Genomic DNA, 55062 nt, shown 5'->3' on the forward strand with positions numbered 1-55062 from the left:
AATCAAAAACACCGACTTCAGGGCTTGCTTTTAGGCTCGCTGCATAAAATCACCCTGTTTCTTGCCATGTCGATCATCTGTATTCCCGGCCTTTGGATTGTGCTGAACAGCTTCCGTCCGACTGTCGAGATCATGGCCAAACCCCCCGTTTGGATTCCCAATGAACTCAACCTCGACCACTACCGCGCGATGTTTGGCGCGGCGGGCGAGGGCGGGGTTCCTGTGGTGCAATATTTCACCAACTCGCTGATTATTTCGGTGACCTCCACGCTGATTGCGATCCTTGTTGGGATGGCGGGTGGCTATGCTTTTGCGCGGTTCAAGTTCAAAGGGAAAACGTGGATTTTTATCGGCCTTATGCTAACACGCGCCGTTCCTGGTGTGGCGCTCTCCTTGCCGCTTTTCATCGTCATGGCGAAAACCGGATTGATCGATACGCATATTGGTTTGATCATTGTCTATGTCGCGATGAACGTGCCGTTTACCATCTGGTTGATCGACGGGTTTTTCCGCCAAATTCCACATGAATTGGCCGAAGCCGCCGAGATCGACGGCTGTACCCGTTGGCAGGCTTTTTGGCGGGTTGAATTTCCCGTCGCTCGCGCAGGGATTGCGTCGGCGGGGATCTTTGCCTTCCTGACAAGTTGGAACGAATACGCGCTGGCCAGCCAGTTGACGCGCTCCACGTTTTCAAAAACGATGCCTGTGGGTCTTCGGGATTTCACCTCGGAATTCACCATCAATTGGGGTGGCATGTGTGCCCTCGCGGTCCTTATGATCATCCCCGCTCTCATCCTAACTTTCATTGTGCAAAAGCACCTCATTGCCGGTCTTACCTTCGGCGGTGTGAAAGGATAATCCAATGGCCAAAGTCCAACTTAAAAATATCGTCAAAAACTACGGCGCCCTTGAGGTTGTCCATGGGATTAACCTCGACATTGAGCACAATGAATTTGTGGTGCTGGTCGGCCCTTCTGGGTGCGGGAAATCCACAACTTTGCGCATGATCGCAGGGCTTGAGGATATTTCCGGCGGCGAAATCTCTATCGGTGAGAACGTGGTGAATAACCTCCCGCCACGGGATCGCAATATCTCGATGGTGTTCCAAAACTACGCGCTTTATCCGCATATGACGGTGCGCGAAAACCTAGGCTTCTCGCTTAAAATTGCCAAGAAAAGCGAAGAAGAAATCGCCAAGGCCGTGGCCGAAGCCGCCAATATTCTGTCCCTGACGGAATACCTTGAGCGTAAACCCGGCGCGCTTTCTGGAGGTCAACGCCAACGGGTTGCGATGGGGCGCGCGATTGTGCGTCACCCCGATGTATTCCTGTTCGATGAACCGCTCTCAAACCTCGACGCCAAGCTGCGCGCGCAGATGCGGGTTGAGATCAAGAAACTACACCAAAAGATCAAAACCACGATCGTTTATGTGACCCACGATCAGGTCGAAGCTATGACCCTCGCGGACCGCATTGTGATCATGCGCGACGGGCATATCGAGCAACAAGGCACCCCCCTTGAAGTGTTCGAAACGCCAGTAAACACCTTTGTGGCGACCTTCATCGGCAGCCCGCCGATGAACCTGATGGATGCCACAGTTACGGCGGACGGGAAGCTTGATCTTACCGACGACGTTTTGGTTCCCGTTCCCGCCGCTTTCAAAGATAAAGTGAGCGCAGGGCAAAAAGTTGTGTTTGGTTTTCGCGCGGATAATGTGATGCCAGAAGGGCATTCCCTTCCGATGCAAGGCGAGGCGGCCAGCTTTGATATGACCATCGATCTCTCTGAACCGTTGGGCACGGAAACCCTGTTGTTTGTCACATTGGCGGGCGTGGAAATTCAGGCAAAAATGCACAATCCGCGCCCCGTGAAGTCGGGCGAACGGTTGACCTTTCAGCTTGATCTTACACGCTGTCACTTGTTTGACGCCGCAACTCAAAAAGCACTGAGGTAACCATGGCACTGATTTCAAAAGTAGAAATTTTTATGGTCGATTTGAAGCCAAAAGTGAAGCGCACAGACGCGACACAAAGCTTCGACAGCCAAGAAACGCCTTTTGTGCGGATTACCGATTCCGAAGGGCAAACGGGCCTTGGATACAGCTATACAATCGGGCAGGGCGGTGGCGCGATCATGTCGCTGTTGCGCGAAACGATGGTGCCGAAATTGATTGGTCGCGAGGCCGAGGAAATCGGGCGTATCTGGCGGGATCTTTTGTTTTCAACACATGCCACATCGGTGGGGGCTATTACCTCACTTGCGCTAGCGGCGATTGATACGGCTCTTTGGGATTTGCGTTGTAAGCGCGCGGGTTTGCCCCTTTTTCAGATGTTGGGCGGAGCTAAAGACAGCGTCGCGATGTACACCACCGAAGGCGGCTGGCTTCATATCTCGACCGAGGATTTGGTCGCCGACGCGTTGGATGCACAATCCAAAGGGTTTTCCGGCTCAAAAGTCAAAATCGGCAAGCCGCATCTTTCCGAAGATCGGGCGCGTTTGGCTGCGGTCCGCGAGGCCGTGGGACCATCTTATGAAATCATGGTCGACGCCAATCAAAGCCTGAGCCGCGCCGAGGCCACCCGCCGCGCACATATGCTTGAACAGTTGGATATCGCGTGGTTCGAAGAGCCACTTCCCGCCGATGATGTGTTGGAACATGTGGCGCTTGCGGCGAGTACGTCGGTGCCCATTGCCGTTGGCGAAAGCATGTATTCGATCAGCCAATTCAAGGACTATTTGGTGTCGGGCGGCGCGAGTATTGTGCAGGTCGACGTGGCCCGTATTGGCGGGATTACCCCGTGGATGAAAGTCGCGCATATGGCCGAAGCGCACAATGTGCCTGTGTGTCCGCACTTCCTTATGGAGCTACATGTCAGCCTTGTTTGTGCCATTCCAAATGCGCCGTGGCTTGAATATATCCCGCAACTTGATGGGCTTACGAAAACCGCTATGCGGATGGAAAATGGACGCGCCTTTGCCAGTATGGAGCCGGGCCTTGGGATTGACTGGGATATGGATGCAATTGAAGCCCAAAAAATCGACGGTCTAAGCGCCAGTTTTGGTGCATAGGAGGATATGATGGAACGCATGGGAATGGTGATCGGCGTGAAGCCCGAAAACATCACCGAATATAAAAAACTGCACGCGGATGTTTGGCCTTCGGTGCTGGCGAAAATAGCCGAGTGCAATATCAAAAACTATACGATCTTTCTGCGCGAGCCGGAAAACCTGTTGTTTGGTTATTGGGAGTATCACGGCAGCGATTTTGCCGCTGATGCCGCAATTATGGCCGCCGACCCTGAAACTCAACGCTGGTGGGAGATTTGTATGCCTATGCAGGCGCCGCTTGAAACACGGGGGCCAGAGGATTGGTGGGCGATGATGGAAAACGTGTTCCACATTGACTGAACGGAAAATGACATGACGCTCAATTTGCAGCAACATTGGCCAAAAGCCACCAACCCGCTCCCCATCGTGATCTTTGGGGCGGGTTCGATTGTGACGGATGCGCATTTACCGGCCTATGATAAGGCGGGCTATCAGGTTGCGGGTGTTTTTGATCCTGACCTTGAGAAAGCGCGTTTAGTTGCCGCCCGATTTGGCTGCGCCGTTTTTGAAGCGGCCGAGGAGGCCGCCGCACAGCGTAACGTGGTTTTCGATCTTGCGACGCCACCGGACGCGCATGCGCAAATCTTACGTAGCCTGCCTGACGGAGCGGCGGTTTTGTTGCAAAAACCTATGGGCAGCGATTTAGCGCAAGCGACTGAAATCCTAGAGGTTTGTCGTGCCAAGAACCTAAAAGCCGCCGTGAATTTCCAACTCAGATTTGCGCCAATGATGTTGGCGTTACAAGACGCCGTGGATCAGGGGTTGCTAGGCGAAATCGTAGATTTTGACGCGTGGCTTGCCCTAGACACCCCGTGGGGGCTTTGGAAGTTTTTGGAACCCTTGCCACGGGTCGAAATCCTGTTGCATTCCATCCACTATCTTGACTTCATTCGCAGTATTCTGGGTGATCCTAACGGCGTTCATGCCAAAACTATGGGGCACCCGAGCAGCAAAATCGCCCAGTCCCGCACGGCGGCGATCCTTGATTATGGCGATACCGTCCGCTGTGCTCTGTCGGTCAATCATAACCACAGTTTTGGTCGCAAATATCAGGCCTGCGAATTTCGGATATGCGGCACTAAAGGGGCGGCCTATGTTCAGCTTGGCGTGAACCTTGATTATCCTCGCGGCGAGCCAGATATCCTGTCGATAAATACAGGCGACGGGTGGACAGAAATCCCCCTCACAGGCGCGTGGTTTATTGATGCTTTCGCCAGTCGCATGAGCCAGTTGCAACGGTTTGCAACACACGAAGACCCAAATTTGATCAGTTCCGTCGAAGATGCATGGAACACGATGGCGCTTGTTGAAGCTGCTTATGAAAGCAGTGCAACTCCCGCGACACAGATTGCAAGGAAGCCCTAAATGCCCGCAGAGAACTTTATAAAACTGCATGAAAAAGACAATGTGTTTGTCGCCCTACGCGGGGTGGCAAGAGGCACGATTGTTCAGATCGGTGCCAACAGTTTCCCGACCGTCCAAGATGTCTCGCTGGCGCATAAAATTGCCGCGCGTGACATCACCTCAGGGGAGGTGATTTACAAATATGGCATGCCCATTGGAACAGCGACACAGGATATCCCTGCGGGTAACAATGTGCATGTGCACAACGTCAAAAGCAATTATACCGCAACCGTTTATCGCGCTGAAGAAAGTGGCGTGAGCGAGGACAGCATATGACACAGACCTTTCAAGGATACGCGCGTCAAGATGGGCGCAAGGGCATTCGCAATGTCGTCGCCGTTGTTTATCTAGTGGAATGCGCGCATTTCGTGAGCCGCAAGATCACGGAGAAATTTGGCGAGAACGAGGTCCATCTGATCGGGTTTCCGGGTTGTTTTCCAAATGCTTATGCCCAAAGCATGATGGAAAAACTCTGTACGCATCAAAACGTTGGCGCTGTGCTTTTGGTCTCTTTGGGTTGCGAGAGTTTCAACCGTGCACAACTTGAAAGCGTCATTCGCGCATCTGGTCGCCCTGTCGAAACTTTGGTCATCCAAAAGTCTGGCGGAACGGCAACAACGATCTCGGCAGGGCGCGCATGGATTGAGAAAACACTCTCCGAAATTGCCGATGTTCCCCGCGTGGAGATGCAGGTAAAAGACCTCATTATCGGCACGATCTGTGGCGGTTCCGACGGGACCAGCGGGATTTCGGGCAACCCAGCTGCGGGCCGCGCCTTTGATAAATTGGTCGCCCAAGGGGCTGCGTGTATCTTTGAGGAAACCGGCGAACTTATTGGCTGTGAAGACATCATGGCCGCGCGCGCCGCGACACCTAAATTGGCCCAAGAATTGCGCAATGCAGTGGCCAAGGCCGAGGCCTATTACGACACCCTCGGGTTTGGGAGCTTTGCGTCCGGAAATGCCTCGGGTGGCCTGACGACGATTGAGGAAAAATCACTTGGCGCTTATGTAAAATCCGGAAGTTCACCGATTTCTGGCCTGATCAAGCCGGGCGATATTCCCCCAACGGGCGGGCTTTACCTGATGGATGTTGTGCCGGATGGAGAGGTGCGCTTTGGCTTCCCGAATATTGCGGATAACGCCGAAATCACCGAAATGATCGCCTCTGGTGCGCATATGACTCTGTTTGTTACGGGGCGCGGTTCTGTTGTTGGGTCTGCCCTTGCGCCGGTCATTAAAATTTGTGCAAATCCAGACACCTATCGCGCCTTGAGGGATGACATGGACGTCAATGCGGGCGCGATTATTGAGGGGGAAAAGACCCTCGAAGAAGTCGGACAAGAGATATTTGACACTATCATCGCAACAGCAGATGGTGCAAAAACCAAATCTGAAGAATTAGGACATCAGGAATTTATCCTGACCTACAAATCATTTGAACCCATCGGGCCTGCGTGTTTGCCGGCTTCGGCGCGTTAATCCAAGGAGATATTCGTGCAAAGATTAAATGGAAAAACTGTTCTAGCCACAGCGGCGGGACAGGGAATTGGTGCGGCAACCGTTCGACGCATGGTACAAGAGGGCGCACGCGTGATTGCAACGGATCGCGACATCACCCCATTGGAAGGCGTCGAAGGCCTCGAAGTGCACCAATTGGATGTGACTGACAGCGCTGCAATCACAGCTCTGGTTGCCAAAATCGGCCATATTGACGTGCTGTTTAACTGCGCGGGCGTTGTCCATGCGGGCACCATTCTTGATGCGACACCAGAAGACCTCGACTTTGCGTTTCTGCTTAATGTTCGGGCAATGTTTGACACAATTTGCGCCGTGTTACCTTCGATGATCGAGCGCGGAAATGGCTCCATTATTAACGTGGCATCGGTGGCAAGTTCCATCACGGGCGTGCCAAATCGCTTTGTCTACGGCACTACAAAAGCCGCCGTAATTGGCCTCACGAAATCGGTCGCGGCCGACTATGTGGCACAGGGTGTGCGTTGTAACGCAATTTGCCCCGGAACCGTGGACAGCCCGTCGCTTCAGCAACGTTTGCGCGACACAGGGGATTACGACAAAGCCCGTGGCGAGTTTGAAGCCCGCCAGCCAATGGGACGTCTTGGAACGTCCGAAGAAATCGCCGCTCTTGCTTGCTATCTTGCAGCAGACGAAAGCGGGTTCACAACGGGCCAAGCCCATGCAATTGACGGTGGATGGTCCACCTAACCTACGGAGTTAACATGAAATTTCTAAGATACGGGCCACGTGGGTCCGAAAAACCAGGTGTTTTGGATGCAGCTGGAAATATTCGCGATCTCAGCGGGCTTGTGGGCGATATTGCGGGCGAAGTTCTTACAAACTTGGCGCGGTTTGCGGATTTGGACGTGGAAAGCCTTCCCTTGGTCGAGGGCAACCCGCGTTTGGGTGCTTGTGTTTCTGGCACGGGTAAATTCATGTGCATCGGCCTTAACTATGCCGATCACGCTGCAGAAAGCGGCTTGGCTGTGCCCAGCGAACCCGTGCTGTTTATGAAAGCAACCAGCGCGATTTGCGGGCCGAATGATCCCATTTTGATCCCGCGCGGCAGTGAGAAAACCGACTGGGAAGTTGAGTTGGGTGTCGTGATTGGCAAGGCCGCGAAATACGTGAATGAGGCCAACGCATTGGACCATGTCGCGGGCTATTGCGTCATCAATGACGTGTCCGAACGTGCGTATCAAATCGAACGTGAAGGCCAATGGACCAAAGGGAAATCCTGCGACAACTTCGGTCAAACTGGACCTTATTTGGTGACGCCTGATGAAGTTGGCGATCCACAAAACCTGTCGATGTGGCTTGAAGTGAATGGCGATCGCGTACAGAATGGGTCAACTAAAACAATGGTTTACGGTGTTGCACACCTCGTGAGTTATTTGAGCCAGTTCATGACGCTTCACCCCGGTGATATCATTTCCACAGGGACACCTCCGGGTGTTGGGTTAGGCTTTAAACCACCACGTTTTCTAAAAGCTGGTGACAAAGTTGAACTGGGTATCGAAAAGCTCGGCCAACAGGCACAGGTTTGTGTCGCAGACACCTAAAGCGATTATATAATTGGAAAAGCCGCGCCATAACCGGCGCGGCTTTTTCGTTTTTAACGATTAGTCGGCGAAGATCGTGGCGTTATCCGCGCCAAGGGCCGGCGCGCCTTTTGTTGAGGTCAAAATCTCCCCGTCAATGCGAATAGGGCAGCGTGTAGTTTGCATTTGAGTGCCGCCATGCGACGTGACGGATTGAAGTGCGTCGAGCGATTTAAACCCTTCTTTTTCCATCATGCGCGGCCAATCAAGCACTTCGGCACACCAAATATCGGCGGGTTCGAGCACGTCGAGCACTTCACGGGCGGATTTTGGCAACAAGAAATCCCGCAGGACGGCTTTGATTTCATCACGTTTCGTGAACGCGATTAAAGGGTCGCCAAAAGCGGCGAGGGTAGGGCTGTTCAAAAGGTCGGCAAGCTTGGAAATCGGAGCCATCGCAATCGCAATATGGCCGTCACGCACTTTGTAAATTCCGTAGGGTGCTGTCGAATTTACGCCTGCATTCGCTACGGCGCAGCGCTCTGGCTGGGTCGGGGCGCCCGCGAGGTAGGAGGTTATCATCTCAAATTGCATGTCCAGAGAACTGCTCATCAAATCAACCTCAACAAGCGCGCCTTGGCCCGTTACCGAGCGACGCAAAAGGGCCGCCATAATGCCTTGGCTCAGATGGTTGCCGCAGGTTATATCAAGCACAGCAAACGCCACAGGAACGGGCCCTTGATCGCTGTCCCCAGAGAGCCACGGCATTCCGGTTAAGGATTGTACAAGGAGGTCTTGGCCCGGCTTTTTCACCCACGGCCCTTTGCTGCCATATCCCGTGACCGAGGCATATATGATGCGCGGGTTAAGAGCCTTAACTGTTTGAAAATCCAAACCTATTTTTTCCATCACCCCTGGGCGGAAATTGTGGATCATGACGTCGGCGGTTGCGATAAGCTTTTTCACGCGCTGCAAATCAACGGGGTCTTTTAAGTCCGCCGAAACGCCAGATTTGTTGCGATTGATGGTGTGAAAAAGTAAGCTGTCGCCATCCAGCATTTGATCCGCCACAACAAGACCGCGGCATAAATCGCCGCCATTTGGGCGTTCAACCTTGATGACTTCGGCCCCCAAATCGGCGAGTCGCAAAGCTGCGGCGGGGCCCGCCAAAAACTGAGCGAAGTCTAATACCCGAAGGCCCTCTAGCGGTTTCAAATGATGTCCTCCAAATTGGATGTTTTCTATATGAAACTTAGTTTTATATTATAAACCCGTCAAGGAGTGAACTGTATGTGCAGTTTTATGTTGAGTTGTCTACTTTTATATGTAAACTTTGATTGCATATATAAAACATTAAAATTGTGAGCTACCTAATGGAAATCGAACAATACTACGAAGATTACGCCCTTGGCGATACGCGCAAGACGAACGGGCGGACGATAACGGAGACTGATTTCGTGGTGCACGCGGGGCACACGGGTGATTTTTTTCCCCATCATATGGACACAGAGTTTTGCAAAACACTCCCTTTTGGGCAACGTATTGCCCACGGCACAATGACCTTTGCCATTGGCGTGGGGCTTACCGCGACCCAGATTAATCCGCGTGCATTTACATATGGTTACGAGCGGCTACGCTTTCCAAAACCGGTCTTTATTGGTGATACAATCCATACCGTCGTGACGATTGGCGCCATGAAACTTGATCCCAAGCGTGACGGATACGGGCAAGTTGTTGAAAAGACCGAAACGTTCAATCAGCACGGAGAAACCGTGATGTATTGCGAACATATTTTACTGGTTGAGTTGCGCAAATAGCCGCAATCCCCCCTTCCTATAATGAGGTACAACATGGCTGAAATTGGTGTTCACGCGCGCGGCCTTCCGGGATTGCCCGAGGATCACGCAGAAATTCCCGTTTGGAACGCGGAAAACTGGTTTTATGAAGACTTCACGCCAGGGGATAAAATTCGCTCGATACGGCGCACGATTTCCGAAGGGGAATCCATGCTTTTCAACAGCCTTGTGATGGACCATCATCCCTATGTGTCCGACCAAGAATTTGCCGTGCAAGAAGGTGTATTTGGCAAGCGTTTGGTGGCTGGTGCGATGGTGTTTTCCTATGGCCTCGGGCTGGCGGCGACCAATTGCTTGAACTCCTTTTCCTATGGATATGATCGCCTACGCTTTATCAAACCCGTCTTTATTGGCGATACAATCTACACAATCCGCGAGAACCTGAGCAAGGTTGTGCACTCCGATAAAATGGGAAAAGTGCGCGTCAGTTATTCCGTCTATAAGGGAGAAGGAGAGCTGGTTTTATACTGCGAGCACCTCATGACCGCGCTTTACAGCGACCCAGAGCCCTTCGCGGAGGAGGCGCAGGCCATCGCTTTGGCAAAGGCGAAAAAGTCAGCTTGAAAGTTTACGGGCGCGTCAAATTCTTTTGATGCTCCCTCGTTTGACATATCGACGAGAAATGATGCGATAAGGCCCTAGATTGACCCTTGCCGCCTTGAGTCTGGCCGCGGGGTTGATACATTCGCGCGGAATTACTCATAAAGGACTGACCATGCTGAAAGCCGAAACTCGTTACGCTATCGACCCAGAACACGCCAAAACGCTCGGCACCGAAGACTTGCGCAAGAATTTCCACGTTGGGGGGCTTTTCGCAGACGATGAAATCAAGCTCGTTTACAGCCATTATGACCGTCTTATTCTAGGGAGTGCGGTTCCAACCAAGGGCGCGTTGACACTTGAGGCGCTCGCCGAAACGGGAACGGACACGTTCCTTGAGCGGCGCGAAATGGGCGTGTTAAACATCGGCGATACAGGCACGATCAAAGTGGGCGGCGAGACCTATGAAATGGCCAAGGGCGAAGTCTTGTATGTGGGCATGGGCAGTGGCGCGGTAGAGTTTTCAGGGGCAGGACGGTTTTATATTCTCTCGGCTCCCGCCCACCATAATTACCCCACAACCTTGATCCGTGAAGCCGATGCAAAACGGGTGGAACTTGGGTCGCCGGAAACGGCAAACGAGCGCGTGATTATTCAACTTCTTCATCCCGATGTGTGCAAAAGCTGCCAACTCGTGATGGGCTATACGCAATTCAAACCGGGGTCGGTTTGGAACACCATGCCTTGCCACGTGCACGACCGTCGAATGGAAGCGTATCTTTATTTTGACGTAAAAGACGACAACCGTGTTTTCCACTTTATGGGAGAACCTGCGCACACGCGTCACATGGTTGTAGCCAATGAGGAAGCTATCATTTCCCCGCCGTGGTCCATCCACTCGGGTGCGGGCACAGGGGCCTATACGTTCTGTTGGGCGATGGCGGGTGACAATGTAGATTTCACCGATATGGACATGGTTCCAATGGCTGAACTGCGCTAGGCGACACGTTTCTGCATGAAATTGGCCCTGACCCAAGCTCCCTAGGGGCGCTGGTCAGGGCGCTTGATTTCTCGCCTTACAAACAACTGCGTAACCCTACCTTTGTGGCGGAAATTCCTAAATTCGCACCAAGTGGTTGTCCCACGCACAGGGGTGATCTCCGAGGAAAACGGGTTTGGCGTCGTCGAAGGTTCCCACTTTTCCCGTGCCCGAGGAGAACATAAACTTCGCCCCGCCTGCGCTAACGCCACAGACATCTGGTAGCGCATAGGTGGCGGAAAACGTGTCATTCGCAAGGTCAAAAATCTGGACCACGCCGCCGATGGGCGAGGTCGCCGACAGTTGCGACGAGTCCTGTGCAATGGCGACGCTCCCCACATAGCCGCGCAACTCGCGATGTTCCAACTCTGGAGCTTGCAACAGGCGAATATCCTCGCCGCGCGTATGCAGGCCAAGCAAGGCGGGGTGCTGCTCGGCTTCGCCCTGCCATTGCATGGCAAAGGCCACTAACCCTTCAGGGCCGATCGCCAAATGCCGGATTGAGTTTCGCGAAAGTTCCGAAGGAAGCTCGATCTGGTCCCTTTGTGTTCCGTCCGGCGCCACATAATTCAGGTTGGGCCGCATCGTCGTCAGGTTCAACTTGGTGCGCCCCATATCGGGGTGCGTTTCGACGCCCCCATTGGCGATCACAAGGGTTTCGCCATCGGGCATCAGCTTCATATCATGGGGGCCAACCCCGCCGGAGGCGAACTCACCAAGGCGCACATAACCGTGCTGGGCATCCCAAACGCCGATAACGCCGAGGCCTGCTTCATAGTCGTTTTCGGTGGTGTAAAGGGTTGATCCGTCTGCGGAAAATGTTCCATGCCCATAGAAATGACGCCCCTCTGGCGCGTTAAACGTTGCGATCGCTTGGCCCGTGATACAGTCGAGCACGAATGCAAACCGCCCCGGGCGGCGGGCAAATCCGACGGCCTCTGGGCGGGTTGGATGCGCGGCGGCGGCGTGGCCACGCCCCGGAAGAGGAAGCTTAAAAAGGATATCACCCGCGCCACTTAAACCAACCAGATGGTCGCCCGCGTTTGGAAAACGTGCGGCGGATAAATAGGTCGGAGATCCTGCGTCTGCCCAGCTTGGACGGGGGCACAGGCCCGTCGCGATTAGGCCCCCAAGAAACGCGCGTCGTGAGGCCATGTTAGTCTCCATCCAATGAATTGAAGCCCGCAGCGACGCCCAGTTTTGGGCCAAGCTCCGTCGCCGAGAATTCGCGAATATGGTCGATACTTTGCTGAACCAACTCAAGGAGGAAGCGATCTTGGACACTGGTGACGGAGGCAAAACTGGGATCGTTGACCTTTGTGAGACGGGCTTGGCTTGTTTCAAACGCCTCGGTGAATTTTTGCTGGAGGGAGGGATTGCCGTCGGCCAAAATCGCCGCCAATTCCTGCAATGCAGTCAGCGACACCTCAATATGGCGACGTGATCGCTCTGAGCGGCGGGCCTCGGCGCGGGCAGGTAGGGGGCGGTCAAATGTGCCTAAAGGGCGGCCCAAGCGCGTGTCGGAGGTAAATTGTAAGCCTGCATTGAAGGCTTTGAATAATTCCTGAACCGCCTCGTCTTCGTTGCGATAAATGCTTGTTTCGCTAGGGTTTTGCAGGGTGTCGCTATAGGTGCCCTGCCAATCCATCAGTATCGCCGTGGCGTTGTCGTGGATGTTTGTGGTGATGGCCTGCACCAATTCACATCGGTACGCGTCGCTTCCCATCTCGCGCAGGTCCGCGTCATAGAGCAAGAACTCAAGCGCGAAAAAGCCACGTCCCGCGATGGACACATGGGCGAATTCTTCGGGGTCTTGCACGGCGGGATCTTCGCTTTGGATCAGGTTCGCCAATGTTTTTGGGGTGAAGCCCTTGGTGTCTGGCCAAAACGCGAGCGCGAAGGCGCGGTCGCCCACTTCGGTGGGGCCAAAACGAAGGTGACTCACGCCAATCCACGCATCAAACGCTGTGTGAAAGGCGGCCTGAAGGTCTTCAGACTCTGCATTGCACTGGCTCTGCGCAGTTATTTGCAGTGCTTGCGTCGTCGTTTCTAACTGTTCAAACCTTGGCAGAATATGGTCGGACAGAGCCGTTGTGACCGTTTGCGAAGGGTCAGCCGCCGTCGCGGTCAAGGGCCATGCGAGGGCTAGAAGGAAGATAAATTTACGCATATTAAAGGCTCTCCAGAAAACGGATCAGGGCATCGCGGTCTTGTTTGGGCATTTCGACAACTTGGTCTTTCATTGTTTGCGCCTCACCGCCATGCCAGAGCACAGCTTCGAGAATGGAACGGGCACGACCGTCATGGAGGAAATAGGTGTGGTCCGAAACACGTTCGGTCAATCCAATCCCCCAAAGCGGTGCGGTGCGCCATTCGGTTCCGGTTGCGCGGGCTTCGGGGCGGTTGTCGGCAAGACCTTCGCCCATATCGTGCAAAAGAAGGTCGCTGTAGGGCCAAATCAGTTGGAAGCTTTGTGCAGGTTGATCCTCAAGACGATGGGTCACAAAGGCGGGGGTGTGGCAGGACGCGCAGCCCGTGTCGTAAAAGACCTCTTTACCGCGCAAGACTTCGGGGTCGTCCACATCGCGCCGCGCGGGCACGGCCAAATTGCGGCTGTAAAAGGCCACAAGATCGAGCGCGTCGTTTTCGATTTCATTACCGCCTTCGGTGCCATTTGGCGCTTCTAGGCAGGCTGTTTGAGCTGCGGTACACTCCCCCTGTGGCGTCGGAAAAAGCGGGCTGGAAATCCCAATATCACCGGCAAACGCTGCGGCAGATTGATGTTTTATCGTGGGCGCGCCCGCCTTTAGGCCAAAGCGCCCCAACATGGGTTGATCGTATTCCATCGACCAGACCACATTGGCGCGGCCAGAAATGCCGTCTCCATTCGCGTCGTCAGGATCCGTGTTTGCGAGGATATCTGCTGTGGGGATCGCTTCCAACAGGCCCAAGCCGATCATTTGGGGAGCAATGCGGGGGCTGAGCATGGCGTCAGGGTGAAGCGGCCCATAGCCAAGGTCGGCCGCCGTGTAGGTTGGAACGCGCAAAGAGGCGGTCTCGCCGTCCGAAAGGGCGACTTCCTGTTCTTCATAATCGATTTGCAAGCGGTATTCGGCCTGATGCCCCGCGAGGCTGAAATTCTGAAGCTGGGTGCCATAGGTTGGGTCAGGCAGGGTCGCCAAATAATCTTCGATTCCTGCGATGCCATCCGTAGATGCCCCCGGAATAGAGACGCGCAGAAAGAGGGAAATCGCAGTTTCGTCGGCGTTTTCGGGCGCATGTCCCCGTCCGTCTTTTATGTGGCAACCTTGACAGGAGCGCGCGTTGTAAAGCGGGCCAAGACCGTCGGAGGCCAAAGTAGAGGAGGGCGACGAGACCCAGAGTTTGCGAAACAATCCGTTGCCGACTTTGAAATTGAGTTCGCCGTCAAATCCGATGTTCGCGGAAGGTTGCGAAAACGCATCCGCATTGTTATGCACGCGCACGGTGGCGGCCCCTGCAGCCTGTTCCTCAAACGCGCTGGCGGTGGAGAAATCTTGAGTCGGCGCCGTAACTGCTGCGATACGGGCGGCTTCTTTTGCGGTGCGGGGGATCACGTTGAGGTGCGGATCGCCAAGCTCTTGGGCGGTCGCGGACGAAACGGAAAGGATCAAGGCGGAGACGGCAAGTCTGGCAAGCATAGCGGGACCATTCAATATTACTGCGCGACGCCCGTTCGTGACGGACGCTGCTTTTTGGTAGGGTTTACTGGAAGACAGCGGCGGGACTATCGAGGCTGTCGGAGCCTTCGAATTCGATATGGTTTAGCCCGAGGGTCGTGACGATGCGCTCAATCGTTTTGGTTTGATCAATCAAGCTATTCACGCCGCCCATGACCAAAGCTTCACCGGCAAGATTGCCGCGCTCCAACATCTGGTCATAAGCAAAGCCAGCCTCAGCGGCGGTCTTGATCCGACCTAAATTTCGCATGGTTACCGAGAGTTTTGCCTGCATTTCAGCGTCGAGGGCTGGGTCCGCTTCGACCACGAGGTCCGAAAGGGATGCGCCCGAAACGAGGGAGCCATCAACACGCACATACTCGCCCAAATAGACATTTTGAACGCCCAATCCGTCGTAATAGTGGCTGTTGTGGGTGTTGTCAGAGAAGCAATCATGCTCCTCTTCTGGGTCGTTGAGCATCAGCCCAAGGCGCATCCGTTCGCCGGCTTGTTCGCCATAGGAAAGCGACCCCATGCCTGTCAACATCGCGACAATTCCCGTGCCCTCATTGGTTGAAAGGGTTGCACGGGCCTCGCCCTCGGAGCCCCATTGCGCGGTCATCCAATCGAGATCGGATACCAAAAGCGCAACGGCCGCTTGCAAATATTCCGCGCGGCGATCGCAGTTTCCGTTGGTGCAATCTTCGCCCGTGGCGTAATTTGTCCAGGGACGATTGCCCGCACCCAAACCGTGGCCATTCAAGTCTTGGCCCCAGAGCAAAAACTCGATGGCGTGGTATCCCGTGGCGACATTTGACTCAACGCCGTCTGCTTCGTGCAGGGTTGCGGCCAGAAAGTCTGGCGTGATGGAAGAAGCATCAATTTCAGTGCCGGATAGGAGGAAGCTCGGGTTCGCGATGACGTTCAATACGGCAAGGGTGTTTTCGTCAGTGGGCTGGCCATAGGCGTCGCTTACATAGTCGATCAAACCTTCGTCAAGCGGCCAAGCATTCACTTTGCCTTCCCAATCGTCGACGATGGCGTTGCCAAAGCGAAAGACCTCAGATTGTTGATAGGGGACGCGGGCGCTGAGCCATGCTTTGCGGGCGGCGTTCAAAGTTTCCGCAGAAGGGGCTGCGACCAATGCGTCGATTGCAACTTGCAAGCTTTGGGCAGTGATTAAACTGTCTTCATATGTCGCCTGAGCGATATCAGCATAGGTGTTTAGGGTTGCGGTTTTGTCGCCGGCCCATGCGGGGGCCGCTAGCATGCAACTTAGGGAAAGTGTGGAAATAAGTGCGCGTTTCATTGGAAGTCTGTCCTCGCTGTCGAATCCATTTGTCTGGGAAAGTGCCAGTGCGCAGATATCTGAGTGATTTAGTTGGATTTGTCAAACCCGATTATTTTAGTCGCCTTTAAGTATGCATACAATTTCCCATCACGCGCGGCCTCAAGTTAAATAGGCATGAAGCGGAGCCAACGATTTGAAAACCCCAGATAGTTTTTTAAATATTTAACAGAATTCATTTCTAAATTTTTTGTGGCAAGCAAAATGAACACGATTATTGATGGCTTGAATGCCATCCTCTGGAATTACGTTTTGATTTATGGGTTGTTGGGTGCGGGGCTGTTTTTCACCCTTCGATTGGGCGGGATTCAGCTCCGGCATTTTGGCGAAATGGTGTGGTTGGTTGTGGCGCGGCCCGCGGCGGATTCGTATGGGATCACCCCGTTTCAAGCCCTATCGGTAAGTTTGGCGTCGCGCGTTGGAACATGCAACCCTGCGGGCGTCGCGGTTGCTCTTACGCTTGGGGGACCGGGCGCGGTTTTTTCTGTCTGTTTAATTATAAGCTCGGGAATGATTTTCGTGGCAGTTCAATCGAATTCAATCGCGGAATCCTTCAGCGGATTGATTGGAATCCCCAAGTGAGTCGTCGGCGCTCTGGTCGCCGCCGCGGCGGGTGTCGTGATTTTTGACGGGATACGAGTGGCCCAGTTTTTGGTGCCAATTATGGTGGGGGCTTATCTGATTGTGGCCATCATCGTCATGGCTTTGAACCTCCCTCAAGTGCCGGAATTGCTGTGGCTCATTATCTCAATGGCGGTTTGTTCTCAAATGAGGCGGGCATGGGGGCGGCTTCCAATATCGCCGCTGCCGCCCAGGACCGGAAATTACGAGGGCCAGAGGACTTGTTGCGCGGTATGTCTTGCAAAATCGGTTTCTGGCGATACCTTCTTGTTTTAGACAGGTTTTGCCGCGCATTAAAATTGCCACACAAGGACGTTAGTGAATGAAGATTACCGCATCTCGCCTTGGCCGTACGGTCGGTCACCTTTTGCTTGCGCTGCTCAATGCGACGTTGCTCCTCGCGGCCGTTTGCCTCTTTTTGGAATTGCGCGTCGTGAAGGCCGTTGATGGTCTGACACAAACTTTCTCTGAAAATCTCGTGCAAGTGGCCCCGCTTCGGGATGCTGTGATTTCCCTCTCACAGGACGCGGCGGAATTGCGGGGTGAGCTTGCGGCATTCACGCAGACGCCAAATTCATTCACCGAGGAACGTGCCAGTGCCCTCAGTGCCAAAGTGGATATTCTAAATACGCAACTTGTTGCATTAAAAGGGAATATCGGAAATGTCATGCAAAATCCTGAGGGGTTGATCGATCATGCAATTGAGAAGACAGCGCAAGAAGTGATTGATGGCTTGTCCGATTTGCGCGGATGCGAAAAACCGGTGAGTATGTAAATCACCGCCAAAATTGGCAGGGTGAACGCGTGAAAATTGGTGCTTAAAATCCGTGGGGTGAAGCTCTATACCAAAGCGTGTCCGTTTGGGCCATCCCGTGTCGCCCGTTGGCGCGCACCGATCAAATTCGAGTGAGTTTTGTACAGCATGGATCGAAATCTAGACCCAATCCTGCATATAGGTGCGCCCAAATGCGGCAGTTCCAGCTTGCAACGCGCGCTATCATTGCGGCCGACTTTTACGTCCCGCGCGGGGGTGACCTATCGGTATATTGTCCTACGTCGAGAACAAATCCTTGGCGGGCTTGCGATTAAACTCATTATGAAAACCACGCGCCGCGCGTATCTTCAATCGGCCCGCTTTGACGAAATAATCCTGACCCAAAACCAAGACGGAAGCTGGCATCCAAACGCAAGATCGATTGCGCGTATTCGTAAATTATTTGCACAAATGCGGGCGCGAAACGAGGTGCCTATTATCTCCAACGAGGGGAATTTTTCCTTGTTATCGCGCCATCTCGGTCCCGAAATTTTTCAACATCTGGGGTTGAAATGTCAGGTTTTCGTATACGTGCGCCCTCAAGTCGAATGGATAAATAGTGCCTGGTGGCAATGGGGCCTATGGGAAGAGTTTCCGTATCAGAAGGATTTTTCCGCATGGTTTCCTGCCGCCAGAGAAGGCTGCAATTGGTTGAAACGATTAAAAAACCTTCGGGAGATCGATCAGATATCTAACCTCAACGTTGCCCTTGCCAACGGGAATGTTGTGGCGCAGTTTTTTGAAGCTATTGGGTGTGATGCGCCCGTCGAAGCAGCCGAAATCGAGAACCGATCTCTGGATATTTCAGCCATCAAGTTTCTGTTGAATAATCGTGGTTTGCGCAAAGACATTCACGACTCAAAAGCGGCGTTGATTTTGGCAAAATTGAAGGTAGAAAACAGTGAAAAACCGTGGTGTTTGAGTGCAAATCAAGTTCAGAGCATCATACGCCACCACCTGCAGCACAACAAAGCCCTTCTTGAGTTTCTTGCCAAGGACCAAGCAGAAAGGATGCGTGCCGACCCGCATTGGTGGCAAGCTGATAGCTATAATACAGCGCGCGTTCACAAGGTTGGTGCTCCGGATTTTCTGCACGAAGACGATGCGCAATCAGCCTTTTATCGGGCGGAACTGCGAAAACGGGGCTTTAAAATGCGGGCCTCTGCTTAACTCCCCGCGCATTTGACGGGCGGGGAGGTTAGGTTTCGAAACGGTTTACGCCTTCGGGCGCGCGGCGGCGATTTTGGCGAGAGAAATGTCGTCGGCAACTTCTGAACTGGGGAGGTGCGCGTCATCCGCTCGTTTCAAAATATCGAGGATCGTGTGGTACAGGCCCGTGATCCGCGCCACATCTGCCTCGCGCGACGGGGTTGAGAAAATCACCGTCGAGCCCCCCATGACACCGCCCGCATTCACCACATAGTCGGGCACATATGTGATACCGCGCTCTTGCAGCGCGCGGCCGAATTTTGGTTCGGCAAGCTGGTTGTTGGCGAGGCCACATATGACCTTTGCTTTGATTTCTGGAAGGGTTGTCGCATTCACAACGGCCCCCATCGCACAGGGCGCAAAGATATCGACGTCTTGGGCGTGGATGCGGTCGGGGGAAACGGCAGTGGCGCCATATTTTGCAACGACATCCTGAACGACCTCGTCGCGGACATCGGCCACAACAAGTTCTGCTCCGGCGGCATGTAATTGGCGCGCGAGGTCGGCGCCTGTCCCGCCAAGGCCTTGAATTGCAACGCGTAAACCAACCAAATCATTTCGGTCCCACACGTGCTTTGCCGCGGCGCGAATGCCTGTGAAGCCACCAAGGGCTGTGAAGGATGACGGGTTGAAGCCCTCTTCGTATTGCTCGGCGCGGCAGAAAATATAGTCGCAGTTTTCGGCCAAAATATCGGCGTCTTTGGGGCCAACTCCGACGTCTATTGCGGTCCAATACAGGCCACCAAGGTCCTGAACATGTCTGGAGAAGGCGCGCAAAAGGTCGGCTTTATCGGCGCGTGCGGGGTCTGCAATGATCACGCATTTTCCGCCACCCAAGGGCAAATCTGCCACCGCGTTTTTGTAGCTCATGCCTTTGGACAGGCGCAAAACATCCGTGAGTGCTGCGTCCTCGCTTGCGTAGGCGTGCATCCGACAGCCCCCTGCAGCAGGTCCAAGAGCGGTCGAGTGAATGGCGATAATCGCACGCAAACCAACGGCGGGGTCGTGGCAAAACAAGACCTTTTCGTGGTTATCGAATTCTGGGTGTTCAAAAATAGACATGGTGGATTCCTTGGTTTCGCCGTGCGTGCAGTTTAGGGGATATTGGGGAGAGAATCCGTGCAAACATCTATGTTATTCCCTATAGTTCCGCAAGGATTGGCTAAAATATAGGGAATACGTAGCTAATATGACCAAAATTGAATTGGACGTGACGGATCACCGAATTCTGCGGGTTTTGCGCCAAGAAGGGCGAATTTCGAACCTTGATTTGGCGCAACGGGTGGGGCTTTCGCCCACGCCCTGCAGTCGCCGCGTGCGTCGCCTTGAGACCAGCGGCGTTATCACTGGCTATAGTGCCCAGATCAATCCGACGGCGATGGGGCATGGGGTGACCGTCATGGTGAACATTCGTTTGTCCCGCCAAGGCCCTGCAGATATTGAAGAATTTCTCGCGGCGGTGAAGCGGATGCCCGAGGTGACGGAATGTTTGCTGGTGACGGGCAATCTGGACTATATCCTGAAAGCCCGTGCGCGGGATGTTGAGGAACTCAAAGATTTTGTCTTGGCCAAACTTAAGAAAATCCCCTGCGTTTCGGACACAACCACGATGTTGATCCTTGAGACGATCAAGCAAGCAGATTAGCGCGGGATGTGGACGGTTTGCCCTGTGTCACAGGCGGTTTGAATGGCTTCCAAAACATGCATGGTTTTGAGGCCTTCTTCGCCTGAGACCAACGGGGACGCGCGCCCCTTGATGACCGCCGCGAAGTGTTCGATTTGATTAACCAATGGTGCGGACGTGGCGCAGGGGAAGGAGGCTGCACGGATGGGCGACCACCAGCTTTGCGGCGCGTCGTGGGTCCAGACCGTGAGGTCGGGTAGGGACATCGCCCCTTTTGAGCCACCGAAGTGATAACAGGATTGGTTCGTTGCGGGGTAAGCGGGGTTTTCGCCCGCCGTAAGTTCCCAACTCCAAGGGGCGGCGATGGCGTCGGACACGGTGAGGGTGCCAATGGCCCCATCGGCGAACCCAAGCACTGCGGCGGCGACGTCCTCATTATCGTGTCCGCGTCGAGAGGGGGCGGCTTGGGCCTGTACGGTTATGATGTCGCCACAGAGGTGGCGCATGAGATCAACGTCATGTGCGAGGTTGACCGAAATCGGCCCCGCCCCTTTTTGGGTTCGCCACGGGGCAACGTCGAAATAGTCGTCGGGTTTGTATAGCCAGCAGGTGGCTTGCAGGCTTCGGATGTCGCCGATGACGCCTTCAGATATGAGGGAGGCTGCTTTTTGGATAATCGGGTTGTAGCGTCGATGGTGGCCAACAAGGAGGGGGACGCCGTTTGCCTGCGCCGCTTGAACCAGCTTTTCCGCTTCCTTTGCGGTGACGGCGAGGGGTTTTTCTACAAGGACCGCGCAATTGTGCTCGATGCACATAAGCCCTTGCTCCACATGCAACGGCGTTGGCGTGGCAAGGATAACCCCATCCACCTCTGTGGCGGCAAACATCGCCTCAAGGGTGGTGAAATGCGGGACGCTATAGGTGGCAGCAAGCTTGGCCCCCTCGGAATTGGGTTCCACCAGCGCGACAAGCATAGCGTCTTGGGTGTGGGTGAGTGCGTTGAGGTGTTGTTTACCAACAAGCCCCGCTCCCACAACACAAATTCTGGCTTTTTGCTCCATGTTCCCCCCTCCGATGTTCCAACGAAAGCCTAACTTTTATCGCGACCTATACAACCCAAATTGCGCTCCTTTCAGTCTTGCGTAAGGGAGCAAAACTGGAAAAACACTTGCCATCCGCTCAGGAGGTGCGAAAGACTGCGTTCAAAAAGGAGAAGTCATGTCACATTTGGAAGATATTCGCGCGAAGTCGAGGTTTCGCGATTTATTTGAGGGCCAGTTTCAGCACGCAGCGATCGCGGCTTTTATGGCGATTGGCGCGTGTTCATTGCTTGTACGGGTGGAGGACGGACCTTGGTATCTGCTGCTGAATTCCATCGTATGGGCCAAGATTGCCATTATCCTCGCCATTGTCCATCAGGCGCTTGTGGCTGGTGTGTTTCGGCTGCAGCTTTACAAAAACTGGATGAGCAAGCGGTTTGGCGAGCGGGATATGCAGGTCTGGGCGGGGATATTCCTTCCGTTGTTGATCGCGCGCCCTTTGGCTGTGCTTTTAACGGGTTTGAGCGATAGAACACCGATCACGGGATATAACACGCTCGAAGTCATTCTTGGCGTCGCGTTGTTGGGGGCGGCGGTTTACGGCATGCATTCTGTTCTTGTGTATTTCACTTTGCCGCGCGCTCTTGGGGGCGACCATTTCCGCGATGAATATGCCGAGATGCCGATGGTGAAGAAAGGGATCTTTAAATACGTCGATAACGGCATGTATAGCGTTGTGTTCCTTGGCCTGACGGGGATTGCGCTGATCTGTGGGTCGTGGAATGCGCTGGTGGTGGCGCTGTTTCAACATGCCTATATTTGGGTGCATATGTATTGCACTGAGGCACCGGATATGCGGCGGATTTATGGGGATAGGTCGGATGACGTCATAGACGTTTAAGTGCTGACGTGAAAAAGGCCCCATCGCGGGGCCTTTTTTTTGGTACTAGATGGTGGGGGCAATACGCCCCCATTTTGCTACCTGCGACCACCGCCCATACGGCCACCGCCGCCACCCATACGTCCGCCGCCCGAGGGGCGGGATTGAATGCCGCCGCTGGGGCGTTGAATGTTGCGGTTTTGGATTTGGCGTTGGTTGCCCGTTTGACGGTTTTGATAGGCCGAACCCACGTTTGCAGGCAGTTGGGTTGGGCGATTGATGCCTGTGGCTGGCAGTTGCGCGGGGCGGGTTGTGCCTGCAGCGGGGAGTTGTGCGGGGCGGTTGATTTGCGGCAGTGCTTTGGGTTGTTGGACCCCTTGCCATTTGCCGCCACCGTCGTTGCGCTCCCATTTGCCGTTGTTTTGACGATAGACACCGCCGTCTTTGCCCGCAAACAGATCACCAGCCTTACCATTGCTAAGAACGGCGTCTTTGGCGCCTGCGGCCCATTTGAGGTCTTGGGTGCCATTCACCTTGTTGCCTGCCAAAGCGCCGAGGCGATTGTCTGCGAGTTGGTGCGCAGCAGGGCTGCCTTTTAGGACGCCGCTATTGCCTTTCCACGAGTTAAAGGCACGTCCAGCGCCCACAGAAGCGGCCGCGCTTCCAAGTTGTGCGGTAGACAGGCGTGGGTTGGTCGCCGAAACGAAGGGACGGCTCGCGCCAAGGGGTTGAGCCTTGGGCGTTATGTGTTGGTTTCGCACGAAATTACCGTCTTTGTTGATAATCTTGGGCGCATTGGGCAAGCCGCGATCAGGGCCGTAGTTGTCACCATAGCGCCCGAATTGGCCGCGCTTGGGATCATAATAGCCGCCGATGCCATAGGTCACAGGACGCGGATAGAACGCGGGGGGACGCACGGCAATTGGGGGCCGCACATGGGGGGGACGGAACCCAGGGGGGCGATAGCCAGGAGGGCGAATGAAGGGAGGGCGGAACCCTGGAGGGCGATAACCGGGGCCGGACCAATAGGGGGGGTAGTTCCAACCGGGGCCATAGAAGATGCTGCCCCATGCATAATAGCCAAAGAAGTACCCCGCCGTAACGCCAAAGTAGGTCGTTGTCGGCGTGGAATCGACAACCGTAACGTAGGTGACGTTGTGCACGGGTTCGGTTGCGGGGATGGTATAGATGACGTCTGGCACCGAGGTCGCGACTTCAAACGGTCCTTGCGGGCTGTCGCCTTTGAACCAGATGCCATCGATCACAGTGTAATATACATCGCCAACTTTCAGGACCGTCTCGTTGCTGTTGAGGGCATAGCTCATCTCGGTGCCCTTGATGGGGGTAAACTCAGGGTCGCCCGCATAGGAGACATCCGCTTTGACCGAGGCATGGTCTACGGCTGCGATCTCTGGGATGCTCGCAAGCAGGCGCGCTTCTTCGCTTTCGGGGGTACCGGGTACGGATGAGCGCACCGCGTAATAGGGGGCGTCATCGGGAATGTTGCGGAAATCTTCGGGAAGGTCGCCCGAGGCAAAGGTCCAATCGTCGCCGTTCAGATCCTTATTGCGGAACCAACGGCCAGAGGTGAGGAAGTACCATTGCGCCTCAACCGTGTGGTAAAACAAATCAAACTGTGTGTTGCTGACCCATTCCAGCTTGGTGCCGCTGACGGGCTCCTTGTTGGGCGGACCATCCATGGTGATCAATTCGGTGGGGACGTTGGAATAGAAGACTTCGGGGAGTGGATCACTGGGAGTGAGGCCCTCTGCCACAGCGCGCCGCGCGTCATCCCAGTTGCCATCGTCAGGGAGGGTGGTGAAGATTTCGGGGAGGGTGGCAACATCAGTCCATGGGCCGCTCAAGTCCTCGGCCTCTAGCCAACTGGTGTTATTGCGCAAAGTCCATTTACCCGAGTCATAGATCGAGAACAGGTCCCAGTTGGTGTTCACGGTAAAGGCCAAGTCTGGAACGCCGTCGACTGTTGCCGTAAGGGGCTCGCCATCTGTCATCACAAGGATCGAAGGTTTTTCGCTGACATAAATAAGGGGAGGGGTGGTGTCCAAATCTTTAAGGTCGGTGAAGGATTGGAAATTCTCAAGGCTCGCCGTTGTACGGGGGAGGGAGAGAGTGATTTCACCGGTGGGGAGTTGTTTACCCACACCCAGCGCAAGTGCGTCCATGTCATCGCGCGTAAGGTTAGAGAAGCTGAGGTCCGTGATGACAATATTAGTGGCAATAATCTCGTTGTTCTCGCGATCTGCAACTGTATCGGCGGAAATTGTGATGATCCCATAAAGTGGCTCGGCGTCTTTGCTGCGCTTCACTTGGGTGGCCACAAGGGCGGTCATCTTGGTGAAATTCTTCCAGTCATTCACTTGCGGCTGGTAAAGGGTAACACTCGCGCCCTTGTCGTTGGAAAAGGTGCGCGGCCATTTATTGGGCTCATCGGCTTCGGTAAGATACTTGCCACTAACAAATCCGGTTTTCCCATCCACCGTCACAGCACACCAAGCGGCGGCATCGTCACATTCCTCAACCTCAATTGATGTGCCTTGGGGGAGGGTGGTCATGACGGGGGCGCCAGTCGTTGGACCTTGGCGCATGTTTAAGTCAGCAGTGGTTTGGGCAGGCCACGCAAAGGCCGCGTTCGCCGCGAGCGAGAAGCAGGCGGTAAGAGTGGTAAATCGGTGCAGATAGGACATGAGGGCTCCAAATGGACAAAGCTATTTTTGAACCTTAAGAGAAGATGCGAGTCAGGTATAGGTTTTGATCACAACTTTCTGTGTGCAGGCTGTTACTCTGGTTTCTTGGGCGAGACAGGCTGGCCATGGGGGGTAGAGAGAAAGGCGTCCGTCCACAGCGCCCTCATTCCCTCAAGCGCGTCGGGCGCAAACATCCCTTTTGCAACGACCATCTCCTCCAAGGTGGCCACCCAAACGCGGTAATAGTCATCGCTGCCGTCAAGGGGATGCGCAGCTCCCGCAAGGGCAAGGCGCGCACCAAACATTTGTGCCCATTCAGGCCATGCAAAGACACCGGATTCATTGAGCGCCACCGTGAGGGCAAAGACCTGTCCATGCCACGGGGCCTCGAAGGTGGCTTCTGGCGTGGGCGGCGCGTTCGGCGCGCAGGCACTCACTCGCTGGGTTCCAGTAGATAGCTTTGCCACAGATCAAGGACCATATCATCCCCTGTGGCTTCGGCATCCGCGCCCCAAAGGTCTTGCGCGCTAAAACGCACGGCATAAAGCGGTTGCGGCGCTGGGCCGAGAAAATGCGCGTTGCTGTCAGGGAAGACATGATTGCCGTGCAGACGCTCAATCGTGCCGTTGCGCCCCGCAGCATAGGCGGGCAGACGGGTGTGGCCGCCTTTCAAGAGGGTGTTCTGGGCATGGGGAACCGTGCGCACAGGATCGCCGACCTTGAACTTGGCTTGGGGGCCTTCCGGCCGCATATATGAGCCTTGCGCATGCATCGCGCGGTCTACGTTTTCGGGCTTAAGAGCGCGTGGATCAGGCCTGTGCGCTGGGCCCGCGGGAGGGCTGTCCAAATCCTCCATTGTGAGGAGGTCACGGTCGACAAGGATATCCGTCAAACCGCCGAGCCATTTTTCGTAATAGGAAAATCCCGCGTAATCTTTGGGGGTTAAACATTCCCGTGCGTGGCGGCTGGCGTCGATGTTCCACGCGCCAAGAGCGCCACAAGCGAGGTTGAGGGCAAGGGCGCGGGCCTCCCAATCGGTGTGGAAAACCTCGCTATCGTCCTTTTCGGGGATAGGGCCGTCGCCAAAGCGCCCGCCCATATCATGCACGCGGCTCACGCGCTGGGTGCCTTGACCAAATCGGTGCCGATCATTGCGTTGCGCGAGATCAACGCCGCGAGATCGCTTTCCGAAAGGTCCTGCGTTCCTTCTGGGCGCATTGGCACCACCAAATAGCGTACTTCGGCGGTGGAGTCCCAAACACGGACGGATTGGCCATCGGTCAACTCCACCCCGAATTCGGCCAAAACGGCGCGGGGTTCGCGAATGGCGCGGCTGCGATAGGCGTCGGATTTATACCACGTCGGCGGGATGCCAAGGATCGGCCACGGGTAGCAACTACAGAGGGTACAAACGACGAGGTTGTGCTGGGTTGGCGTGTTTTGCACGGCCACCATGTGCTCGCCCTGTCGCCCCATGAAGCCCAACTCGGCAATGGCGGCGGTGGCGTCCTCCATAAGACGCGCGTGATAGGCCGCGTCGACCCAAGCACGCGCCACAACCTGCGCCCCATTGCGCGGCCCGATTTTATTCTCATAGGTATCAATCAGCGCATTCAACGTCGCCGGATCAACCAGCCCCTTGTCCACCAGCAAGCTTTCGAGCGCGCGCACTCGCAACTCAGGGTCCGAGGGCAGATGGCTGTGGGCGTGATCCGAATGGTCGTGGGGCATGGCGCGAAATCCTTAAAGGTAAGGGCCGTAGGCTGAGGCAACGGTAAGAGTTGCCCCAGTCTACAAAATTCTCCCGCAGAGAAAAGCCTTTCCCGCGACTGCCCTAGAGTTGTCCCTTAACTGGCAGGAACTTGGTGATATTTGCGATGGTTTTCTTTGAAAAACTCGCCCCGGGTTCGGAGGTTTCAACTTCGATGCCCTGAGGTGTGGCAATCGTCCAAAGGATGTTGCCCTTGGGGTCCAATGACAGCTTATAGGCATGGGTTTTGATATACTTGAGGGCGCCAGTTTGAAAGAGTTCCCCAAGCTCAGGCGAGTCAATAAACATGCCAAACTCGGTGTTGATTTCAATCGAACGGGGATCATAATTCAGCGAGCCAACAAAGACGGATTTGGCATCAAAAACGGCCGCTTTGGTGTGCATCGTGAGTACAACGTCGCTGTCTGGTGGGAGGAGCCCCAAGGCCTGTAGCGAATCCGCGCGGATTTCATATAACTCAACGCCTGCCTCCAAAAGCCCTTTGCGACTCGGAGCATACCCGCCGTGCACATAGGCATGATTGGTCGCGGCCAAGGAGTTGGTCAGGATTATCACCCGTCGTCCCGCGCGGCTGAGGGCTTTAAACATCGCAAGGTCCGATGGGCGTGGCACGAAGTAGGGCGACATTAAAATGACGTCCGACTGTGTCGAAAGGATTTGCTGTTTGAGCTCGTCGGAAAGCGTCCGAGGGCCTTCCTTGACCGTATTGCGTGTTTTTTGCGGGGTATCCGTTACAACCCGTGCGTCGCCGCGAAGGGGTTGGATTGTCCCGTCCAACACCTGAGCAAGAAACTCCGAACTCATGGCTTTGGCATAGAGATCTTTCTCGGCTTGATCCGCACGGCCACGAAGGTCCTGCTGTAGGCTTTCTTTGTCCACCTTGAGACCTAGTTCTTGGAAGTTTTCCATCGGGACGGAGTGCGGGTCATTCCAATAAACGTCGAAGGATTTTGCAATGTCCTTTGTGACGGGCCCCATGACGAATATATCAAAATCGGCAAATTCTGCGTCTGAGTTGATCTCAAAATACTCGTCCGCAATGTTACGCCCGCCCACGATGGAGGCCGCATTGTCCGCCGTTAGCGTTTTGTTGTGCATGCGCCGATTGACGCGATTGAAATCGAGTAGGAAATTCGCGCCTTTTGTGGCGTTGCGTGAAAGGGGGTTGAATAAGCGCATTTCAATGTTCTCATGATCATTCAAAAGCGCAATTTCATCGTCGGTCGCGGAGGTGAAAACGTCATCCAATAGGAATCGCACCCGCACCCCGCGTTCCGCGGCATCAATCAAAGCACGCGCAAAAATACCGCCTGCGAGGTCAGGTTTAATCAGGAAATATTGAATGTCTAGCGTGTGCTCCGCGGCTTCAATGAGACGCAAGCGTGCGCCAAGAGCGTCGTTTCCTGAAACCAAGGGAATCAATGTCGTTTTCCCGCCGCTCTCAAGGGTCTCTTGCGTGGCAACGCGTGTGACCCTGCTTGAGCCCAAAATGTCCGTAGCCGAAGTTGGCGTGTGGTTTTTTTCGAACGGAACATGTGTACAGCCAGCGACCAATAGCAATAGGCATCCAAGACACAAAGACATTACATTGGAACGGGGCGCGGACGGGACGGGGGCGGTAAAAATATCAGATTTCATAACGAACTGTTGCGACAGTTGCCGCAACGCGTCAACTATCCGCGCGAGGAAACTCGTCTTAATATCAATACATGTGGTAAGCGCGCCATCATTTGAGGTCTGATTTGACCTTTGCCAAAAGGGCATCGCTGGCTTTTGCGAGCAAGCCTGAATCCGAGCCACAAGCGACAAAGGTGAACCCATCGTTGAGTAATTGCGCGGCAAACTCTGCGTCGGCGACAAGCGTGCCGACGGGGATGCCTGCTGCCATCAAGGCGCGCGCAACGGGCCAGATGGCCTCCCAAACTTCGGGCGCAAGCGGCTTGCCAAGATAGCCTAAATCGGCGGCAATATCCCCCGGACCAAAGAAAACCCCCGACACGCCTTCGACGGCGCCGATTTCAAGAGCATTGGCCAAGGCTTCGCGGGTTTCTACCTGTATAATCACCGTCGTTTCGTCTTCGATTTTCGCAAAGTAATCCGTGATGCGGCCAAATTTATTGGCGCGGGTCAGGCCACTCACACCCCGAACTCCGCGTGGAGGATAACGCGTGGCGGCAACCGCTGCGCGCGCCTCATCCGCATTCTGCACCATCGGAAATAACAGGCCCGGCGCGCCGACATCGAGCAGGCGTTTTACTTTAACGGGATCATTCCAGTCGGGCCGCACAATGGCGGTCGTGCCCGTGTTGGCAAAGGCTTGGAGTTGGCCAATCACCGACGGAATTTCATTGGGGGAATGTTCGCAATCAATCACTACCCAATCATAGCCACAGGGGGCCACAACTTCGGCGGTGAAATTACTGGCGAGGGTGATCCACAGGCCGATTTGCTTTTCGCCCGATTGAATTGCTTGTGTAAACGGGTTTTTCTGGAGGTTCATATCACTGCCTTTTCAATAAATTTTTCACCTTTTGCCACACGCGCATATCCGAAGGGCGACAAATCGAGGGTTTGGTAGGCGCCGTGGGTTATCCATTCGGCCACGCCGCGTCCCATGGCGGGGGATTGCTGAAATCCGTGGCCTGAAAACCCGTTAACGAAGATGAAATTCTCGACCTCGGAATGGGGGCCAACAATCGCGTTTTGATCCAACGTATTATACGCATAATGCCCCGCCCATGTGTTGACCAGCTTGGTGGCCTCAAATTGCGGGATGCGGGTGGCAAGGATGGGCCAGACTTTGTCCTCCCAAATGTCGTGGTCGAGGGCGAAATCGTCAAAGGCGACGGCGGGATCTTCATCGGGTTTACAACCCGCCATATAATACGCGCCATCGGTGCGCACATGGATGCCTGACGGGTCGATCGTCAAAGGAAGGTCGCGATCAAGCGGGGTTTCTGCGGCGAAAATGAAGGTGAAACGTTTGCGCGGCTCTACAGGAATATCTATGCCCAGCATGCGCGCGGTGACGGCGGCGCGCGGGCCGGAGGCGTTCACAACCGTTCCACAGGAAATCACGTCGCCAGATTTGAGGGTGACAGAGGTGACGCGTGTTCCCGCCGCGTTTTTGGCCATCGAAACGACCTCATTGCTCAAGAATTCCACGCCCCGCTCGCGCGCACTTCGTTTCCACCAATCAAACATGGTGTTGCCGTCGAAATAGCCCTCGTTAACGCGGTTGTGGTTGGCACCGATAATGTCGTCGAGTTGGTAGAAGGGGTAGTCGCGCAGAATTTCGTCGGGAGACATGTATTTTGTGCCGGCCCCCAATCGCGATTGCAGTTTTTGGTTTTCTTGCAGGGTTTGTGCGAAGGCCTCTGTATCGGCCAAATAAAGGTAGCCAAAGCTTTGGAGCGTAATATCGGGAATACGTGTGTCGCCACCCATATATTCACGAAAATTCTGAATACAATCAACGCCAAACTGGCTGACCTTAATGTTGACTTCGGTCGAAAATTGTTGACGGATACAGCTGTTTGTATGCGAAGTTGAGGCGAATTCGTAGCTTGGGTCACGCTCTACCACGAGGACTGACCCCTGAAAATCAGGGCTATCGGTGAGGAACCACGCCACCGAAGAGCCGAGCATGGCACCCCCGATGATGACGACGTCGTAGCTTGTTTTTGTCGGAGAATTGTAGGTTATATCCACGCCGTTTTTCCTCAAGTTCAGATGTTTTGGGGATTTAGGCATGATCTATTGAGGAGTGTCCATAGCCTGTGTTTGATTGCGCGTTTTTAGGCTTTTCGAGCTAACAACGATGGTATGAAAACACATCGTTTTTCGATCTCAGCGTCCAGCCAGATTCTGCGCGTTGGCTGGGAAGGGGATAAAGTTGCGAATGGTTCGCAATTGCATTGACAGTTGCGAATGGTTCTCATAAACGGAGGTAACGAAATTCACCTCGGGGTAGGGCAATGCTGGCGCGAAAATCACTATGGGCGATCACATGTTTGGCGGCTTTTGCTGCGGCCACACCCATCACCGCAAAAGAGAAATTTAAGGCACTCACGACCTTTACTGTGATTGCAGATATGGCCAGAAACGTCGCTGGAGACGCCGCCGAAGTTGTATCGATCACTAAGCCCGGGGCGGAAATTCACGGCTATCAACCCACACCGCGCGACCTGATCAAAGCCCAAGACGCGGATTTAATTCTGTGGAACGGGATGAACTTGGAGCTGTGGTTTGAGCAGTTCATTGGCAACCTGAGCGATGTACCGGAGGCCATCCTAACCGAGGGCATCGTCCCGATGGATATCGTCGAGGGCGATTATCAGGGGCGCCCCAATCCACACGCATGGATGTCCCTCGAGAATGCGATGATTTACGTGGATAATATCGCTGCAGCTTTTGCTGAGCACGACCCCGAAAATGCGACGATTTATATGGAAAACGCACAGGCATATAAGGCGCAGCTCACGGCCGAAATTGCGCCGCTTCGCGACGGAATCCTCGCCATTCCAGAAGAGGATCGCTGGCTGGCGACGTGCGAAGGGGCCTTTAGTTATTTGATCCGTGACTACGGAATGAAGGAACTTTACCTCTGGCCGATCAACGCCGATCAAACGGGCACACCTCAGCAAGTGCGCAAGGTGATCGACGCGGTGCGCGCCAATAATGTGAAGGCGATTTTCTGCGAAAGTACGGTGAGTTCGGATCCCGCGAAACAGGTCGCCCGCGAGACGGGGACAGCTTTTGGCGGCGTTCTCTATGTGGACAGCCTGACCACAGCGGACGGCGACGTGCCCACGTATATCGACCTTCTGCGCGTGACCTCGCAAACAATTCTGGACGGGTTGGGGGGCAACCAATGACCCTTGCAAACGGCCAATCCTCCGGCATTCGCGCCCGCAACCTCACGGTGACTTATCGCAATGGCATGACAGCTTTGCGCGATGCGAGTTTTGAAATTCCCACGGGGACAATCACAGCTTTGGTCGGGGTTAATGGCGCTGGGAAATCCACTTTGTTTAAGGCCATTATGGGGTTCGTCCCTACGATTAAAGGCGATATTACCGTTCTAGGTCAGTCGGTTAAGTCGGCGTTGAAGCAGAATATCGTCGCCTATGTTCCACAGTCCGAAGAGGTGGATTGGTCGTTTCCGGTGCTGGTTGAAGATGTGGTTATGATGGGCCGCTTTGGCAAAATGGGCTTTTTGCGCATTGCTTCGTCAGCCGACAAAAAGGCCGTAACCGAAGCCCTCTCGCGGGTCGGGATGGTCGATTATCGCTATCGTCAAATTGGGGAACTTTCGGGGGGACAGCGCAAACGGGTGTTCCTTGCCCGCGCCCTTGCTCAGGACGGAAAAGTCATTCTGCTGGACGAGCCTTTTACGGGCGTCGACGTCCAAACCGAAGATGCGATCACGGATTTGTTGCGGGAATTGCGCGCCGAAGGGCGGGTGATGTTGGTCTCCACGCACAATCTTGGGTCTGTCCCCGAATTTTGCGACCGGACCATTTTGGTCAAAGGCACAGTTATTGCGCATGGCCTCACCGAAGACACCTTCACACGCGCAAATCTTGAGGAAGCTTTCGGCGGCGTTTTGAGGCATTTTGTGTTGGGTGGTAAAGATTTGCACGATGATGACGATACCCGCCACGTGACCATCCTAACCGATGACGAGCGCCCCTTTGTCACCTATGATGATCGCGCCCAGACGGCGGCACCCGATCCTGAAATCGAGGGGAAAACCCCGTAATGGAAACGCTTTTGGTGCCGTTTACCTATGGGTATATGATCAACGCGATGTGGGTCAGCGCGCTTGTCGGCGGCATCTGTGCGTTCCTTTCGGCGTTTTTGATGCTTAAGGGGTGGTCGTTGATTGGCGACGCCCTCAGCCACTCGATCGTGCCCGGTGTTGCTGCCGCCTATATGATTGGTCTGCCCTTCGCGTTTGGTGCATTTCTGTCGGGTGGACTGGCCGCTGGGGCTATGCTTTTCCTCAACAATCGTACGGGGTTAAAGGAAGACGCGATCATCGGGATCATTTTTACATCCTTCTTTGGACTCGGGCTTTTCATGGTGTCGCTCTCGCCATCATCCGTCGATATTCAAACAATCACCTTGGGCAATATCCTCGCGATTACGCCTAGCGACACCCTGCAATTGGCGCTGATTGGCGGGATCACGTTTGTGATCCTTTTGGCAAAATGGAAAGACCTCATGGTGACGTTTTTCGACGAGAACCACGCTCGTTCCATTGGCTTGAACACCGGTGCCCTCAAGGTCTTGTTTTTCACACTTTTGTCGGCGTCCTGCGTTGCCGCGCTGCAAACTGTTGGCGCGTTTTTGGTGATCTCGATGGTCGTCACACCGGGTGCGACAGCCTATCTTTTAACCGACCGCTTTGGCTGGCTTTTAGTCATAAGTGTGGCGCTCGGGGCGGTCTGCGCCTTTGTGGGGGCCTATCTGTCCTTCTTCCTTGATGGTGCAACGGGCGGGATCATCGTTTCCTTGCAAGCCCTTGTTTTCCTTTTCGCTTTCTACTTCGCCCCCAAGCATGGGATGCGCGCGGCCCGTCGACGTGTCGCCGCTGAAATCGGGGGAAACACATGATCGATACCCTCCTGATGCCGTTTCAATTCGCGTTTATGCACAATGCGTTTTACATCGTTTTGATCGTCTCGGTACCCACGTCCTTACTGTCGTGTTTTCTGGTTCTCAAGGGGTGGTCCCTGATGGGCGACGCCGTAAGCCATGCGGTCCTTCCGGGGATTGTTCTGGCCTATATTGCGGGTATCCCGTTGATAATTGGCGCTTTTGTGGCGGGAATGACTTGCGCGCTGGCGACAGGATTTTTGGCCGATAATAGCCGTGTGAAACAGGATACGATCATGGGCGTCGTGTTTTCGGGCATGTTTGGCTTTGGGGTGGTGCTCTATACCAAGGTCAAAAGCGACGTCCATCTTGACCATATCCTGTTTGGAAACGTGCTTGGTGTCGGCCCCGAAGACCTGTGGACGGCGGGCATTGTTTCGCTGATTGTCTCGGCAATTCTCCTGATGAAATGGCGGGATTTTCTGTTGCACGCCTTTGATCCGATTCAGGCCAAGGCCTCCGGTTTGGCCGTCGGCTTTTTGCACTATGGGATGTTGGCAATTTTGTCGCTGACGATTGTGGCGACGCTCAAGGCTGCGGGCATTATTCTGGCGATTGCCCTGCTTATCTCCCCCGGTGCCATCGCGTTTTTGCTGACCCGACGCTTCGAATATATGCTGATGATTTCGGTGGCCGTCACTATGGTTTCGATGTGCTTTGGCCTTTATATCAGCGTCTTTATCGATAGCGCGCCAGCCCCGACCATTGTCTTGGTTTTGACCTTCGTTTTCATTGTGGTTTTTGTCGGGACTCAAATCCGAAATGCGCGGGTCACAACTTAGATTTTTGCGTCAACAATGCTTTGAATGTTTTGCGCAAGGAGGCTGCGGACTTCGGTCGACGTATCCTCGCCCAAGGCGCTGATTTTGAACACGCGCCGCATCATATCATAGCCAAGCATGACCGACACCAGCAGGCCTGTTTTGGCCCTGCGCATTTTTGGATCAATGTCCGGGAATCGGCTTGCTAAAACGTCGTTAAAGGTCGCTTCTAGAGCCTCGGAAATAACCCGCACGGAGTGTTCGCTCGAGGTTGATCGCAAGATCGCGAGCGTGGGGTCATAGCCTTCTTTTTTGACGGGATGGGCGAGGAAATAATCGGCTATCCGTTGGCCCAAAGTGTTCATATCCCCGTCGAAAATTTCTTCGAGGTGCAAATGTTCAATGATTGCGGCCTTAAAAAGCCCATCTTTGGAGCCGAAATACCGATTGATGAGGGCGACGTTGACCCCTGCAACCCCCGCGATTTCGCGCAGTCCCGCGCCATCATATCCGTTATCCGTAAACACACGACGTGCGGCCACAAGGATCGCTTCTTGCGTGGCATTCGCGTTTCGTTTGCGGGGAGGGAGTGTCATGGAATTAGGGTCCCGCTTTCTTGTAAACAGGTGTTTACTTGCTTTGTCTTGTATGTAAACATATGCTTACTTCTAGCAGGCCCGCTCAACTTCACAAGTGTAAAAAGTCGGAGATACTTTGATGAAACTTTTGGTAAATGGAACCGTCCATGACCTGGATGTCGAAGAGGACATGCCCCTCTTGTGGGTGTTGCGCGATGAACTCGGCATCACTGGTCCCAAATACGGCTGTGGCATTTCACAATGCGGCGCATGTTCGGTCCATATCGACGGCGAATTGGTCAAATCCTGTCAGGTTGCCGCGATGGATGTTGAGGGCGAGGTTACAACAATCGAGGGGCTGGGAACGCCAGATTTGATGCACACCGTTCAGGCCGCTTGGGTCACACATCAAGTGGCGCAATGCGGCTATTGCCAGTCGGGGCAAATCATGGCGGCAGCCGCGCTGTTGTCCCAGAATGCTGCGCCAACTGATGACGAAATCGACGAAGGCATGTCCGCAAACCTCTGTCGCTGCGGCACCTATCCACGCATACGCGCTGCTGTGAAAACGGCTGCATTACAAATGAAAGGCGTTTAAAATGAGTCGCGCTGGAAAAATTGCGCGCCGCACGTTCCTGATCGGGTCGGCGGCGATTGTTGGTGGTGTGGCTTTTGGCTTTTACCAATACAAAAAACCCATCACAAACCCGCTTTTGGACGGGTTACCCGAGGGGAACGCAGCGTTGACGCCCTATGTTCGCATTGATGCTGACGGGGTTACGATCATCACGCCGCGCACCGATATGGGGCAGGGCGCATACTCCATTCAGGCGGCGATGGTCGCCGAAGAATTGGACATTGCTTGGCAGGACATCAAGGTTGATCCGGGTATGCCAAGCCCCGCGTATTTTAACGGTTCTGTACAAGGCGAAGGCATGCCGTTTCCCGCGACGGACGACGGATTTATGGCCACCAATGCGCGCGCGTTTGGCCATGTACTGGGTAAACTTCTGGGCGTTCAGATCACAGGCGGGTCTTCGACCGTCCCTGATGGATACGAAAAACTACGCATCGCAGGGGCCGTTGCCCGCGAGACGTTAAAGGCTGCCGCCGCCGCACAGACGGGCCAATCTGTGGCCTCCATGAATACCGAAAATGGCGCGGTTATTCTGGCGGACGGAACCCGTATTAGCTATGTGGATTTGGCCGCAGAAGCCGCCAACGTCACGCTTGTTCAAGAGGTCAATTTGCGGCCAGAGACCGAGTGGAAATACCTCGGAAAAGATATGCAGCGCATTGATATCGTGGCAAAATCGACGGGTACGCTTCCCTATGGTATCGATATGGAAATGGACGGTATGGTCTATGCGACCGTGCGCACAAATCCGCGTCTTGGCGGGGCGGTATTGGGGTATGACGACAGCGAGGCAAAAGCCGCGCGCGGTGTCCTCAAGGTTGTGCCTATCACCGGCGGCGCGGGCGTCATCGCCGACAATACATGGCGCGCGTTTGCGGCGGCGGATATGATTTCCTTTGACTGGGGCCCCGCACCTTATCCTGCCGAACAGGATGCTTTGTGGGAGGCCGTTGGTGCGTCTTTCACAAAGGAGTATCAGGACAGTCAGTTCAAAGATGAGGGCGATGTTGAGGCCGATTTGGCCAAAGGTGACGTGCTTGAAGCGACCTATCGCATTCCTTATTTGGCGCATGCGCCGCTCGAGCCGATGAACGCAACCGTCCTTTTGAAAGACGGGCGTTTGGATGTCTGGACAGGCACCCAAGCCCCTACCTTTGCGCTTGCCAAAATTGCAAAAACCTTTGGCATTGAGGCGGAAAATATCTTTCTGCATGCGTTGAGTGTTGGCGGTAGTTTTGGCCGCCGTTTAGAGGATGATTTTATCGTGCAGGCGGTCGAATTGGCCGTCGCTTATCCAAATGTCCCGATCAAAATGACGTGGACCCGCGAAGAGGATATGACGCATGATTTCCCACGCCCAATGCAAATGTCACACGCGAGTGGCCGTGTCGAAGATGGTAAAGTCGCGTGTTTTGATTTGGGAATTGCGGCGCAATCCGTGACGGCCTCGCAAATGGGGCGTGCGGGAATGTCCGTACCGGGCCCAGATATCGCGATTGTTGCGGGCGCGTGGGATCAACCCTATGCCATACCGAATTATCGCGTCACGGGCTATCGCGTTCCCGAGCTTTTACCTGTGAGTTCTTGGCGTTCGGTTGGCGCGTCCGGCAACGGCTTTTTGCACGAAGGTTTTCTGGACGAGTTGATCCACGCGGCGGGGGCCGATCCGTTGCAAGAGCGCTTGCGTTTGTGTTCGGATGACGTGTCGCGCAAGGTGTTGGAAGCGGTTGGCGAGATGTCAAACTGGGGCGAAAAAATGGGCGAGGGACGCGGGCGCGGCGTGGCGTTTAACTTGTCCTTTGGAGTTCCGGTGGCGGAGGTTGTTGAGGTGACGCAAACCCCCGACGGAATCAGAATCGATAAGGTTTTTGTTGCCGCCGATGTGGGCCGCGTGCTTGATCCGATCAACTTTGAGAACCAAGTTCAAGGTGGCGTTATTTGGGGGCTGAGCCATGCGATCATGGCGGAGCTGACCTATTCGGACGGTGTCGCCGACCAGAATAATTTCGATGGGTTCGAGGCCATGCGCCTGTTCCAAGCGCCCGAAATTATCGTGCGTGGCCTTGAAAACGGCACGAAAATTCGAGGTATTGGAGAGCCTGCAGTGCCGCCCGCGGCGCCCGCTTTGGCCAATGCGATCTTTGCCGCCACGGGGCAACGCATTCGCGAACTTCCCCTGTATAATCACATTGATTTTGTAAGCTAAGACGCAGAAATACTTGTGTAAAAGAAAACCCCGCGAAAGGAAAACTTTCGCGGGGTTATTTGTTTGAGATTTAGGAAGAAACGCGGGAGCGACGTTGGCCGCCTGCACCTGCGCCAGCACCGCCGCCGCCACTGCGACGTGGTTTGCCACCGGCACCGCCGCCGCCATTTGGCCGCCCTTGGCCGCCACCGTTTCCGCCGCCACCATTGGAGCGACGTTGGCCGCCACCAGCACCACCAGCGCCGCCTCCGGCACCGCCGCCGCCTGCGCGACGACCGCCACCACCAAATCCACGGCCACCGCCGCCACCTGGTTTTTTGGCAGGGGTTTCATTTTCCCATGCACGGCCACTCGCGATTGGAAGCGGGCTTCCGGTTACTTTTTCGATGCCGCGCAATTCGCCCATTTCCGCAGAGGAACAGAAGGCAACCGCTTGACCAGAGGCACCAGCACGGGCCGTGCGGCCAATACGGTGCACATAGTTTTCTGAAACATTGGGCAGGTCGTAGTTATAGACATAGCCTACGCCTTGGATGTCGATGCCGCGCGCCGCAACATCAGTTGCTACGAGGACTGTGATTTTGCCCTCTTTGAATTCTTTGATCGCACGGTCACGTTGGCCTTGGCTTTTGTTGCCGTGGATGGAGCCGGCGGTAAACCCAGCAGCGCACAAGCTTTTCATCAGTTTTTCGGCGCTGTGTTTTGTGCGCATAAAGACCAGCGAAAGCTCTTCTTTGTGAGTGCCGAGAAGCTCAACCAGCAAGCTTTGTTTGGCGCTTTGAGCGACATAGTGCACGGATTGGGTGACTTTGTCGGCGGTTTGACCGGGACGCGAAACTTCTACGCGTACGGGGTTGTCCAAATAGGCGCGCGCAAGTTCGTTCATTTGTTTTGGCATAGTGGCCGAGAACAACATTGTCTGACGCTCTTTTGGCAAGAGGGGCGCAATGCGGCGCAGCGCGTGGATAAAGCCAAGGTCCAGCATCTGGTCGGCCTCATCAAGCACAAGGTAATGTGTGGTGCTCAGGTTTACGGCGCGACGGTCGATGAGGTCGATCAAACGGCCCGGAGTGGCGATCAAAAGATCAAGGCCACGGGTCATCATTTCGATCTGACGGTTGATGGAAACACCACCCACAACGAGACCAACTTTAATGTGGCTGCCTTTGGTGAAGGCGCTCAGGTTGTCGGCGATTTGCTTGGCCAATTCACGCGTTGGCGCAAGGATAAGGCCAGCAGCATGTTTCGGCGCAGGTTTAACGCCTGTCTTAGTCAAGGCGTGGATAAGGGGCAGACCGAAGGCCGCCGTTTTGCCAGTACCGGTTTGGGCAAGGCCCATCACATCGCGGCCATTCATGGCGTGCGGGATGGCTTGGGATTGAATTGGAGTTGGGGTTTTAATGCCCAGCTCGTCTAGTTTTTGTACGAGACGGGGGGCAAGGCCCAGCATGTCGAAATCCATTGGATAGTCCTTTCGCGGGAAAACCCGCTAAACGGCATCGCCAATTGGCGTGCCGAAAATACAAATGCGCCAGCCCAATAGGACTAGCGAAGGCGTTAGGGTTGCGTTTGAAGCCAAAGGCGTGGCCGAATGCCGACCTATGTCCAAACGACGGCCCCCCCGCGTGATGTGGGAAACTTTTTGCTTACACTGCGCTCTTCGCGGATCGCGAATCTCTGCTCACGCGGCAGAACGCTTGTGTAAGGGGTATGTGGGCGCTCTCGACTTCAAAGTCAAGAGCGTGTCTTTTTAAGCCATTTCCCAGTATAGCGCCTAAGTCTTGATCACTTTGCTGGAAGGCCTTCGCGAGAACTCGCCTATAAAACGGCCCGCGCTTGGTCAATTTTGAGACACGTGCTAAAAGTGTGGGCATGTGTTAAGAGCCTAAATCCGTTTGGCAAAATCACTAAGTCGAATTCTATCAAGTTAAGGTGTTATGGGCTTATTAAATTTTAGTCGATCAAGTGATGTTTTAAGTGTATTTTTGAATGGTGTAGATGAAGTGTTAATCATCGTGGACAGTATCGCAGCCAAATTCGTCAGGACCTCGACAGGTATGGCCTGCGAGAGAGATTTTGAGCGACTTAGCCCTTCTAAAGCGAGGGCGCGCGCATGAACGCGGGCGGGAGTTATTACCAAAAAGTAGCCAATGCCTATGCTGGCGCGACCGTCATCGTTGACCTTAATGGTAAAATCGTTGCGGTGAATAATGCAGCCAATGAGAAGTTCGCGTTTAATCTCGGAGATGACTTTTGCGCGTCCTTTATGGACCCACAGGCCGCGTTGCTCGCCTTGCAAGAAAGTGCAGCCCCAAACGCAAACCACCTCTTTCAAATCAAGTTGGCAGGGCAGGAGACCTTGGCTATATTTGGTACAGGTGTGGTGCCGGAACCATCGCAAAGCTTTCGGGGCAAACCAAGTGTCCTGCTCCGCCTTGAGACACAAAGCGCCCTTTCGGCACGGTTCACAAGCTCGCCCACAGATGGCCTTGAAGACCTCAATCAGCGTTTGCGTTTTGAAATTGAGCGCCGTTTGAAGCTAGAGATGGAAAATGCGACCCTCGAAGAAAAGGTGAAACGCGACCCGAAAACCTCCCTTTTGACGCGCGGCGGAATGGACAAGGCCTTGCGGGCGCACGTTCAGGAAACACCTGATGTGCCGCTGATTATGATTTATCTCGACCTGAATGGTTTCAAAACCATCAACGATAACCTTGGCCATGACGCGGGCGATCTGGCGATTGCCGAGGTCGGGCGCATCCTCAAGGAAAACCTGCGCCAAGACGACATTGCGGCCCGTTTAGGAGGCGATGAATTCGCGGTTGTCCTGAAAGGGGCGCAAAACCGTGCTCAGATCCAACAATTCGTCCTCCGGCTACATGATCTTATTTGCGAGCCGTTTGACTATACCGATCCTTTGACCAAGCAAGTCCATCTCATTGATCTGAGTTTTTCGGCGGGTGTGGCCAAGTATCCCAGCGATACAAAGGATGTCGGGTTGCTTACAGTCTTTGCGGATCGTGCGATGTATTCGGCAAAGGCGCGGGGGGTTCCGTCGGAGAATTTCACCAATATTCGCCCCCCAAGACCTCAGTGACCCCCTGATAGAACTAGGGTGCGGACAGGCAACAACAATGCCTGCGACCGCAGCAAAATTGCATGCACCAACGCCAAGGTATCGGTGACATGGTAAAACGTTTTCATACCAAACCCCAAGGTGCCGGAGGCAATCAGATCGTGGTGGTTTGAATAGAGGTTGGCGATGCAATTGCTCCCCGAAATAATACCGTCAGTATGTCCCTCATAGAGGGGTGTCAGTTCGACCGTTATCGTGCCGGGGCGGACGACGTCTTGGGTGTCTATAAGGCGATCGCTCGGGCGGAACTGGCCCGAAGCAATGACATCCTGAACGCGGGACACAAACATTGGAATAACGGTGAAGGGTTTTGAAGCACAGGTGATTTCCGCGATCATACCCTCTTTTATAACGCCGGCGGATATCTGGCCAAATCCGGCGATGAATGAGCCTTCGTTATCACTTTCGGGGACCATAATGCCAGCGGGGCGGAACATCGGATTCACGATATCTCCGACTTGCAGCGCCAGTTGGAAAATAGTGGCATCCACGCCGGCACTGATGAGGGTTTTATCGAGCGCCACTTGGGCTTCAACAACATGCGATAGGGCGCTCTCTTTTTGGGCGGGAAGGACGAGGTCGCGTTGGGTGATCACCCCATCGCGATTTGCAACTGCGGCATCATATGTGGCAACCTTGGTCGCCAAAAGTTGTGTTAAAGTGTCGAGTTCCTTGTCTGTAACCACGTCGGGATTGCGTTTGTAAATGTCCTGTTTACGTTGCAACTCATTGGCGGTTTGGTCTCGGCTGGCTTGGGCTTGGGCAATCGTGGCTTCCGCCACGGCAAGCTGGGACACGACCAAAATAAGCGCAGCATCAACCTCGGAAACTGTACTTTTTGCCGCCTCAAGATTGGCCACTTGCATGGAATCGTCGATTTTAAAAATCGGATCGCCTTGCTTCATTTCTTGGCCTGTTGTCACATAAATTTCCGTCACACGGCCATTTGATTCTGGAAGAATAGAAATGGTGCGATAAAACGACGACACATTGGTCGTGGAGGGGTGGTAGTAAAAGATGATGGTGATCAGCGTAAGGGTCAGAATTGCGCAGGCCGTGATGCCATAACGCAGAACATACCATACCGAAAACAGCGTGATTTCATGGCCGATACGCTTGCCCTGACCATAGCGGCGGTACAGGTAATCGGGCAGGATTGTGATCAAGGAGCAGCCGATAACTTCAAACATTTTTCGTGCCCCCATTTTTGGATATGCGAAGCAACGAGCGCGCCATTGAGCGGAAAGGGGTTAGGAAATCGGGGAGGGTCACCGTGGCCAAAACCAGAGCCGCAACCCAAAAATAACCGTTGTGGGTAAAGAGGGCCAAAAGCGACAAAGCCCCGATAACCTGAAGCTGGTTGCCGCGCTTTTCTTCGGCAAGGGACTCGGGAATAGAATGGAGTTTGAAGTAGAACACCCCAAGCGCAAGGATCAGTCCAAGAACGAAAACAGTTACGACGGTAAACATTTGATCTGTGCCCCCCGGAGGAACGATAAAATAGGGCAAATGTTCAGTGGCCGCCGGATTGAGGGCAAGGCCAGTGGGAGGGTTGGACATGGGGGTTCCTCGTTTTGATTTGCCACTTTAGTGCGCGACTAGTTGGCCGTTGTCTATCTTTATAACCAATATCAAGGGTTTGGTAGCATGTTTTTATGGAGTCTCAATTCACCACTCTTGCTGTGAATTCGAGTGGGTATGCCGCCAGCGCATCGGGCAATCTAGGTTGAAACAGGTCACAGCCCCCGCAGGCCGCGCAGGGCAAATTCCGGAAGGCGTAATTGCGCTCAATCCCCTGCCTGTCGCACTGGCGGGCAGGGGTCTTCAAAACGGGCTAATATCACCTCAGTTTGAGGGCGTTGCCGCTGCCAGATGCTCCAATGAAACGCGCGGCGAACTTGAATTTTGAGGCATAGTAGGTTAGGGAGGGTGTACTGTAACAATACAGTCCAAACGCGGAGCCCGTCGTGTCCACCATAAACCTTGAGAATACCGACCAATTCAACGAAACCGTCGCCACATTCGGCGACCGGCTTGAAGCCGCGCGCGAGGCCAAAGGGTTGACTGTGGAAGGTCTGGCGGGGAAGATTGGTGTCGAAGCCAGCAGCGTCGAAGCATGGGAAAACGATGCCGACTCGCCGCGCGCAAATCGCATCCAGATTTTGGCAGGATTGTTGAACGTGTCCATGGTCTGGTTGATCAGCGGCGAAGGCAATGGCACCAGCCACGTTGCGGACACATATGATCGCCCCGCTGGCGTGAATGACGCTCTGGGCGAAATTGCACAGATGAAAGCAACACTGACGGGCGTACTCGACAAGCTCGACAAGCTCGAAAAACGCCTGCAAGAAATCGATTGATCTCCCGTTAGTTTGCCCCGTGGAAACGCTTGCGTTCCATTGTGCGCCGTAACCGTAGAAATACGGATTGGCGAATTGTGGGCCGCATGCGATGAAGACGGATGAAAACGGCGCGCACATCTTTTGAAAATATCTGGCGAACCCTTGCGCTTTGGGGTGTTGTTTTAGCACTTACCGTTGCAGCCCTGGCGCTTTTTGAACGGCAGAGGCTGGTACGCGAGCTGACGGTCAAGAGCGCAACGCTACATCGTTTAGCGTCTCAGCGCGCTGATCAGCATGACGCACATTTAACGTCCCTTTCAGCGATTTTTGTTGCTGGAGGAGCCGAGCGGCAGGACTTATTCTTGGATGTCACGGCGACAATCAAGCGCTTTTACCCACGCATTCTTTCAGTGGATGTGGTCTCGTTTGATCCATCTGAGGTGGGCATTCAATCGCTCCCGCGCCTAGAGGTTGGGACTGCCGCGCTTATCCGCGAGATGGCCCAAAGCTCAAATGGCGCGTTGCAGTTGCACCAGATGCCCGCGCGGCCGACACAATATTTTCTGGTGAAACGCAGCCCCAATACAGATGCAGCGCGGCACGCTCTCGCATTGGTCATCGACGCAAATGCGCTGGTGGCATCGGAGGATCCCTTTTGGGAGCGGCCCTCTGTCTCGCGCCGAATTTCAACACCGGAAGGAGACGTATTGACGGGAACAATCGCGCCCGACGGTGCCGGTTTCTCCATGCCCCTCGGGAGCGCGTCACAGCCATTGATCCTTGAAACATCGCTGGCGATACGCTTGGCTGACTTGTTGTCCGTGGGGAAAACCATTGCGGCAATCACTGGGGTTTCGACGTTATTTTTGCTGATACTCCTTGGCCTTAAACAACGCGCCCGCCGGAAGGACGCCGAAAGTCGTGCCCAATTGAGCGCACAAGAAACCCGATTGGCCCATGCTTCGCGCGTCAATGCGATGGGCGAGATGGCCAGCGGAATGGCGCATGAATTGGCGCAACCCCTGACCGCTATTCTAAGTCAAGTACAAGCAGGGCGTCACTTGGTCCGGCAGGGAGACACTGGGCGGTTGGCGCAAGTTTTGGACGATACGGTGACGCAGGCGCAAAGGGCGTCCGACATCCTTGATCGCCTCAGAAAATGGAGCAAACCCAATCGCGCCGCGCCCACGGCCTGCGCCCTGCATGACGCGGTGCACAGCGTTGATCGGCTGTTGGCGCTGGAAGTTAAAACCGTCGGGGCCACCATTTTGTTGCAGCTTTCGAAGGAGCCGATTTTTATTGTCGCGGACCCAGTTGAGGTGGAACAGGTTGTGTTTAATCTGGTGCGCAATGCACTGGATGCCTCAGACCACCCGAAAGTTACGATCAGAACGCAGATCTCTCAAGGGCGGGCGATTTTGGAAGTTTTGGACGATGGCCCTGGTGTTCCACCCGACCTTAGGCCACGTATTTTTGAACCTTTTGTAACGGGGAAGCGCGACGGAACGGGCCTTGGGTTGGCGCTCTGTCAACGACTGGTCGAAGAGATGAGTGGCGATTTGGAACTTGCCGCCGACACGCCGCAAACAACATTCCGCTTGTCCATCCCTCTCGCATCCCCCCGAGGTTCCTTATGAAAAACTATGTCTATCTCGTGGATGATGACGAGGCCGTGCGCAAGGCGCTGACCCTTTTGCTTGAGACAGTTGGCCTAAATGTGCGCAGCTTTGGCGCGCCTGAGACCTTCCTAAATCAAGCGGCGAGCCTCGATCCGGGATGTCTTATTCTTGATATTCGGATGCCCGCGATTTCTGGTTTGAAACTACAGGAAAAACTGCGGGAACACGGGATAAACTGGCCCACAGTGGTGATCAGCGGCCATGGCGATATTGAGGCCTGTAGGCGGGCGTTTCGCAACGGCGCGATGGATTTTCTGAGTAAACCCGTGGATGAGCATGACTTGATTGATGCGATTCAAAAGGGACATGCCGAACTTAAAGCCCAAGAGCAGGTTTCAGCAGAGCGGGCCGAAGCTTTGGCGCTGGTCCATCACCTCTCAGTGCGAGAACAGGAAGTGCTTGGGATGATTGCCAAGGGGTTGACCACCAAGCAAATGGCCGACGCACTCAGCCTGTCGCCGCGCACCGTCGAGAGCCACCGTGCGGCGATTGCGGCCAAGGCGGGCACCTCGTCGGCGGCGGAATTGACGCGGTATTGGCTGGAGGCGCAGGCCGGTCCGTAGAACTACGGACATCCCTGCGGGCGCTACGAATGGCGCAACGCAGGCACGCGATTTAGAGTTGGATTATCAGTTAAACAAAAGGAAAATCCAATGATCCGTACAATCGCTCTTGTCGCCTTTCTCGCCCCTGTCGCCTCCTTCGCACAGGACTTGCCAACCGCGCCCTATCTGCCGCTCGACATGGCCACCAAAGCCGCTCAAACCGCCGTCGACGCCTGCACCGCCGAAGGTTACAACGTCAGCGTCGCGATCGTCGCCCGCAGTGGTGTAACCAAAGTAATCTTGCGGGCCGACAACGCAGGGCCACACACGGTTGGCAGCAGCACGGGTAAAGCCTTCACCTCCGCAAGTCTTGGCCGTGACACGGCTGGTTTGGCCGATTTCATCGGTGGCAATCCACAAAATGACGGTTTGCGCGATATGGATAACCGTCTGGTTATTCAAGCGGGTGGCCTTCCGATCAAGATCGGCGGCGCTTTGGTCGGTGGGATCGGTGTTGGTGGCGCTCCCTCGGGGGACATTGACGCGACCTGCGCACGGGCTGGCCTTGACGCCATCAACGCGGAATAAACCAAAGGCGGCCCGCTCCCACTAAAGGGTGGGCCGCTGCTTTTTAAAAGGGGATCTATATGCTGCGCTCTCTGGTTTTTTCTGCCTCCTTGGTGCTGTTCGGTGCCGCCCATGCCCAAACCGCCCCATCGCGTTCGGATGTTGCGTCTTATGTTGGCCTGCACCGTGCGGCGCATGAAGGGCAGGCGGGTGAGATTGCCCGTTTGATCGCGGCGGGTGCCGACCCGAACGTGCGGGACCCCGCTGGCCGCACCCCTGCACATGTTGCCGCTTTTGCCTCTCACAACAACGCGCTTACGGCCTTGGCGCAGGGGGGCGCCGACATGAATGCGTTGGAAGATGGTGTCTATGATGTGGTGACAATTGCGGCGGTCGCCGACGATCCCGACATGGTGTCTTTGGCCATGAGCCTTGGCAATAAGGCGGATTTGATCACCAGCGTCTATGACGGCACAGCCCTGATTGCTGCGGCACATCTGGGTCATGCCGAAGTCGTCGCGCGTCTTGTCGCGGGGGGTGCCCCGCTCGATCACATCAATAATCTTGGATGGACTGCCGTGATGGAAGCGGTGGTTTTGGGAAATGGCGGTGCGGATCACGTCCGAACCGTTCAGATACTTGTGGAAGCCGGTGCGGACATTTCCCTCTCGGACCGCGACGGCGTCACTCCCTTACAACATGCGAGATCACGAGGGTACGCGGAGATTGTTAGCCTGCTTGAGTGAGTATCAGGAGGCGGCATTTTGTCAGCTCAATATTGACCTTCCTGTAGAAATATGTTTAATATAATATTCCTACAGAAAGGAATAGCACTTATGGACACCATCCAAAGACTGGCCTCTGTTCCAAGTCGTGAGGCGATTTTGACCAAAGCTACGACCCGTGCCGCCGCACGCCTCGGTCTGTCTGGTCGATTTCTGGCAGATGTGCTTGGGGTTTCCGAAGCGCAGGTGTCGCGGTTTAAAAGCGGCGAAGCCACTCTTGCCCAAAACACGAAATCATTCGAACTTGCCGCGCTCCTCGTGCGGGTTTTCCGTTCGCTTGACGCGATTGTTGGCGGGGATGATCGCGTGGCCTGTACGTGGCTGAAATCAGAAAACACGGCCTTGGGCGCACAGCCTTTGGAACGCATGACCTCAATACAAGGATTGATGGATGTCGTCACCTATCTGGACACCCGCCGCGCTCCAATCTGAGGTTCAGCCGATTGACAGCACCGCGTGGCGTCTTGTTGAGGCGCAACACGTCGTGTCGACATTAAGCCTCGTGGACAGCTTGGAAGAGCAAGCGATGCTTGAGGATATTCTGGAAACAACAAAACCGCCGTTGCCCAAGGACTGTCAGGGGCTGGATTACCTGCTGGCGACGCCGTTCCGCTACAGGCCCTATCCACATGGGTCGCGGTTCCGTCGCGCAGGCCTCACAAAGGGCGTCTGGTATGGGTCTGAAGCCCCAGAAACGGCGCTCGCCGAAATGGTCTTTTACCGGTTTTTGTTCTATGCCGAGAGCCCGAACACGCCGTTTCCCGACAATCCAGCGGATTACACGGCGTTTTCCGCCGCACTTTCAAGCGAACGCGCGCTTGATTTGACGACGGGTGGCCTCAAAGCGGATGCCGCAGATTGGCAGCACCACACGGATTACACTTCCTGCCAAAACATTGCGGACACCGCGCGGGAAATCGACGTAGGCATCCTTCGGTTTGCCTCGGTGCGTGACCCGTCCAAAGGGGCGAATTTTGCGGTTTTGGACTGTCGGGCCTTTCGGAATAGTGCACCTCTGGATCGGCAAACGTGGCGTATCCGTATTTCTCGAACGGGGGCACAGGCCGTTCGGGATTACCCGCGACTTGGGCTTGAGTTTCCTCAGACGGCTTTTAACGATGACCCACGCGTTGCCGGAATGGTTTGGGAGAGATAGGCATTTACAAAGGGCCCACTAATAAGCTTCAGTTGATCCATCTGGGTGTAGAACTTCTGCGGTGCGATTCATGAAGCTGCTGATTTCGGTGCCGATGAAACGGATCTTCTTCAAATACTCACGGGTGTGAGCTTCATTACGCACTGCGAGCAGGGCATCAACCTCGTCTATGAGACCAAAAAGAGTGCTGCCGATTTCAAACAGACCATCGAGTTTGTTGGCTTCCATCGTCATACACAAGGCAGCCTTATACAAGCGAGCATTGACTGTACGGTGATTGACGGCCATGCAGGTGTCAACATAGTCTTGACCGCTTTTCTTGAGGTCTAGAACGTCTCGAAATTTTAATAAATCCCGAAGATATCTCGCGATCATATAAGATTCATAGCATTATCGTCGGTAAGAAAGTCCCAAGTCGTCTTTTTCCCCCTCTTAAGATCAATCGATCCAAATTCTAAAAACGACAAACTAGTTCTTTCAGAGGTTCCATAATATTCTTCTAGTTTTAGTTTGTCGCTTATTGTCATTTCCCATGCTTTGTTGGTTTGCGTCCTCGCCTAATGCTCAGAAACCTAGATTTTTTTTAAGTAGTTAGGTCTAGCGCGATCCCCTCGAAAAATGGTTGTGTTGAATCCGCTCGCCGCAAGGACGGACAAATGGAGGAACGAACCACAGACGAACAAATTACTGCGATGATTAAGGAGCAGGAAGCTGGCCACACGGAAGTTGGTTGGTTCGTTATCCGTCAGGCTGGTGAACCCAACTTCACTGAGGTTAGCGAAAACATGTGCAACGCGGCTAAATCTATCGGATTTGTACGGGGTAAAATCCCATTAAGCACTATCGGGCGCTCTTGGTCTCAACATGCCGCAGCAGTCCATTGCTCCGCCAAAACCATAGCGAACAATGCTGAACAGGTTATGTTCGCGGAGCAAAATCAAGGCATTCACCCCGCAACTGGGCTAGCGTACGGCACCACCCTACGAGACGTCAGGTTTTTGGTGCGTAGACGACCCAATTCCTTCTCCACCTTATTGAGAGCGGCGTCTTTAGAGCGGCCCCAAGGTTTGTAGGGCTTAATCCCAGAGCGGTCCTTTCTTATCATGTCACCCATTGCAGCAGTCTTCACATCTGCATTGTGGCCTGCTATTGCGCGATCTAACTCCGCTTCTAGGGCCGTGGCCCAAGCCGTCGCAGCGGTCTTACTGGTAAAGGATTTTGACTTGGTTACGCCATGCTTGCGCACTTCCCACTTCTCACCACGCTTCCTAGCGAACGCCATTTCTGCTCCAGTCTTTCAGGGGTATTTGTGCGATCAAGTAGCATGTGATTTCGGTTAAAATATGAGCAATAATAATGCATTAGCTTCTGCAAGACTATCCGTTGCTCCGATGATGGACTGGACGGATCGCCATTGTCGGTATTTGCACCGTTTGCTGACCAAACGCACGTTGCTGTATACCGAAATGGTCACGGCTCCTGCGCTTGTGCGCGGGCAGGCGTTGCATTTGTTGCGTTTTGATGCGGCGGAACATCCTGTGGCGTTGCAGCTTGGTGGGTCTGATCCGGTGGAACTCGCGCAGGCCTGTGTGTTGGCAAATGACCACGGCTATGACGAGATTAACCTGAATGTCGGTTGCCCAAGTGACCGCGTTCAGTCGGGCTGTTTTGGGGCCATTCTGATGGAAAACGCGCCGCTTGTGGCGGAATGCGTGGCGGCCATGCAGGCGGCGAGCACCTGTGAAATTACGGTAAAATGTCGGATTGGGGTGGATGATCAAGACCCGAGCCAAGTCCTGCCGGATTTCATTTCCAAAGTTGCACAGGCGGGCGTGACGCGGTTCCAAATCCATGCGCGCAAGGCGTGGCTCAAGGGGCTTTCGCCCAAGGAAAATCGTGATATTCCGCCGCTGGATTATGATCTGGTCGTGGCGATGAAAGCGCAGTTTCCAGAATTGCACATCTCGATCAATGGCGGGATTACCTCCTTGGATCAAGCCGAGGAGTTGTTGGCGCGCGGGCTTGATGGCGTCATGATCGGGCGCACGGCCTATCATTCCCCAGCGGATGTGCTCTGTGCGGCGGACGCGCGGATATACGGCGAAACGGGTGAGAGCGACCCTGTGGAAGCGGTGCACCAGATGATTCCCTATATTGAACGCCACATCGCTGAAGGTGGGCGGCTCAACCAAATCACCCGCCATATGTTGGGGCTGTTTACCGGCCGTCCGGGTGCGCGGGCATGGCGTCGGGTGCTCTCGGATGGAGCGCCACGCGAGGGGGCGGGGCCGGAATTGTTGCTTGAGGCGCTTGACCGCGTCACCGGAGGCGATATTGAGGGTGGCAACCCTTAGGCCATCGAAAGACACGTCATGACTGATTTAATCCAATATGTCCCCGCTCTTATCCTTTTACTGGTGATCGGGGCCTTTGCGGGCGTCATGGCGGGCTTGTTAGGGGTTGGAGGCGGCATTATCCTTGTGCCTGCGTTTTACTACGCGTTTGACGCGCTTGGGTATGGTGGCGATCAGTTGATGCAAGTCTGTCTGGCCACATCGCTCGCGACGATCATCGTGACCTCCATGCGCTCGGTTTCGAGCCACCATAAAAAGGGCGCGGTGGAGTGGGATATCCTGAAAAAATGGGCCCCTGGAATTGCGGTTGGGGCGGTGTTGGGGATGCTGACGGTGTCGTCGCTGCGCTCATCTACCCTGCAAGGCATCTTTGGGTTTCTGGGTATTTTTATTGGGTTTTACATGGCGTTCGGCAAGGCCACATGGCGCTTGGGCGATGAAATGCCCTCGGGCCTCAAACGGATCGCAATTTCTCCTTTTGTCGGGTTTCTCAGCGTCCTGATGGGCATTGGCGGTGGTAGCTTTGGCGTGCCGCTGATGAGTTTGCACGGCATTGCCATTCACCGCGCGGTGGCTACGGCGGCTGGTTTTGGCGTGATTATCGCGTTCCCTTCGGTGATCGGGTTTCTGTTTGTGGACGTCGCCGCCGACAGCGCGCCGCCATTTACGCTGGGCGCTGTGAATATTCCTGCGTTTCTTGTGGTGATTTCCATGACGCTCATTACCGCGCCCATTGGGGCGAAATTGGCGCATCGACTGGACGCAAAAATGCTCAAGCGGATTTTCGCGGTGTTCTTGATTGTTGTCGCGACGAATATGTTGCGCAAAGCGGCGGGATACTAAATCTAGCCACGTTCCTTGAGGCGCGCGGCGCGACCGCCGCGACGTTGCTTGAGCAACTCGATACGCGGGGGCAGGGCGTCTAAAATGGCCTGCCGACCCGCCGCATCCATCCCGCTCCAATCGGCGATTTCATCCAAAGTGCGCAAACACCCCGTGCAAATTTCGGCCTTGGAATGGATCACACAGATGTTGATACAGGGGGATTCAGGCTCGTCTCGTTTCCAAATATCCGTCATTGGCGCCTCAGGTGGCTCAATCGGTCCAACGCGCCCTGAAGGATAAATCCAGCGGCAACATGGTCGATCACATCGGCGCGTTTGGCCCGCGACACATCCGCAAGCAACAGCGCGCGCTCGGCGGCGACGGTGGACAGGCGCTCGTCCCAATAGGTGATGGGCAGAGGGGTGAGCCGTTCCAAATTGCGCGCAAAAGCCCGCGTTTTTTGACAGCGCGGCCCCTCAGAGCCATCCATATTGCGCGGAAATCCAAGGACAATGCCGCCGACTTCGTTTTTGGCCAGCAAGGCCAGCAGCGCTTCAGCGTCGAGGGTGAATTTCTTGCGACGGATGGTTTCAAGCGGGGTGGCGATGTTGAGCATGCGATCCGAGAGCGCCACGCCAATGGTTTTGTCGCCAAAATCCAAGCCCGCAATCGGGCGCATGGTCGGCAATTGCGGCGCGAACTCTTCGATCAATTCTAATATCATTCCGTAACGCCCACTTCATACCCTTCTTCGATCCCCGATTGAAAGATGACTTGGGCATCTTCGGGACTATCTGCAAATGTCGCCTTGGCGGTGTCATAGGCCTGTTTGGCAACATCATTTTTGCCCAAAACGCTGTTGGCGCGAATGTATTGCGCCCATTCTCGGGCCGTGCCATCGCCGCTCTCAAGTTTGCCTTTGAGGTTTTCGACCATGCCCAAGATCATTTCTTGGCGGTCTTCTTCCGACATGCTGCCTGCGTCGCGCATTTGTTGGGCTGTTGGCCCTGCGGTTTGGACGGTTGGGGGCGTGTAGTCTTTGCCTGCGAAATAGGCGACATCGGGGAATTGCGCAAAGAGCAAATCCGTCCAAGGCGCGTTTGGATCGGCGCGCTCAAGCAGCGGTTCCCAAAACGCGTAAGTCGCATCGGGGCGTCCGGTTTGCGCCAGCATCAACCCCATATAAAACCGTGCTTCGGCGTTTTGAGGTTCGCGGCGCATGACTTCGCCCCAAAGCGCCTCGGCTTCGGGTGAAACAAAACCGTTCGCGCCATAAACCATGATTCGCGCCAAAAGGATCAAGTCGTTGGTGTCCACTTTCTCGGCACCCATAAGTTCTACAACGCGGGTTTGCGCGGATCGTGCGGCGGTATAGTTGCCCAGTTGGGCTTCCTGTTTTGCCAACAAGCGATGGCCAACCTCGTCAGTTGGCCTCTGTTCCAGCGCGGTGCGCAGCTTGTTAAGAAGGTCTAAATCCGCGTCACTTATGTTTTTAACGGAGCGATCAGGGGCCAGTGCTTCGGCTTCGCGTTGGGACATGCGGTTTTCATAGGCCTCGTTAGCCTCGGCAAATCGTTCGGCCAAAGGTTCATCCGCGCGACCTGCGCCGCCCAATTCCGCGTAAATATATCCGCCCACGCCAAACAAAAGCGCCACGATCAATGCTGCCACCGCATAACTTGCGCCCTTGGGCGCATGTGCCAAAACAGGGGCGTTTTGCGCGCGTTTGTCCGCTTCCAGCAAGCGTCGAGAGACTTCGGTTCTGGTGCGGGTTGCGTCCTCTTCTGCAAGGGTACCGCTGGCAACGTCACGGTCGATATCCGCGAGTTGGCGTTGATAAAACATAACTTCTTCGGATGGCGGCTTAGCGGCATCAGGCGCCGCGTCGCGGCCCTCGCGTTTCATCAAGTTTAGAATTACAAAGGTTGCACAAACCCCCGCAATCACCGCAATTGTCAAATAGAACCACATGGCCGCTCCTTTAGTTGCTCCCTTCCTAGCGACTCTGGGGCGGTTGCAAAAGGTACAAGTAGCCGCAGCAGGCCCTCAAAACCCAACATTCCTGTGATATGTCGCAGATGTGCCGAAAACTGCCGCAAGTTGGCTGCCTATGGCTTGGCAACTGCGCAAGAAAAGGCAAGGATAGCCTTGTCCGTTACGCCCTTGCGGCGCGTTGCCCTTTTTGCCGACCCTTCATTGTGGAAGTACCCTATGAAACGTTATTCTGCCTTTGCCATTGCCCGCGAAGCCCTGCGTCACCACACGGGATGGGAACGCGCGTGGCGCAGTCCCGAACCCAAGAAGCGTTATGACGTTGTGATCGTCGGCGCGGGTGGGCACGGGCTTGCGACGGCCTACTACCTTGGCAAAAATCACGGTATCACCAATGTGGCGGTGATTGAAAAAGGCTGGCTTGGCGGCGGAAACACAGGGCGCAATACCACGGTTATTCGCTCGAATTATCTGCAAGACCCTTCGGCGGCGATCTATGAAAAAGCCCGTAGCCTTTATGAAACCATGAGCCAAGACCTCAACATGAACGTGATGTTCAGCCCGCGCGGCGTGTTGATGATCGCCCAAACCCATCACGAGGTGCGCGGCTATAAACGCACGGCCCAAGCCAACGCCTATCAGGGGGTGGAAACCGAGTTCGTGACGCCTGAACGCGTGCAGGAACTGTGCCCGATTATCGACATCGCAGGGCCGCGCTATCCGATCCTCGGCGCACTTTGGCAACCTCGCGGCGGCACCGCCCGTCACGATGCGGTCGCATGGGGCTATGCGCGCGCCTGTTCGGGCATGGGCATGGATATCATCCAGAAATGCGAAGTCACAGGCATCTCGCAAGCCAACGGCCAAGTCACCGGCGTTTCGACCACACGCGGCGATATTGACTGTGGAAAGCTCGGGATTGTCGTTGCGGGCCATTCCGGACACCTTGCCGATATGGCAGGCTTTCGTTTGCCCCTTGAGAGTGTAGCGCTACAGGCTCTCGTGAGTGAGCCGATCAAACCCTGCATGGATGTGGTCGTGATGGCCAACACAGTGCACGGCTATATGAGCCAGTCTGACAAGGGCGAAATGGTCATTGGCGGTGGGGCGGATAGCTATAACAACTACACGCAACGCGGCTCGTTCACCCATGTCGAGGAAACCGTGCGTGCGCTTGTGGAAACCTTCCCGATGATTTCGCGCCTGAAGATGTTGCGCCAATGGGGCGGGATTGTGGACATGACGGGCGACCGCTCACCGATCATTTCCCCCACGCCACTGGGCAGTTGTTTCATCAACTGTGGCTGGGGAACGGGCGGCTTTAAGTCAATTCCAGGATCAGGCTGGGCGATGGCCGATATGATGGCCCGTGGCGCCCCGGGTCCGCTTGCATCCGCCTTTGGTCTCGACCGTTTCGTCGAAGGGCGCTTTATCGACGAAAGCGTCGCAGCGGGGGTGGCACATTGAACATCTCTAACATCAAGTCCCTCGGAGACCGCCCATGCTGACCTTCAAATGCCCTTATTGTGGTGTCCAAGCGGACGAAACCGAACTTTCGGCAGGCGGTGCGGCGCATATTTCCCGCGCGTTGCCCGATAGCGACGATGCCGCGTTTGAGGCCTATCTGTTCCATCGCGCCAACCCGCGCGGCGTGCATTTTGAACGCTGGCGGCATAGCAACGGCTGTACCAAATGGTTCCATGCCGCCCGTGATACGATGACCCTCGAAGTCTATGGCACCTATCCGGCACAAACCTTTGGCCCGCCTGACGAAATTATCGCCAAAATCCGCGCCCGCCACCCCAATTGGACGCTCGATGCCGCCATCGCAACACCCGCCGGAGGTGCCGCATGAGCACGCGCCAAACCACAGACGCTCGTCTGATTGACACAAGCAAACCGCTGAAATTCACCTTTAATGGCCAAACGCTCACGGGCTATGCAGGCGACACACTCGCCTCGGCTTTGCTTGCCAACGGCCACTTGCTCATGGGACGCAGCTTTAAATACCACCGTCCGCGCGGCCCCGTGGCTTCGGGCGGTGAAGAACCTAACGCGCTGGTCAATTTGGGGAAGGGCGGGCATGTCGAGCCCAACCAACGCGCCACCACCACGGAATTG

The 55062-nt window shown here is 54.9% G+C and carries 59 protein-coding genes and 1 pseudogene (2 of these 60 cut by a window edge); 37 read left to right on the plus strand and 23 right to left on the minus strand.

All coding sequences use genetic code 11. From position 1 onward, the window contains the following. The 9 genes in view from AB9F26_RS04555 to AB9F26_RS04595 are tightly spaced (at most 15 nt apart) and all read left to right on the plus strand, a layout consistent with a single transcriptional unit that may run on beyond the window. Positions 1-858 carry the 3' portion of a carbohydrate ABC transporter permease gene (locus AB9F26_RS04555; protein ID WP_039001211.1) on the plus strand. The gene continues 9 nt to the left of window position 1, outside the view, so the window shows 858 of its 867 coding nt (coding positions 10-867); the start codon falls outside the window, past its left edge; its stop codon occupies positions 856-858. A gap of 4 nt (positions 859-862) precedes the next feature. Further along, on the plus strand, positions 863-1954 hold the full coding sequence (locus tag AB9F26_RS04560; RefSeq protein ID WP_369755518.1) for an ABC transporter ATP-binding protein: 1092 nt from the start codon (positions 863-865) through the stop codon (positions 1952-1954). Between the two features lie 2 nt (positions 1955-1956). Then, positions 1957-3069, plus strand: a complete 1113-nt coding sequence (locus AB9F26_RS04565) for a mandelate racemase/muconate lactonizing enzyme family protein (RefSeq protein WP_369767387.1) — start codon at positions 1957-1959, stop codon at positions 3067-3069. A gap of 9 nt (positions 3070-3078) precedes the next feature. Continuing rightward, entirely contained in the window at positions 3079-3408 is a 330-nt protein-coding gene (locus AB9F26_RS04570; protein WP_369767388.1) for an L-rhamnose mutarotase, read from the plus strand. 12 nt (positions 3409-3420) lie between these two features. Then, positions 3421-4473: a Gfo/Idh/MocA family protein gene (locus AB9F26_RS04575; protein WP_369767389.1), complete on the plus strand. Its 1053-nt coding sequence runs from the start codon at positions 3421-3423 to the stop codon at positions 4471-4473. Next, positions 4474-4788, plus strand: coding sequence for a UxaA family hydrolase (locus AB9F26_RS04580; RefSeq protein ID WP_369767390.1), 315 nt, complete (start codon positions 4474-4476; stop codon positions 4786-4788). It begins immediately after the preceding gene. Beyond that, on the plus strand, positions 4785-5993 hold the full coding sequence (locus AB9F26_RS04585) for a UxaA family hydrolase (RefSeq protein ID WP_369767391.1): 1209 nt from the start codon (positions 4785-4787) through the stop codon (positions 5991-5993). The genes AB9F26_RS04580 and AB9F26_RS04585 overlap by 4 nt, the downstream gene beginning before the upstream one ends. A gap of 15 nt (positions 5994-6008) precedes the next feature. Further along, on the plus strand, positions 6009-6737 hold the full coding sequence (locus AB9F26_RS04590) for an SDR family oxidoreductase (protein WP_369767392.1): 729 nt from the start codon (positions 6009-6011) through the stop codon (positions 6735-6737). A gap of 14 nt (positions 6738-6751) precedes the next feature. Then, a complete protein-coding gene (locus AB9F26_RS04595; RefSeq protein WP_335584766.1) occupies positions 6752-7591 on the plus strand; it encodes a fumarylacetoacetate hydrolase family protein in 840 nt (279 codons plus the stop codon). Between the two features lie 60 nt (positions 7592-7651). Here AB9F26_RS04595 and AB9F26_RS04600 read toward each other — a convergent pair whose 3' ends face one another. Next, positions 7652-8785, minus strand: coding sequence for a CoA transferase (locus tag AB9F26_RS04600; RefSeq protein ID WP_335584767.1), 1134 nt, complete (start codon positions 8783-8785; stop codon positions 7652-7654). A 158-nt stretch (positions 8786-8943) separates the two neighbouring features. Between AB9F26_RS04600 and AB9F26_RS04605 the strand changes: the two genes are divergently transcribed. From AB9F26_RS04605 to kduI, 3 genes are all read left to right on the plus strand, one after another. Beyond that, on the plus strand, positions 8944-9387 hold the full coding sequence (locus AB9F26_RS04605) for a MaoC/PaaZ C-terminal domain-containing protein (RefSeq protein WP_335584768.1): 444 nt from the start codon (positions 8944-8946) through the stop codon (positions 9385-9387). A gap of 33 nt (positions 9388-9420) precedes the next feature. Continuing rightward, positions 9421-9990 (plus strand): MaoC family dehydratase, encoded by a 570-nt coding sequence (locus AB9F26_RS04610; protein ID WP_335584769.1) that lies wholly within the window; start codon positions 9421-9423, stop codon positions 9988-9990. A 151-nt stretch (positions 9991-10141) separates the two neighbouring features. After that, positions 10142-10966 carry a 5-dehydro-4-deoxy-D-glucuronate isomerase gene (gene kduI, locus AB9F26_RS04615; protein ID WP_369767393.1) on the plus strand — a complete coding sequence of 275 codons (825 nt, stop codon included), beginning with the start codon at positions 10142-10144 and terminating at the stop codon, positions 10964-10966. Between the two features lie 117 nt (positions 10967-11083). On the opposite strand, the gene AB9F26_RS04620 is transcribed toward kduI, so the two are convergent. The 4 genes from AB9F26_RS04620 to AB9F26_RS04635 all read right to left on the minus strand — a co-directional run bounded on the left by AB9F26_RS04620 (position 11084) and on the right by AB9F26_RS04635 (position 16012). Continuing rightward, entirely contained in the window at positions 11084-12160 is a 1077-nt protein-coding gene (locus AB9F26_RS04620) for a DUF1513 domain-containing protein (protein ID WP_369767394.1), read from the minus strand. A gap of 1 nt (position 12161) precedes the next feature. Then, positions 12162-13175, minus strand: coding sequence for an imelysin family protein (locus tag AB9F26_RS04625; RefSeq protein WP_335584772.1), 1014 nt, complete (start codon positions 13173-13175; stop codon positions 12162-12164). Between the two features lies 1 nt (position 13176). Continuing rightward, positions 13177-14685, minus strand: a complete 1509-nt coding sequence (locus AB9F26_RS04630; RefSeq protein ID WP_369767395.1) for a di-heme oxidoredictase family protein — start codon at positions 14683-14685, stop codon at positions 13177-13179. Positions 14686-14749: 64 nt separating this feature from the next. After that, positions 14750-16012 carry an imelysin family protein gene (locus AB9F26_RS04635; RefSeq protein ID WP_335584774.1) on the minus strand — a complete coding sequence of 421 codons (1263 nt, stop codon included), beginning with the start codon at positions 16010-16012 and terminating at the stop codon, positions 14750-14752. Positions 16013-16255: 243 nt separating this feature from the next. On the opposite strand from AB9F26_RS04635, the gene AB9F26_RS04640 reads away from it, so the two are divergent. The 4 genes and pseudogenes from AB9F26_RS04640 to AB9F26_RS04655 all read left to right on the plus strand — a co-directional run bounded on the left by AB9F26_RS04640 (position 16256) and on the right by AB9F26_RS04655 (position 18656). Beyond that, positions 16256-16633: an alanine:cation symporter family protein gene (locus AB9F26_RS04640; RefSeq protein WP_335584775.1), complete on the plus strand. Its 378-nt coding sequence runs from the start codon at positions 16256-16258 to the stop codon at positions 16631-16633. Between the two features lie 12 nt (positions 16634-16645). Further along, positions 16646-16998 (plus strand): annotated as a pseudogene (locus AB9F26_RS04645) (hypothetical protein). Further along, positions 16995-17447 (plus strand): hypothetical protein, encoded by a 453-nt coding sequence (locus AB9F26_RS04650; protein WP_369767396.1) that lies wholly within the window; start codon positions 16995-16997, stop codon positions 17445-17447. Before AB9F26_RS04645 ends, AB9F26_RS04650 begins: the two are co-directional and overlap by 4 nt. Before the next feature lie 147 nt (positions 17448-17594). Continuing rightward, positions 17595-18656: a hypothetical protein gene (locus AB9F26_RS04655; RefSeq protein WP_369767397.1), complete on the plus strand. Its 1062-nt coding sequence runs from the start codon at positions 17595-17597 to the stop codon at positions 18654-18656. A gap of 45 nt (positions 18657-18701) precedes the next feature. Here the strand turns inward: AB9F26_RS04655 and AB9F26_RS04660 are convergent, their stop codons facing one another. After that, the gene (locus AB9F26_RS04660) at positions 18702-19757 is read right to left on the minus strand and encodes a Leu/Phe/Val dehydrogenase (protein WP_369767398.1); all 1056 of its coding nucleotides are present in this window, start codon (positions 19755-19757) and stop codon (positions 18702-18704) included. A gap of 127 nt (positions 19758-19884) precedes the next feature. Here AB9F26_RS04660 and AB9F26_RS04665 point away from each other — a divergent pair, with 127 nt between their 5' ends. After that, the gene (locus AB9F26_RS04665; protein ID WP_039001230.1) at positions 19885-20340 is read left to right on the plus strand and encodes an Lrp/AsnC family transcriptional regulator; all 456 of its coding nucleotides are present in this window, start codon (positions 19885-19887) and stop codon (positions 20338-20340) included. Here the strand turns inward: AB9F26_RS04665 and AB9F26_RS04670 are convergent. Further along, positions 20337-21380, minus strand: coding sequence for a Gfo/Idh/MocA family protein (locus tag AB9F26_RS04670; protein ID WP_369767399.1), 1044 nt, complete (start codon positions 21378-21380; stop codon positions 20337-20339). The genes AB9F26_RS04665 and AB9F26_RS04670 overlap by 4 nt on opposite strands. A gap of 157 nt (positions 21381-21537) precedes the next feature. Here AB9F26_RS04670 and AB9F26_RS04675 point away from each other — a divergent pair, with 157 nt between their 5' ends. After that, positions 21538-22260: a methyltransferase gene (locus AB9F26_RS04675; RefSeq protein ID WP_335584780.1), complete on the plus strand. Its 723-nt coding sequence runs from the start codon at positions 21538-21540 to the stop codon at positions 22258-22260. Between the two features lie 77 nt (positions 22261-22337). On the opposite strand, the gene AB9F26_RS04680 is transcribed toward AB9F26_RS04675, so the two are convergent. From AB9F26_RS04680 to AB9F26_RS04710, 7 genes are all read right to left on the minus strand, one after another. Next, positions 22338-24944, minus strand: coding sequence for an SH3 domain-containing protein (locus AB9F26_RS04680; protein ID WP_369767400.1), 2607 nt, complete (start codon positions 24942-24944; stop codon positions 22338-22340). Positions 24945-25036: 92 nt separating this feature from the next. Next, on the minus strand, positions 25037-25381 hold the full coding sequence (locus tag AB9F26_RS04685; protein ID WP_335584782.1) for a nitrile hydratase accessory protein: 345 nt from the start codon (positions 25379-25381) through the stop codon (positions 25037-25039). After that, positions 25378-26061 (minus strand): nitrile hydratase subunit beta, encoded by a 684-nt coding sequence (gene nthB / locus AB9F26_RS04690; RefSeq protein ID WP_369767401.1) that lies wholly within the window; start codon positions 26059-26061, stop codon positions 25378-25380. Before nthB ends, AB9F26_RS04685 begins: the two co-directional genes overlap by 4 nt. Then, entirely contained in the window at positions 26058-26675 is a 618-nt protein-coding gene (gene nthA, locus AB9F26_RS04695; protein WP_369767402.1) for a nitrile hydratase subunit alpha, read from the minus strand. The genes nthB and nthA overlap by 4 nt, the downstream gene beginning before the upstream one ends. A gap of 103 nt (positions 26676-26778) precedes the next feature. After that, positions 26779-28353 carry a phospholipase D family protein gene (locus AB9F26_RS04700; protein WP_369767403.1) on the minus strand — a complete coding sequence of 525 codons (1575 nt, stop codon included), beginning with the start codon at positions 28351-28353 and terminating at the stop codon, positions 26779-26781. A gap of 88 nt (positions 28354-28441) precedes the next feature. After that, positions 28442-29215, minus strand: a complete 774-nt coding sequence (locus AB9F26_RS04705) for an HpcH/HpaI aldolase/citrate lyase family protein (RefSeq protein WP_369767404.1) — start codon at positions 29213-29215, stop codon at positions 28442-28444. Then, positions 29212-30426, minus strand: coding sequence for an NAD(P)/FAD-dependent oxidoreductase (locus AB9F26_RS04710; protein ID WP_369757480.1), 1215 nt, complete (start codon positions 30424-30426; stop codon positions 29212-29214). Before AB9F26_RS04710 ends, AB9F26_RS04705 begins: the two co-directional genes overlap by 4 nt. Before the next feature lie 266 nt (positions 30427-30692). Here AB9F26_RS04710 and AB9F26_RS04715 point away from each other — a divergent pair, with 266 nt between their 5' ends. The 4 genes from AB9F26_RS04715 to AB9F26_RS04730 are packed head-to-tail and all read left to right on the plus strand — an operon-like array spanning position 30693 to position 34160. Continuing rightward, complete coding sequence (locus tag AB9F26_RS04715; protein WP_369755491.1) at positions 30693-31592, plus strand: metal ABC transporter substrate-binding protein; 900 nt, start codon at positions 30693-30695, stop codon at positions 31590-31592. Next, positions 31589-32479: a manganese/iron ABC transporter ATP-binding protein gene (locus tag AB9F26_RS04720; protein WP_335584788.1), complete on the plus strand. Its 891-nt coding sequence runs from the start codon at positions 31589-31591 to the stop codon at positions 32477-32479. Before AB9F26_RS04715 ends, AB9F26_RS04720 begins: the two co-directional genes overlap by 4 nt. After that, complete coding sequence (locus tag AB9F26_RS04725) at positions 32479-33336, plus strand: metal ABC transporter permease (RefSeq protein WP_335584789.1); 858 nt, start codon at positions 32479-32481, stop codon at positions 33334-33336. Before AB9F26_RS04720 ends, AB9F26_RS04725 begins: the two co-directional genes overlap by 1 nt. Next, positions 33333-34160 carry a metal ABC transporter permease gene (locus tag AB9F26_RS04730; RefSeq protein WP_335584790.1) on the plus strand — a complete coding sequence of 276 codons (828 nt, stop codon included), beginning with the start codon at positions 33333-33335 and terminating at the stop codon, positions 34158-34160. The genes AB9F26_RS04725 and AB9F26_RS04730 overlap by 4 nt, the downstream gene beginning before the upstream one ends. On the opposite strand, the gene AB9F26_RS04735 is transcribed toward AB9F26_RS04730, so the two are convergent. Continuing rightward, positions 34157-34735: a TetR family transcriptional regulator gene (locus AB9F26_RS04735; protein WP_335584791.1), complete on the minus strand. Its 579-nt coding sequence runs from the start codon at positions 34733-34735 to the stop codon at positions 34157-34159. The genes AB9F26_RS04730 and AB9F26_RS04735 overlap by 4 nt on opposite strands. Before the next feature lie 121 nt (positions 34736-34856). Here AB9F26_RS04735 and AB9F26_RS04740 point away from each other — a divergent pair, with 121 nt between their 5' ends. Both AB9F26_RS04740 and AB9F26_RS04745 read left to right on the plus strand, forming a co-directional pair. Beyond that, positions 34857-35315 carry a (2Fe-2S)-binding protein gene (locus AB9F26_RS04740; RefSeq protein ID WP_369755489.1) on the plus strand — a complete coding sequence of 153 codons (459 nt, stop codon included), beginning with the start codon at positions 34857-34859 and terminating at the stop codon, positions 35313-35315. Between the two features lies 1 nt (position 35316). Continuing rightward, positions 35317-37560, plus strand: coding sequence for a molybdopterin cofactor-binding domain-containing protein (locus AB9F26_RS04745; protein WP_369767405.1), 2244 nt, complete (start codon positions 35317-35319; stop codon positions 37558-37560). Between the two features lie 70 nt (positions 37561-37630). On the opposite strand, the gene AB9F26_RS04750 is transcribed toward AB9F26_RS04745, so the two are convergent. Beyond that, positions 37631-39022 carry a DEAD/DEAH box helicase gene (locus tag AB9F26_RS04750; RefSeq protein ID WP_369767406.1) on the minus strand — a complete coding sequence of 464 codons (1392 nt, stop codon included), beginning with the start codon at positions 39020-39022 and terminating at the stop codon, positions 37631-37633. 651 nt (positions 39023-39673) lie between these two features. On the opposite strand from AB9F26_RS04750, the gene AB9F26_RS04755 reads away from it, so the two are divergent. Further along, entirely contained in the window at positions 39674-40657 is a 984-nt protein-coding gene (locus tag AB9F26_RS04755; protein WP_369767407.1) for a GGDEF domain-containing protein, read from the plus strand. Here the strand turns inward: AB9F26_RS04755 and AB9F26_RS04760 are convergent. Further along, a complete protein-coding gene (locus tag AB9F26_RS04760) occupies positions 40651-41886 on the minus strand; it encodes a biotin/lipoyl-binding protein (RefSeq protein WP_335584796.1) in 1236 nt (411 codons plus the stop codon). The two genes, AB9F26_RS04755 and AB9F26_RS04760, sit on opposite strands and share 7 nt — an antisense overlap. Further along, a complete protein-coding gene (locus AB9F26_RS04765) occupies positions 41879-42256 on the minus strand; it encodes a hypothetical protein (protein WP_335584797.1) in 378 nt (125 codons plus the stop codon). The genes AB9F26_RS04760 and AB9F26_RS04765 overlap by 8 nt, the downstream gene beginning before the upstream one ends. Positions 42257-42663: 407 nt before the next feature. On the opposite strand from AB9F26_RS04765, the gene AB9F26_RS04770 reads away from it, so the two are divergent. From AB9F26_RS04770 to AB9F26_RS04800, 7 genes are all read left to right on the plus strand, one after another. Then, positions 42664-43056: a helix-turn-helix transcriptional regulator gene (locus AB9F26_RS04770; RefSeq protein ID WP_335584798.1), complete on the plus strand. Its 393-nt coding sequence runs from the start codon at positions 42664-42666 to the stop codon at positions 43054-43056. A 101-nt stretch (positions 43057-43157) separates the two neighbouring features. Beyond that, complete coding sequence (locus AB9F26_RS04775) at positions 43158-44675, plus strand: sensor histidine kinase (RefSeq protein ID WP_369767408.1); 1518 nt, start codon at positions 43158-43160, stop codon at positions 44673-44675. Continuing rightward, positions 44672-45280 carry a response regulator transcription factor gene (locus tag AB9F26_RS04780; RefSeq protein ID WP_369767409.1) on the plus strand — a complete coding sequence of 203 codons (609 nt, stop codon included), beginning with the start codon at positions 44672-44674 and terminating at the stop codon, positions 45278-45280. The genes AB9F26_RS04775 and AB9F26_RS04780 overlap by 4 nt, the downstream gene beginning before the upstream one ends. Positions 45281-45370: 90 nt before the next feature. Next, the gene (locus AB9F26_RS04785) at positions 45371-45850 is read left to right on the plus strand and encodes a heme-binding protein (RefSeq protein WP_369767410.1); all 480 of its coding nucleotides are present in this window, start codon (positions 45371-45373) and stop codon (positions 45848-45850) included. 59 nt (positions 45851-45909) lie between these two features. Then, the gene (locus AB9F26_RS04790; RefSeq protein WP_335584802.1) at positions 45910-46575 is read left to right on the plus strand and encodes an ankyrin repeat domain-containing protein; all 666 of its coding nucleotides are present in this window, start codon (positions 45910-45912) and stop codon (positions 46573-46575) included. 90 nt (positions 46576-46665) lie between these two features. After that, on the plus strand, positions 46666-47046 hold the full coding sequence (locus tag AB9F26_RS04795; protein WP_335584803.1) for an MbcA/ParS/Xre antitoxin family protein: 381 nt from the start codon (positions 46666-46668) through the stop codon (positions 47044-47046). Continuing rightward, complete coding sequence (locus AB9F26_RS04800; protein ID WP_369767411.1) at positions 47006-47770, plus strand: RES family NAD+ phosphorylase; 765 nt, start codon at positions 47006-47008, stop codon at positions 47768-47770. The genes AB9F26_RS04795 and AB9F26_RS04800 overlap by 41 nt, the downstream gene beginning before the upstream one ends. An 18-nt stretch (positions 47771-47788) precedes the next feature. On the opposite strand, the gene AB9F26_RS04805 is transcribed toward AB9F26_RS04800, so the two are convergent. Both AB9F26_RS04805 and AB9F26_RS04810 read right to left on the minus strand, forming a co-directional pair. Continuing rightward, entirely contained in the window at positions 47789-48145 is a 357-nt protein-coding gene (locus AB9F26_RS04805; RefSeq protein WP_369767412.1) for a hypothetical protein, read from the minus strand. A gap of 571 nt (positions 48146-48716) precedes the next feature. Then, positions 48717-49052 carry a hypothetical protein gene (locus AB9F26_RS04810; RefSeq protein WP_369767413.1) on the minus strand — a complete coding sequence of 112 codons (336 nt, stop codon included), beginning with the start codon at positions 49050-49052 and terminating at the stop codon, positions 48717-48719. Between the two features lie 61 nt (positions 49053-49113). On the opposite strand from AB9F26_RS04810, the gene dusA reads away from it, so the two are divergent. Beyond that, positions 49114-50124 carry a tRNA dihydrouridine(20/20a) synthase DusA gene (gene dusA / locus AB9F26_RS04815; protein WP_335584808.1) on the plus strand — a complete coding sequence of 337 codons (1011 nt, stop codon included), beginning with the start codon at positions 49114-49116 and terminating at the stop codon, positions 50122-50124. Between the two features lie 18 nt (positions 50125-50142). Then, the gene (locus AB9F26_RS04820; RefSeq protein WP_335584809.1) at positions 50143-50967 is read left to right on the plus strand and encodes a sulfite exporter TauE/SafE family protein; all 825 of its coding nucleotides are present in this window, start codon (positions 50143-50145) and stop codon (positions 50965-50967) included. A gap of 2 nt (positions 50968-50969) precedes the next feature. Here AB9F26_RS04820 and AB9F26_RS04825 read toward each other — a convergent pair whose 3' ends face one another. Genes AB9F26_RS04825 through ccmI form a run of 3 tightly spaced genes read right to left on the minus strand, consistent with a single transcriptional unit; the run spans position 50970 to position 52920 of the window. Then, on the minus strand, positions 50970-51203 hold the full coding sequence (locus AB9F26_RS04825; RefSeq protein ID WP_335584810.1) for a DUF1289 domain-containing protein: 234 nt from the start codon (positions 51201-51203) through the stop codon (positions 50970-50972). After that, entirely contained in the window at positions 51200-51673 is a 474-nt protein-coding gene (gene ruvX, locus AB9F26_RS04830; protein WP_335584811.1) for a Holliday junction resolvase RuvX, read from the minus strand. Before ruvX ends, AB9F26_RS04825 begins: the two co-directional genes overlap by 4 nt. Next, positions 51670-52920, minus strand: a complete 1251-nt coding sequence (ccmI, locus tag AB9F26_RS04835; protein ID WP_369767414.1) for a c-type cytochrome biogenesis protein CcmI — start codon at positions 52918-52920, stop codon at positions 51670-51672. The genes ruvX and ccmI overlap by 4 nt, the downstream gene beginning before the upstream one ends. 240 nt (positions 52921-53160) lie before the next feature. Between ccmI and AB9F26_RS04840 the strand changes: the two genes are divergently transcribed. The 3 genes in view from AB9F26_RS04840 to AB9F26_RS04850 are tightly spaced (at most 34 nt apart) and all read left to right on the plus strand, a layout consistent with a single transcriptional unit that may run on beyond the window. Continuing rightward, positions 53161-54408: a sarcosine oxidase subunit beta family protein gene (locus tag AB9F26_RS04840; protein WP_369755472.1), complete on the plus strand. Its 1248-nt coding sequence runs from the start codon at positions 53161-53163 to the stop codon at positions 54406-54408. 34 nt (positions 54409-54442) lie between these two features. Then, entirely contained in the window at positions 54443-54796 is a 354-nt protein-coding gene (locus AB9F26_RS04845; RefSeq protein ID WP_369767415.1) for a sarcosine oxidase subunit delta, read from the plus strand. Next, a protein-coding gene (locus AB9F26_RS04850) for a sarcosine oxidase subunit alpha family protein (protein ID WP_369767416.1) crosses the window boundary here: on the plus strand, positions 54793-55062 show its start. The gene runs 2742 nt beyond the window's last position; 270 of the gene's 3012 nt are visible here — the first part of the coding sequence; the start codon lies at positions 54793-54795; its stop codon lies beyond the right edge, outside the window. The genes AB9F26_RS04845 and AB9F26_RS04850 overlap by 4 nt, the downstream gene beginning before the upstream one ends.

The organism is Falsihalocynthiibacter sp. BN13B15, assembly GCF_041205415.1.
GTDB lineage: Bacteria > Pseudomonadota > Alphaproteobacteria > Rhodobacterales > Rhodobacteraceae > Falsihalocynthiibacter > Falsihalocynthiibacter arcticus.

Excerpts from the sequence above, each read along its gene's own strand:
- AB9F26_RS04595 (WP_335584766.1), top strand. The coding sequence starts at position 6,752 with ATGAAATTTCTAAGATACGGGCCACGTGGGTCCGAAAAACCAGGTGTT.
- AB9F26_RS04585 (WP_369767391.1), top strand. The coding sequence starts at position 4,785 with ATGACACAGACCTTTCAAGGATACGCGCGTCAAGATGGGCGCAAGGGC.
- AB9F26_RS04625 (WP_335584772.1), bottom strand. The coding sequence starts at position 13,175 with ATGCGTAAATTTATCTTCCTTCTAGCCCTCGCATGGCCCTTGACCGCG.
- AB9F26_RS04730 (WP_335584790.1), top strand. The coding sequence starts at position 33,333 with ATGATCGATACCCTCCTGATGCCGTTTCAATTCGCGTTTATGCACAAT.
- AB9F26_RS04605 (WP_335584768.1), top strand. The coding sequence starts at position 8,944 with ATGGAAATCGAACAATACTACGAAGATTACGCCCTTGGCGATACGCGC.
- AB9F26_RS04610 (WP_335584769.1), top strand. The coding sequence starts at position 9,421 with ATGGCTGAAATTGGTGTTCACGCGCGCGGCCTTCCGGGATTGCCCGAG.
- ruvX (WP_335584811.1), bottom strand. The coding sequence starts at position 51,673 with ATGATATTAGAATTGATCGAAGAGTTCGCGCCGCAATTGCCGACCATG.
- kduI (WP_369767393.1), top strand. The coding sequence starts at position 10,142 with ATGCTGAAAGCCGAAACTCGTTACGCTATCGACCCAGAACACGCCAAA.
- AB9F26_RS04785 (WP_369767410.1), top strand. The coding sequence starts at position 45,371 with ATGATCCGTACAATCGCTCTTGTCGCCTTTCTCGCCCCTGTCGCCTCC.
- AB9F26_RS04665 (WP_039001230.1), top strand. The coding sequence starts at position 19,885 with ATGACCAAAATTGAATTGGACGTGACGGATCACCGAATTCTGCGGGTT.
- AB9F26_RS04820 (WP_335584809.1), top strand. The coding sequence starts at position 50,143 with ATGACTGATTTAATCCAATATGTCCCCGCTCTTATCCTTTTACTGGTG.
- AB9F26_RS04750 (WP_369767406.1), bottom strand. The coding sequence starts at position 39,022 with ATGGATTTCGACATGCTGGGCCTTGCCCCCCGTCTCGTACAAAAACTA.
- AB9F26_RS04735 (WP_335584791.1), bottom strand. The coding sequence starts at position 34,735 with ATGACACTCCCTCCCCGCAAACGAAACGCGAATGCCACGCAAGAAGCG.
- AB9F26_RS04560 (WP_369755518.1), top strand. The coding sequence starts at position 863 with ATGGCCAAAGTCCAACTTAAAAATATCGTCAAAAACTACGGCGCCCTT.
- AB9F26_RS04630 (WP_369767395.1), bottom strand. The coding sequence starts at position 14,685 with ATGCTTGCCAGACTTGCCGTCTCCGCCTTGATCCTTTCCGTTTCGTCC.
- AB9F26_RS04650 (WP_369767396.1), top strand. The coding sequence starts at position 16,995 with ATGAAGATTACCGCATCTCGCCTTGGCCGTACGGTCGGTCACCTTTTG.
- AB9F26_RS04580 (WP_369767390.1), top strand. The coding sequence starts at position 4,474 with ATGCCCGCAGAGAACTTTATAAAACTGCATGAAAAAGACAATGTGTTT.
- AB9F26_RS04845 (WP_369767415.1), top strand. The coding sequence starts at position 54,443 with ATGCTGACCTTCAAATGCCCTTATTGTGGTGTCCAAGCGGACGAAACC.
- AB9F26_RS04755 (WP_369767407.1), top strand. The coding sequence starts at position 39,674 with ATGAACGCGGGCGGGAGTTATTACCAAAAAGTAGCCAATGCCTATGCT.
- AB9F26_RS04810 (WP_369767413.1), bottom strand. The coding sequence starts at position 49,052 with ATGGCGTTCGCTAGGAAGCGTGGTGAGAAGTGGGAAGTGCGCAAGCAT.
- AB9F26_RS04800 (WP_369767411.1), top strand. The coding sequence starts at position 47,006 with ATGTCGTCACCTATCTGGACACCCGCCGCGCTCCAATCTGAGGTTCAG.
- dusA (WP_335584808.1), top strand. The coding sequence starts at position 49,114 with ATGAGCAATAATAATGCATTAGCTTCTGCAAGACTATCCGTTGCTCCG.
- AB9F26_RS04795 (WP_335584803.1), top strand. The coding sequence starts at position 46,666 with ATGGACACCATCCAAAGACTGGCCTCTGTTCCAAGTCGTGAGGCGATT.
- AB9F26_RS04640 (WP_335584775.1), top strand. The coding sequence starts at position 16,256 with ATGAACACGATTATTGATGGCTTGAATGCCATCCTCTGGAATTACGTT.
- AB9F26_RS04720 (WP_335584788.1), top strand. The coding sequence starts at position 31,589 with ATGACCCTTGCAAACGGCCAATCCTCCGGCATTCGCGCCCGCAACCTC.
- AB9F26_RS04565 (WP_369767387.1), top strand. The coding sequence starts at position 1,957 with ATGGCACTGATTTCAAAAGTAGAAATTTTTATGGTCGATTTGAAGCCA.
- ccmI (WP_369767414.1), bottom strand. The coding sequence starts at position 52,920 with ATGTGGTTCTATTTGACAATTGCGGTGATTGCGGGGGTTTGTGCAACC.
- AB9F26_RS04620 (WP_369767394.1), bottom strand. The coding sequence starts at position 12,160 with ATGGCCTCACGACGCGCGTTTCTTGGGGGCCTAATCGCGACGGGCCTG.
- nthA (WP_369767402.1), bottom strand. The coding sequence starts at position 26,675 with ATGCCCCACGACCATTCGGATCACGCCCACAGCCATCTGCCCTCGGAC.
- AB9F26_RS04740 (WP_369755489.1), top strand. The coding sequence starts at position 34,857 with ATGAAACTTTTGGTAAATGGAACCGTCCATGACCTGGATGTCGAAGAG.
- AB9F26_RS04670 (WP_369767399.1), bottom strand. The coding sequence starts at position 21,380 with ATGGAGCAAAAAGCCAGAATTTGTGTTGTGGGAGCGGGGCTTGTTGGT.
- AB9F26_RS04655 (WP_369767397.1), top strand. The coding sequence starts at position 17,595 with ATGGATCGAAATCTAGACCCAATCCTGCATATAGGTGCGCCCAAATGC.
- AB9F26_RS04635 (WP_335584774.1), bottom strand. The coding sequence starts at position 16,012 with ATGAAACGCGCACTTATTTCCACACTTTCCCTAAGTTGCATGCTAGCG.
- AB9F26_RS04700 (WP_369767403.1), bottom strand. The coding sequence starts at position 28,353 with ATGAAATCTGATATTTTTACCGCCCCCGTCCCGTCCGCGCCCCGTTCC.
- AB9F26_RS04575 (WP_369767389.1), top strand. The coding sequence starts at position 3,421 with ATGACGCTCAATTTGCAGCAACATTGGCCAAAAGCCACCAACCCGCTC.
- AB9F26_RS04725 (WP_335584789.1), top strand. The coding sequence starts at position 32,479 with ATGGAAACGCTTTTGGTGCCGTTTACCTATGGGTATATGATCAACGCG.
- AB9F26_RS04780 (WP_369767409.1), top strand. The coding sequence starts at position 44,672 with ATGAAAAACTATGTCTATCTCGTGGATGATGACGAGGCCGTGCGCAAG.
- AB9F26_RS04805 (WP_369767412.1), bottom strand. The coding sequence starts at position 48,145 with ATGATCGCGAGATATCTTCGGGATTTATTAAAATTTCGAGACGTTCTA.
- AB9F26_RS04840 (WP_369755472.1), top strand. The coding sequence starts at position 53,161 with ATGAAACGTTATTCTGCCTTTGCCATTGCCCGCGAAGCCCTGCGTCAC.
- AB9F26_RS04825 (WP_335584810.1), bottom strand. The coding sequence starts at position 51,203 with ATGACGGATATTTGGAAACGAGACGAGCCTGAATCCCCCTGTATCAAC.
- AB9F26_RS04775 (WP_369767408.1), top strand. The coding sequence starts at position 43,158 with ATGAAAACGGCGCGCACATCTTTTGAAAATATCTGGCGAACCCTTGCG.
- AB9F26_RS04570 (WP_369767388.1), top strand. The coding sequence starts at position 3,079 with ATGGAACGCATGGGAATGGTGATCGGCGTGAAGCCCGAAAACATCACC.
- AB9F26_RS04660 (WP_369767398.1), bottom strand. The coding sequence starts at position 19,757 with ATGTCTATTTTTGAACACCCAGAATTCGATAACCACGAAAAGGTCTTG.
- AB9F26_RS04715 (WP_369755491.1), top strand. The coding sequence starts at position 30,693 with ATGCTGGCGCGAAAATCACTATGGGCGATCACATGTTTGGCGGCTTTT.
- AB9F26_RS04680 (WP_369767400.1), bottom strand. The coding sequence starts at position 24,944 with ATGTCCTATCTGCACCGATTTACCACTCTTACCGCCTGCTTCTCGCTC.
- AB9F26_RS04790 (WP_335584802.1), top strand. The coding sequence starts at position 45,910 with ATGCTGCGCTCTCTGGTTTTTTCTGCCTCCTTGGTGCTGTTCGGTGCC.
- AB9F26_RS04745 (WP_369767405.1), top strand. The coding sequence starts at position 35,317 with ATGAGTCGCGCTGGAAAAATTGCGCGCCGCACGTTCCTGATCGGGTCG.
- AB9F26_RS04675 (WP_335584780.1), top strand. The coding sequence starts at position 21,538 with ATGTCACATTTGGAAGATATTCGCGCGAAGTCGAGGTTTCGCGATTTA.
- AB9F26_RS04765 (WP_335584797.1), bottom strand. The coding sequence starts at position 42,256 with ATGTCCAACCCTCCCACTGGCCTTGCCCTCAATCCGGCGGCCACTGAA.
- AB9F26_RS04760 (WP_335584796.1), bottom strand. The coding sequence starts at position 41,886 with ATGTTTGAAGTTATCGGCTGCTCCTTGATCACAATCCTGCCCGATTAC.
- AB9F26_RS04705 (WP_369767404.1), bottom strand. The coding sequence starts at position 29,215 with ATGAACCTCCAGAAAAACCCGTTTACACAAGCAATTCAATCGGGCGAA.